At 55.1% G+C, this 57,671-nt stretch carries 54 protein-coding genes (1 of these 54 running past the window's edge); 25 read left to right on the forward strand and 29 right to left on the reverse strand.

Annotated features, from left to right (window positions below):
* The coding region (locus ACR0C9_RS20720) for a hypothetical protein (RefSeq protein ID WP_480781920.1) at window positions 1–263 on the forward strand (263 nt) is incomplete at its 5' end.
* 435 nt (window positions 264–698) lie between these two features.
* Here ACR0C9_RS20720 and ACR0C9_RS20725 read toward each other — a convergent pair.
* The 6 genes from ACR0C9_RS20725 to ACR0C9_RS20750 all read right to left on the reverse strand — a co-directional run bounded on the left by ACR0C9_RS20725 (window position 699) and on the right by ACR0C9_RS20750 (window position 8,924).
* A complete protein-coding gene (locus tag ACR0C9_RS20725) occupies window positions 699–3,908 on the reverse strand; it encodes a reductive dehalogenase (RefSeq protein WP_480781921.1) in 3,210 nt (1,069 codons plus the stop codon).
* Window positions 3,909–3,914: 6 nt separating this feature from the next.
* Complete coding sequence (locus ACR0C9_RS20730) at window positions 3,915–5,201, reverse strand: TRAP transporter large permease (RefSeq protein WP_480781922.1); 1,287 nt, start codon at window positions 5,199–5,201, stop codon at window positions 3,915–3,917.
* Window positions 5,198–5,728 carry a TRAP transporter small permease gene (locus ACR0C9_RS20735; RefSeq protein WP_480781923.1) on the reverse strand — a complete coding sequence of 177 codons (531 nt, stop codon included), beginning with the start codon at window positions 5,726–5,728 and terminating at the stop codon, window positions 5,198–5,200. Before ACR0C9_RS20735 ends, ACR0C9_RS20730 begins: the two co-directional genes overlap by 4 nt.
* Before the next feature lie 11 nt (window positions 5,729–5,739).
* A complete protein-coding gene (dctP, locus tag ACR0C9_RS20740) occupies window positions 5,740–6,741 on the reverse strand; it encodes a TRAP transporter substrate-binding protein DctP (RefSeq protein WP_170456460.1) in 1,002 nt (333 codons plus the stop codon).
* Between the two features lie 78 nt (window positions 6,742–6,819).
* Window positions 6,820–7,779, reverse strand: a complete 960-nt coding sequence (locus ACR0C9_RS20745) for a hydroxymethylglutaryl-CoA lyase (protein WP_480781924.1) — start codon at window positions 7,777–7,779, stop codon at window positions 6,820–6,822.
* Window positions 7,776–8,924: a CaiB/BaiF CoA transferase family protein gene (locus ACR0C9_RS20750; protein ID WP_480781925.1), complete on the reverse strand. Its 1,149-nt coding sequence runs from the start codon at window positions 8,922–8,924 to the stop codon at window positions 7,776–7,778. The genes ACR0C9_RS20745 and ACR0C9_RS20750 overlap by 4 nt, the downstream gene beginning before the upstream one ends.
* Window positions 8,925–9,027: 103 nt before the next feature.
* On the opposite strand from ACR0C9_RS20750, the gene ACR0C9_RS20755 reads away from it, so the two are divergent.
* Complete coding sequence (locus ACR0C9_RS20755) at window positions 9,028–9,960, forward strand: LysR family transcriptional regulator (RefSeq protein WP_170456454.1); 933 nt, start codon at window positions 9,028–9,030, stop codon at window positions 9,958–9,960.
* A gap of 96 nt (window positions 9,961–10,056) precedes the next feature.
* Here the strand turns inward: ACR0C9_RS20755 and ACR0C9_RS20760 are convergent, their stop codons facing one another.
* From ACR0C9_RS20760 to ACR0C9_RS20775, 4 genes are all read right to left on the reverse strand, one after another.
* Entirely contained in the window at window positions 10,057–10,419 is a 363-nt protein-coding gene (locus ACR0C9_RS20760) for a Rieske (2Fe-2S) protein (RefSeq protein WP_480781926.1), read from the reverse strand.
* 90 nt (window positions 10,420–10,509) lie between these two features.
* Complete coding sequence (locus ACR0C9_RS20765) at window positions 10,510–11,052, reverse strand: VOC family protein (protein ID WP_480781965.1); 543 nt, start codon at window positions 11,050–11,052, stop codon at window positions 10,510–10,512.
* 109 nt (window positions 11,053–11,161) lie between these two features.
* Window positions 11,162–12,268: a 4-hydroxyphenylpyruvate dioxygenase gene (gene hppD / locus ACR0C9_RS20770; protein WP_170456450.1), complete on the reverse strand. Its 1,107-nt coding sequence runs from the start codon at window positions 12,266–12,268 to the stop codon at window positions 11,162–11,164.
* A 1,072-nt stretch (window positions 12,269–13,340) separates the two neighbouring features.
* Window positions 13,341–14,012 (reverse strand): GntR family transcriptional regulator, encoded by a 672-nt coding sequence (locus ACR0C9_RS20775; RefSeq protein ID WP_170456448.1) that lies wholly within the window; start codon window positions 14,010–14,012, stop codon window positions 13,341–13,343.
* 112 nt (window positions 14,013–14,124) lie between these two features.
* On the opposite strand from ACR0C9_RS20775, the gene ACR0C9_RS20780 reads away from it, so the two are divergent.
* The 4 genes from ACR0C9_RS20780 (at window position 14,125) to ACR0C9_RS20795 (ending at window position 18,172) form a co-directional block, all read left to right on the forward strand.
* Window positions 14,125–15,123, forward strand: coding sequence for a TRAP transporter substrate-binding protein (locus tag ACR0C9_RS20780; RefSeq protein WP_170456445.1), 999 nt, complete (start codon window positions 14,125–14,127; stop codon window positions 15,121–15,123).
* 78 nt (window positions 15,124–15,201) lie between these two features.
* Window positions 15,202–15,687 carry a TRAP transporter small permease gene (locus tag ACR0C9_RS20785; RefSeq protein WP_170456444.1) on the forward strand — a complete coding sequence of 162 codons (486 nt, stop codon included), beginning with the start codon at window positions 15,202–15,204 and terminating at the stop codon, window positions 15,685–15,687.
* Between the two features lie 10 nt (window positions 15,688–15,697).
* The gene (locus ACR0C9_RS20790; RefSeq protein WP_480781927.1) at window positions 15,698–16,981 is read left to right on the forward strand and encodes a TRAP transporter large permease; all 1,284 of its coding nucleotides are present in this window, start codon (window positions 15,698–15,700) and stop codon (window positions 16,979–16,981) included.
* A 45-nt stretch (window positions 16,982–17,026) separates the two neighbouring features.
* The gene (locus tag ACR0C9_RS20795) at window positions 17,027–18,172 is read left to right on the forward strand and encodes an alpha-hydroxy acid oxidase (RefSeq protein WP_170456440.1); all 1,146 of its coding nucleotides are present in this window, start codon (window positions 17,027–17,029) and stop codon (window positions 18,170–18,172) included.
* A 24-nt stretch (window positions 18,173–18,196) separates the two neighbouring features.
* Here ACR0C9_RS20795 and ACR0C9_RS20800 read toward each other — a convergent pair whose 3' ends face one another.
* The 13 genes from ACR0C9_RS20800 to ACR0C9_RS20860 form a co-directional block, all read right to left on the reverse strand.
* Window positions 18,197–18,625, reverse strand: a complete 429-nt coding sequence (locus tag ACR0C9_RS20800) for a methylglyoxal synthase (protein ID WP_480781928.1) — start codon at window positions 18,623–18,625, stop codon at window positions 18,197–18,199.
* Window positions 18,591–19,109, reverse strand: coding sequence for a 2,4'-dihydroxyacetophenone dioxygenase family protein (locus tag ACR0C9_RS20805; RefSeq protein ID WP_480781929.1), 519 nt, complete (start codon window positions 19,107–19,109; stop codon window positions 18,591–18,593). Before ACR0C9_RS20805 ends, ACR0C9_RS20800 begins: the two co-directional genes overlap by 35 nt.
* A 9-nt stretch (window positions 19,110–19,118) precedes the next feature.
* The gene (locus ACR0C9_RS20810; RefSeq protein WP_170456438.1) at window positions 19,119–19,820 is read right to left on the reverse strand and encodes an SDR family oxidoreductase; all 702 of its coding nucleotides are present in this window, start codon (window positions 19,818–19,820) and stop codon (window positions 19,119–19,121) included.
* Window positions 19,817–20,443 (reverse strand): 2-dehydro-3-deoxy-6-phosphogalactonate aldolase, encoded by a 627-nt coding sequence (locus tag ACR0C9_RS20815; RefSeq protein WP_480781930.1) that lies wholly within the window; start codon window positions 20,441–20,443, stop codon window positions 19,817–19,819. The genes ACR0C9_RS20810 and ACR0C9_RS20815 overlap by 4 nt, the downstream gene beginning before the upstream one ends.
* Window positions 20,440–21,360 carry a 2-dehydro-3-deoxygalactonokinase gene (locus ACR0C9_RS20820; RefSeq protein WP_170456433.1) on the reverse strand — a complete coding sequence of 307 codons (921 nt, stop codon included), beginning with the start codon at window positions 21,358–21,360 and terminating at the stop codon, window positions 20,440–20,442. The genes ACR0C9_RS20815 and ACR0C9_RS20820 overlap by 4 nt, the downstream gene beginning before the upstream one ends.
* A complete protein-coding gene (locus ACR0C9_RS20825; protein WP_108861947.1) occupies window positions 21,341–22,030 on the reverse strand; it encodes an RraA family protein in 690 nt (229 codons plus the stop codon). Before ACR0C9_RS20825 ends, ACR0C9_RS20820 begins: the two co-directional genes overlap by 20 nt.
* A 12-nt stretch (window positions 22,031–22,042) precedes the next feature.
* A complete protein-coding gene (locus tag ACR0C9_RS20830) occupies window positions 22,043–23,074 on the reverse strand; it encodes a C-terminal binding protein (RefSeq protein WP_170456431.1) in 1,032 nt (343 codons plus the stop codon).
* Entirely contained in the window at window positions 23,067–23,561 is a 495-nt protein-coding gene (locus tag ACR0C9_RS20835) for a lactoylglutathione lyase family protein (protein ID WP_108861949.1), read from the reverse strand. Before ACR0C9_RS20835 ends, ACR0C9_RS20830 begins: the two co-directional genes overlap by 8 nt.
* 22 nt (window positions 23,562–23,583) lie before the next feature.
* Window positions 23,584–24,372, reverse strand: a complete 789-nt coding sequence (locus tag ACR0C9_RS20840; RefSeq protein ID WP_108861950.1) for an SDR family NAD(P)-dependent oxidoreductase — start codon at window positions 24,370–24,372, stop codon at window positions 23,584–23,586.
* Window position 24,373: 1 nt separating this feature from the next.
* Window positions 24,374–25,375: an ABC transporter permease gene (locus tag ACR0C9_RS20845; RefSeq protein ID WP_480781931.1), complete on the reverse strand. Its 1,002-nt coding sequence runs from the start codon at window positions 25,373–25,375 to the stop codon at window positions 24,374–24,376.
* Window positions 25,372–26,895 carry a sugar ABC transporter ATP-binding protein gene (locus ACR0C9_RS20850; RefSeq protein ID WP_480781932.1) on the reverse strand — a complete coding sequence of 508 codons (1,524 nt, stop codon included), beginning with the start codon at window positions 26,893–26,895 and terminating at the stop codon, window positions 25,372–25,374. Before ACR0C9_RS20850 ends, ACR0C9_RS20845 begins: the two co-directional genes overlap by 4 nt.
* 84 nt (window positions 26,896–26,979) lie before the next feature.
* Window positions 26,980–28,014 carry a sugar ABC transporter substrate-binding protein gene (locus tag ACR0C9_RS20855; protein ID WP_480781933.1) on the reverse strand — a complete coding sequence of 345 codons (1,035 nt, stop codon included), beginning with the start codon at window positions 28,012–28,014 and terminating at the stop codon, window positions 26,980–26,982.
* A 26-nt stretch (window positions 28,015–28,040) separates the two neighbouring features.
* Window positions 28,041–28,898, reverse strand: coding sequence for an SMP-30/gluconolactonase/LRE family protein (locus tag ACR0C9_RS20860; protein WP_480781934.1), 858 nt, complete (start codon window positions 28,896–28,898; stop codon window positions 28,041–28,043).
* A 117-nt stretch (window positions 28,899–29,015) separates the two neighbouring features.
* On the opposite strand from ACR0C9_RS20860, the gene ACR0C9_RS20865 reads away from it, so the two are divergent.
* The 12 genes from ACR0C9_RS20865 (at window position 29,016) to ACR0C9_RS20920 (ending at window position 41,095) form a co-directional block, all read left to right on the forward strand.
* The gene (locus tag ACR0C9_RS20865) at window positions 29,016–29,687 is read left to right on the forward strand and encodes a GntR family transcriptional regulator (protein ID WP_170456421.1); all 672 of its coding nucleotides are present in this window, start codon (window positions 29,016–29,018) and stop codon (window positions 29,685–29,687) included.
* Window positions 29,688–29,822: 135 nt separating this feature from the next.
* Window positions 29,823–31,388, forward strand: coding sequence for a sugar ABC transporter ATP-binding protein (locus tag ACR0C9_RS20870; protein ID WP_170456419.1), 1,566 nt, complete (start codon window positions 29,823–29,825; stop codon window positions 31,386–31,388).
* Window positions 31,389–31,390: 2 nt separating this feature from the next.
* The gene (locus tag ACR0C9_RS20875) at window positions 31,391–32,377 is read left to right on the forward strand and encodes an ABC transporter permease (protein WP_174818509.1); all 987 of its coding nucleotides are present in this window, start codon (window positions 31,391–31,393) and stop codon (window positions 32,375–32,377) included.
* A 56-nt stretch (window positions 32,378–32,433) separates the two neighbouring features.
* A complete protein-coding gene (locus tag ACR0C9_RS20880; protein WP_010437236.1) occupies window positions 32,434–33,429 on the forward strand; it encodes a substrate-binding domain-containing protein in 996 nt (331 codons plus the stop codon).
* Window positions 33,430–33,481: 52 nt separating this feature from the next.
* Complete coding sequence (locus tag ACR0C9_RS20885) at window positions 33,482–34,384, forward strand: hypothetical protein (protein ID WP_170456415.1); 903 nt, start codon at window positions 33,482–33,484, stop codon at window positions 34,382–34,384.
* A complete protein-coding gene (locus tag ACR0C9_RS20890; protein ID WP_480781935.1) occupies window positions 34,372–35,181 on the forward strand; it encodes an NAD-dependent epimerase/dehydratase family protein in 810 nt (269 codons plus the stop codon). The genes ACR0C9_RS20885 and ACR0C9_RS20890 overlap by 13 nt, the downstream gene beginning before the upstream one ends.
* 490 nt (window positions 35,182–35,671) lie before the next feature.
* Entirely contained in the window at window positions 35,672–36,646 is a 975-nt protein-coding gene (locus ACR0C9_RS20895) for a tyrosine-type recombinase/integrase (RefSeq protein ID WP_480781936.1), read from the forward strand.
* 366 nt (window positions 36,647–37,012) lie between these two features.
* Entirely contained in the window at window positions 37,013–38,197 is a 1,185-nt protein-coding gene (gene repA / locus ACR0C9_RS20900; protein ID WP_480781937.1) for a plasmid partitioning protein RepA, read from the forward strand.
* A complete protein-coding gene (gene repB, locus ACR0C9_RS20905; protein WP_480781938.1) occupies window positions 38,197–39,165 on the forward strand; it encodes a plasmid partitioning protein RepB in 969 nt (322 codons plus the stop codon). Before repA ends, repB begins: the two co-directional genes overlap by 1 nt.
* 177 nt (window positions 39,166–39,342) lie before the next feature.
* The gene (locus tag ACR0C9_RS20910) at window positions 39,343–40,413 is read left to right on the forward strand and encodes a helix-turn-helix domain-containing protein (RefSeq protein ID WP_480781939.1); all 1,071 of its coding nucleotides are present in this window, start codon (window positions 39,343–39,345) and stop codon (window positions 40,411–40,413) included.
* Between the two features lie 119 nt (window positions 40,414–40,532).
* Window positions 40,533–40,817, forward strand: a complete 285-nt coding sequence (locus ACR0C9_RS20915; RefSeq protein WP_170456398.1) for a hypothetical protein — start codon at window positions 40,533–40,535, stop codon at window positions 40,815–40,817.
* Complete coding sequence (locus ACR0C9_RS20920; protein ID WP_480781940.1) at window positions 40,814–41,095, forward strand: type II toxin-antitoxin system RelE/ParE family toxin; 282 nt, start codon at window positions 40,814–40,816, stop codon at window positions 41,093–41,095. Before ACR0C9_RS20915 ends, ACR0C9_RS20920 begins: the two co-directional genes overlap by 4 nt.
* Window positions 41,096–41,287: 192 nt before the next feature.
* Here ACR0C9_RS20920 and ACR0C9_RS20925 read toward each other — a convergent pair whose 3' ends face one another.
* The gene (locus ACR0C9_RS20925) at window positions 41,288–44,191 is read right to left on the reverse strand and encodes a Tn3 family transposase (RefSeq protein ID WP_480781941.1); all 2,904 of its coding nucleotides are present in this window, start codon (window positions 44,189–44,191) and stop codon (window positions 41,288–41,290) included.
* A gap of 31 nt (window positions 44,192–44,222) precedes the next feature.
* Here ACR0C9_RS20925 and ACR0C9_RS20930 point away from each other — a divergent pair, with 31 nt between their 5' ends.
* Complete coding sequence (locus ACR0C9_RS20930) at window positions 44,223–44,891, forward strand: recombinase family protein (protein WP_480781942.1); 669 nt, start codon at window positions 44,223–44,225, stop codon at window positions 44,889–44,891.
* Between the two features lie 21 nt (window positions 44,892–44,912).
* Here the strand turns inward: ACR0C9_RS20930 and ACR0C9_RS20935 are convergent, their stop codons facing one another.
* Window positions 44,913–45,365, reverse strand: a complete 453-nt coding sequence (locus ACR0C9_RS20935; protein ID WP_480425695.1) for a hypothetical protein — start codon at window positions 45,363–45,365, stop codon at window positions 44,913–44,915.
* Window positions 45,366–45,596: 231 nt separating this feature from the next.
* On the opposite strand from ACR0C9_RS20935, the gene ACR0C9_RS20940 reads away from it, so the two are divergent.
* Both ACR0C9_RS20940 and ACR0C9_RS20945 read left to right on the forward strand, forming a co-directional pair.
* Window positions 45,597–46,469: a LysR substrate-binding domain-containing protein gene (locus ACR0C9_RS20940; RefSeq protein WP_480781943.1), complete on the forward strand. Its 873-nt coding sequence runs from the start codon at window positions 45,597–45,599 to the stop codon at window positions 46,467–46,469.
* Window positions 46,470–46,687: 218 nt separating this feature from the next.
* Window positions 46,688–47,581 (forward strand): LysR family transcriptional regulator, encoded by an 894-nt coding sequence (locus ACR0C9_RS20945; RefSeq protein ID WP_480781944.1) that lies wholly within the window; start codon window positions 46,688–46,690, stop codon window positions 47,579–47,581.
* 70 nt (window positions 47,582–47,651) lie between these two features.
* On the opposite strand, the gene ACR0C9_RS20950 is transcribed toward ACR0C9_RS20945, so the two are convergent.
* Entirely contained in the window at window positions 47,652–48,278 is a 627-nt protein-coding gene (locus tag ACR0C9_RS20950) for a LysE family translocator (RefSeq protein WP_480781945.1), read from the reverse strand.
* Window positions 48,279–48,849: 571 nt separating this feature from the next.
* On the reverse strand, window positions 48,850–49,743 hold the full coding sequence (locus tag ACR0C9_RS20955) for a GNAT family N-acetyltransferase (RefSeq protein ID WP_480781946.1): 894 nt from the start codon (window positions 49,741–49,743) through the stop codon (window positions 48,850–48,852).
* 714 nt (window positions 49,744–50,457) lie between these two features.
* Between ACR0C9_RS20955 and ACR0C9_RS20960 the strand changes: the two genes are divergently transcribed.
* The 4 genes from ACR0C9_RS20960 to ACR0C9_RS20975 all read left to right on the forward strand — a co-directional run bounded on the left by ACR0C9_RS20960 (window position 50,458) and on the right by ACR0C9_RS20975 (window position 55,354).
* Entirely contained in the window at window positions 50,458–51,498 is a 1,041-nt protein-coding gene (locus ACR0C9_RS20960; RefSeq protein ID WP_480781947.1) for an ABC transporter substrate-binding protein, read from the forward strand.
* Window positions 51,499–51,588: 90 nt separating this feature from the next.
* Window positions 51,589–53,715: an ABC transporter permease gene (locus ACR0C9_RS20965; protein ID WP_480627271.1), complete on the forward strand. Its 2,127-nt coding sequence runs from the start codon at window positions 51,589–51,591 to the stop codon at window positions 53,713–53,715.
* The gene (locus tag ACR0C9_RS20970; protein ID WP_480781948.1) at window positions 53,712–54,785 is read left to right on the forward strand and encodes an ABC transporter ATP-binding protein; all 1,074 of its coding nucleotides are present in this window, start codon (window positions 53,712–53,714) and stop codon (window positions 54,783–54,785) included. The genes ACR0C9_RS20965 and ACR0C9_RS20970 overlap by 4 nt, the downstream gene beginning before the upstream one ends.
* A gap of 2 nt (window positions 54,786–54,787) precedes the next feature.
* Complete coding sequence (locus ACR0C9_RS20975) at window positions 54,788–55,354, forward strand: histidine phosphatase family protein (RefSeq protein ID WP_480627240.1); 567 nt, start codon at window positions 54,788–54,790, stop codon at window positions 55,352–55,354.
* Window positions 55,355–55,360: 6 nt separating this feature from the next.
* On the opposite strand, the gene ACR0C9_RS20980 is transcribed toward ACR0C9_RS20975, so the two are convergent.
* Together ACR0C9_RS20980 and ACR0C9_RS20985 are read right to left on the reverse strand one after the other, a co-directional pair.
* Window positions 55,361–56,128, reverse strand: coding sequence for an inositol monophosphatase family protein (locus tag ACR0C9_RS20980; RefSeq protein WP_480627239.1), 768 nt, complete (start codon window positions 56,126–56,128; stop codon window positions 55,361–55,363).
* A 551-nt stretch (window positions 56,129–56,679) separates the two neighbouring features.
* On the reverse strand, window positions 56,680–57,671 hold the 3' portion of the coding sequence (locus ACR0C9_RS20985; RefSeq protein ID WP_480781949.1) for a winged helix-turn-helix domain-containing tetratricopeptide repeat protein. The gene runs 652 nt beyond the window's last position; 992 of the gene's 1,644 nt are visible here — the last part of the coding sequence; its start codon lies off the right edge, out of view; it ends in the stop codon at window positions 56,680–56,682.

Below are 57,671 nucleotides of genomic sequence, written 5' to 3' on the forward strand. Positions count from 1 at the left end.
ATGGAAACAAGTTCCTGGCCCGCTACAACGATCATGACAGCGTTTCAGTCGGCACCACGGCGACTTGGCGAGACGCGGACATTTCCACCGCAGCCGCCCATTTTAACACCCAAGGCGTTCCGGACAGCTACGAGCGCGCCGAGGCCGTTGTTGGTGAGCTGCACCAAGTTTCATCCAGCAAGATTGCCGCCGTAGTGCAAGAGATTGCCCATACCCGCGAACAGGCTACCCACGTCCATGAGTATGATGGACACAGTCTTTAACCACGGAGGACATTATAGATTATTGTTCGCGCTGGTGAATGTGTTGCTGGGAACAGCGAGACCACCGGGTTGGAGTAATGTGGGGTCTGTTCCGATTGGGACGGACTCTTATTGTTGGACATTCCGGGCATTCGCTGCACCACGTTTGAATAGGCAAGAAGCAGAACTTTGCTGCCGTTGACTCTCCAAAATCGAAAGGCTGCTTTTCGAACTTGTCTACCGCAACGAAAATACCAAGGGAGGGTAGCTGCCAATCCCTACGATTGCCAACCAGTCAGGTCAGTAAGTTGGATGCCGACATTTAGTCGGACAACTCCCAGATTCCACTCAGCGGCGCCGCATTGCGGGACCGAGCGCAGCTCATTCATTGATCTGGCTACAGAGAACATCTGTTTTTGCACAAGCTTCGTTCTGGGTCGTTGCGGTCCAACTTATTTAGAGATCCAGTTCCAACACGCCGTCGGGATTGGCTGCGCGGGACTGGCAAGTGATGATCGTGTTTTTCTGCTGCGCTTTGGAGAGCACAAAATCGCGGTGTTCTACATCTCCTGAAATCAGCCCACACCGACAAACACCGCACAGCCCGTCGCTGCATTTCAGATCCACCGGAAGATCGTTTTCGATTAGCACCTCCGCGGCGGATTTATCCGCGGGAACAGCCAATTCCACTCCAGTTTTTGCAAGCTTCATGGTAAAGGCGGAGTTTTCATATTCCGGCGTCTCGGGCACGGAGAAGTATTCCAAATGCCGTGCCTCTTCGGGGAAGCCTGCGCGCTCGGCGGCGTGCATGACGGCTGACATGTAGGCCTCCGCTCCGCAGGTATAGACATGCCATCCCGGCTCGTAGCCCGCCATGATCGCATCAAGATCGGCGCGCGTTCCCTCGCTGGAAACATGCAGCGTCACGTGGTCCGCCCAGAGGAAGCCGGCGATATCTTCTAGCAGCCCCATCGTCTCCTTCGCGCGGCCAGAGTAGTGCAGCTCAAATTCCGCTCCACGTGCGTAGAGCTCGTGCGCCATTGCGATCATTGGCGTGATGCCGATACCGCCGCCCATGAGGAGTGTTCTGGTCGCGCTATGATCAAGGGGGAAATGGTTGATCGGTTTTGAGAAGAAGACGCGCCGTCCTTTCTCAAATATCCGGTGCAATAGCTTGGACCCACCGCGCCCTTCCTCCTCGCGAAGGACTGCGATCTGGTACTTGGTACGATCCGCCGGGTCGCCTGAAATTGAATATTGCCTCAGGAATTCCGGCGCGATGACGATATCCAGATGTGCGCCCGCCTGCCATGCTGGCAGTGGTTCACCCGAAACGGCCTGAAACTCAAATTTCATGACGCCCTTCGCCGTTTCCTCAGCCAGAGTAACAATGCCCGGGATCACCGGGCTTTCCTCGTCATTGTTGTATCGGTGCAGCACACTCTCGTCCCCAGCCGCCACGCTCCGTTTATGCTCTTCGGCAGAGACCATCGCCTCGTAGGCCCTAATCCCTTTTTCCCGGTCCATCACGTGAGGGTAAAGATAGGGCGGCGGTGCCAGAGTCGCAGGATAGACGGCCAGGGTCTGATCCTCGAATTTGAGGTCCAGATCTTTTGAGAGGCCGCGCACATTCACTGGCTTTTTCGTAGGGCGAAAACCGCCGTCTTCCTCAAGTTCGAGGTCCCACCACCACTTCTTCACGGGGTTAAGTGAGCCGTTGTCGACCACGTCGTCGAGTTTGGCCAACGCCGGCGCGAGTTTAGGCACGTTCATCGCCGCCCAGCGAAAAGGCTTCTCTTTGAAAATCCCTTCTAGATTCCATGGGCAGGTCTTCATGCAGCGTCCACACATCGCACCGCCCTGATTTGTCAGGCGATAAGAGGTGCATTTCTGGCTGTCTGATTTCCAGATCTCATAACCATTGAACATGGTCTTTGGCCCGGCAGTGATCGCGCCAGAGGGGCATTCGCGGGCGCATTTGTTGCAGGAATTGCAGAATTTTTGCAGGCCAAAGTCGATGGGCTTGTCATGGGCCAGCGGCAGGTCGGTTGTGACCGTTCCCGATTTCAAACGCGGGCCGAGGAAGGGGTTGAGGATCACCTCGCCAATCCGGCTCACCTCTCCCAGACCCGAAAGCAGCAGCAGAGGCGGTTGCAACACCTCGCCATCCGTCACCGTGTGCGCCCTGGCGCTATAGCCCATATTGCGGATCTGCTTCGCAATCACGCCGCCCAAAAGCGAAAAGCGCAAATAGGCGCGCATGGACTGTACCACCGCGATCCAGTCATCGCCCGAGGCGCCTTCCATTGTTTCATAGCCCTGATCGATCACCAGATTGATCGCCTGGTCATGGGGCGGATCGATTGCATCTCCGCGCGCATCATGGCTGTACCAGGCCCAGTCCGGGCAGCGGGAGATGCCAACCGCATCAGCGCCAAGCCAATAACAGGTGGCCTTGATCAGTTCCGATGCTTCTTTTGGCGAAAGCGGCACACGCTCTTCGGCAACCTCGCCGTCTTGCAACAGAACAAAGGCCCCCAAGGGCTTGCGCGTTGCCATGGAGGGCGCTGATTTGATGACGTGGAGGCCGTTTTGGGACGCGTCCTGAACCTTTTTACCCAGATCGCCAAACTTGGCACGGGCGAACATGTCCGTGCGTTTTGGAACGCGGGGAATGTTGGGTTCATCGATATAGGTCGTAGGCGTATCCACGCGTTTGAGCGTCTCAAATGGATGCGCACCATCCACGAAGCGGCGCTTGGCATAAGGCACTGCATTGGCGGCATTTTTGATCGTTGACGTGCCAAATTTCCACGTGGGTCCAAAGGCGGATTTCGGCTGCTCGGCCATTGGGGCAAGCGGTTTGTCCGGCTCGATGACGAAAGTTGTGGTGACAGCGGCGAGGCCGAAGCGCGCCCCGATATAGGGATGGCTCAGCAAGCCGTCTTCCACCGTGACCAGCCCGGCCGCAACGGCGAGTTTGTTAAGGTCCACGTCACTGCTGGAAACGGTGTGCCCGCGTGAATCGTATCCAAGGATGCGCAGGTAATTTGCCAGAACAACGGCAGTTTCAGCTGCGCGCAGACCGGCGCGATGCGCCTGGGCGCCCTGAATCCACGCGGTGCCAGCCTCATCAACGTCCGGCGTACGGGGGTTTTCGTAGAGGAAAACGAGGCAATGAGTATGGCCGTCGATGCTTGTGGGCGCCGCCTCAACCGCCTCTTTGAGGCTGGCCATGATTGTGTCGATCCCGGCAGAGAGGGTCTTTGTCTGCCGTGTCTTCAGGTCATGGGCCAGGCGGTTCACATCCGGGTTCTTATAGGGTGAAGGCAGTAAGGCGTCCTGCGGTAGAAGGCAGGTGCCAACGACGGCTGCATCCGCGAAGTAGCCGAATGCCTTCAGATGGTTCGCCCGCTCCACTGGGTCGGTCGGTGTATCGGCCATGGCCTTGTTGATATGCCCATCCCGGATCGCATCCATCATCGCCTGATGTTCACGCATGGCGTTGATGATAGAAGCCGGATCGACATCGTCGCGATAAGTCAGATGCGGCGCGGGCGGCACAGCTGACAGATCAGGAAGCTGTTCGGTACGTGCCAAAAGCTCGGTCGGATAAGGCCCCATATGGACAGGTCGGTCTTTGGTGGAAAAAAAGCGATTAGCCATGGGGTATTACCTTCCAAACCCGGCGGAATAAGGCAGCCATGTCGCAATTCCTGGAACCAGCAAGAGCAGAACCATGGCCATCAACATCAACACCACATAGGGAAAAGCCCCCCTCACCACATCCCAGAGCGGCGCGTTGGTTATACCCTTGATGACAAACAGGTTCATCCCGACCGGTGGCGTGATCATGGCCAGTTCGAGGTTGATCATCAACAGAACGCCGTACCAGATCAGATCGATGTCAAGCGCGGCCATCGTCGGCAAGAGGATCGGAGTTGTGATCAGAATGATCGCGATGGATTCAAAGAACATGCCCATCACGAAGATCATCGCCATCACAACCAGGATAAAGGCAAGCGGGCTGAGACCCATAACCGCCACCATCTCCGCAACCCCGTTGGGCAGACGGATGATTGTGATGGCATGGCCAAACATTGCCGCTCCCGCAATGATCATGAAGACCATCATCGACATGCTCATCGTTCTTGAGAGACACTCCCACAGGTCGGTAAGAGTGATGTTGCGGTAAATCACGAAGGCGACGAACAGGGCATAAAGGCACCCAACGGCCGCTGCTTCGCCCGCGGTGAAGATACCCAGGTAAATCCCGCCCATGACCACCGGCGGTGCCATGACAGCCCAGAAAGACCGTTTTAGGGCGCGTCCTACTTCCGGCAGACCCGCCCAGGGTGGCGAGTCAAACTGTGGGTTCAGCGACGATTTTATGATGCAATATGCTGAAAACATAACGGCCAACATCACGCCCGGAATGATCCCCGCGAGAAACAGCGCACCAATGCTGGCATCGCTGACAATGGCGTAAAGGATCATCGGACCGGACGGCGGGATGAGAATTCCAAGTGTGCCCCCAGCGGCGACAAGGCCAAGCGCGTCCTTTTCCGGGTAACCGAAACGTTTCATTTGTGGCACCGCGCTTGAGCCGATCGACAGCGCCGTAGCAACGGAAGACCCTGAAATGGCCGCAAAGATTGTGCAAGACAGGACAGTCGCCGCGCCAAGACCGCCCCGGATATGGCCTATCATAGTATGTGCCATACCAAAGAGATCGTCGATCACTTTGGCTTTGATCATGATCTGGGCCATGAAAACGAACAGCGGAACCGTCATCAGAACGGGCTTGTTGAAATGGGCGTAAACCGTTTCTGCCGCCGGATTTACGTCCCCTTCAAAGATCAAAAGGATACCTGTTGCTGTCAAACCAAGCGCCGCGAAAATCGGCATGCCTGTTAGAAGAAGAACGACCAGGCAAAGAAAGATCAAAAATGCGGTCACGACGCGCTCCTACCTAAAAAACACTCAAGAAGCTTGGAAAAGGCCGTAACACCCAGCAGAACCGAGCCCAGAAAAAGCGGAGCCTGCGGAATCCATAGTAGGATCTCGATCGAGCCAGAGGTGAACGCGTGCCATTCATAGGCGAAATGCACCATATGCCACGAGCTCATGGACAAAACGATGGCGACGGCGAGCACTGAAAGATGTGCCCAGACCACTTGAATTTTCTTAGCCTTACCGGCCAATCCTTCGGTAAGAAGGTCCATCGCGATATGATCGCCGCGACGATAGGCTTCGCTTACGCCAAGCATGATTAACGCCACAAGCGTCCAGCCAGTCATATCGTCGGTCCACAGAAGCGGGTCGGAAAGAACATAGCGCCAAAACACTGCGATGATCGTAATAAAGAAAGCGACCAGAATGAGAAGCGCGCTCAGCGCTCCCCCTAACCAGACCAGCCCGTAAATCAGCTTGATCGGGAAAGGGGCCGCGGATGCCGCCCCTTCGTTGCTAGGTTGAGTTAACATTATCCAGAGCCTCAGGAGCCGCTGCGCAGCTTGTCGATCAGGCCGATCAGCTCTTCTGCACCGTCGATGCCTTCGCCGAAATGCGCATCAAAGGCTGGTTGCATGATTGCCTCCAGAGCCGCGTTCTCTTCGTCGGTCAGACGATAGACATTCACGCCTTTCGCCGCGAGAGCTTCGGGCGCGCTTGCGGCGGCTTCGGCAGAGGCGTCAACGGCCCAGCCTGCGGCCAGCCTGCCCGCTTCGTCGAGCGCCGCCTTGGCCTCGTCCGAGAGGTTAGCGTAGAAGTCGGGGTTCACGTAGCCGTGGAAATAGACCGAGACGACCGGCACGATGCTGAAGTGATCCTGCACCTCGAAATACTTGCGCTTAACGGCGGCGCCGACGCCGGTCATGGCCGCGTCGATGACGCCGGTTGCCAACGACTGATAGACCTCGCCGCCGGACATCGAGACCGGGCTGGCGCCCAGGGCTTCGAGCGAGGCGTTAAAGGCAGGCACTAGGCCGCGCATTTTGATGCCTTCGAAATCCTCGGGCTCGGTCAGGTAGCCGCCCTTGGAGGTAAACACGGAGTCGCCGGCATCAAAGAGCCATACCACGTTCTCGACGCCGCGATCCCTAAGCTTGCCTGCCAGAAAATTCGCGGCTTCGGAGTCGTGCCAGTTGCGCGCGATGTTAGGGTCTTTGAACGCAAACGGCCGGGTCGTGACCGTCATGATCGGCAGCGTGCGACCCCATTGAAACTGTACCGAGAAAGCACACTCGATGTTGCCCGACGCGACGCTGAGGATGTTTTCCTTGGCACCAACCAAGCTGTTGGCGGGAAAGATCTGCACGTCGATTTCACCACCGGACCGGGTCTCGACCTCGGCAGCCCAGCGGTCGATCACTTGCGCGATGGCGTGCGACGGCGGCAATTGGTGGCTGCACCGCATGGGTGTCTCGGCCTGAGCTGCGGTGAAAGTGCCTGTTGTCAAAGCAGCGCCAAGCGCCGCGCTTAGTAGTGTTCTTTTCATGTCAGTTTCCTCCCGTTTGACATTCAATCCGAGCGTCGCCCAATGCGACCCGAAAATTGGATAAAGTGCGAAAAAGTGTCAGGCCGCACAGGCCCGCCAATTTGCAGTTTTTGGTAGACCGGCCTGCGCCATAGCTCCGTGGAGCGTCGCCTCCGGCAGGGCATCGGTCAGAAGCGCGCGCGTTTCAAACAACGCTTCGATGTCGATGCCGGTGTAAAAGCCCTTGGTCTCGGCAAGGAAAACAAGGTCTTCTAGCACGACATTTCCAGTTGCACCGGGCGCATACGGGCAGCCGCCAAGACCCGCGATCGAAGCGTCAAAAATGCGACAGCCTGAGTCTAGCGCCGCTGAAGCATTGGCAATGCCCATGCCACGCGTATCGTGCAGATGGATCGCGTAGGGCAGACCCCCAAGACGCCTTTCCATGCGGGCACAAAGCGACGCAACCTGACGCGGCCCGCCATAGCCGACCGTGTCCGCAGGGGTGACCATGTCGACCCCAGCCTCAAAACAGCGATCCACCATGCGCATAACGTCATCTTCCGGGACGTCTCCTGACAATGAACACCCGAATGACATCGCGATGCCAGCGCTGATGATTGTGTTGCTGCCAAGGTCATTCCGAAGTTTTACGACGTTGGCGATCTCGGCTAGGCTTTGCTCTTGCGTGCGTCTGACGTTGGCCTCGTTGTGCGCTTGGCTGGCCGAGACGACGACGGTGATCTCTTCAACGCCGGTTTCCAACGCGTCGGCGGCTCCTCGTTGGTTCAGCGCCAGAGCAATCCCATGGGCATCACCCTTGGTCTGAACCGCCGCAATAACGTCGCGCACATCAGCAAAACGCGGGAACTTGTCGGCGGGCAAAAACGACCCGACTTCGAAGTAGCGGAGCGCCGCTTTGTAATCCCGGTTCACCCATTCGACTTTTTGAGCTGTGCTGGGCCAGGATTTCGTGAGTTGCAGGCCATCGCGAAGACCAACCTCGCGGATCGCGATGCCATCTTTCGGATAGGCATTGAAAACGTATTTCTGGCTCATTCGATAGCCTCCACCTTCAATGCGCCAAGGATCTCGGCGTTGTGCTGGCCAATCGCAGGGATGTCGACATCGTTGGAAACAAGGGGTGCTCCGTCCATCTCGAGAGGTAGTACAGGTGCGCGGAAATCCTTCTTGTCGGCATAATGCGACGTATAAAGCCCGCCAGGCCGGTTCACGTGAGGGTCATCATACATCTCGGCCGGACGAGCGACCGGCGCGAAGAGAAGATCGTTTTCTTGCATGATCTTCAGTGTGTCTTCATAAGGACGGCCCGCCACGATCTCTGCGATCATTGGCAATGTCCAATCTCGGGCGGCAATCTGGTCGCTCCGTGTCTGAAGACGCGGATCATCAAGCAGATGCGTTAGACCAAGGCCCTTGCAGAGTTTCTCCCACTGCCCATCAGTGGCTGCACCTAAAAAGATCTGGCGCCCGTCGCTTGTCGGGAAGAGGTCGTAAACCGGCCATGAAAAGACACGCTCGGGCATTGGTGGTGCCTCGGTGCCTTCGATATCAAATTGAACCATGTGTTGCGCAACGAGAAGCAGGCAGTTCTCAAACAACCCCGTACGGACAGCGGCGCCTTCGCCGGTTTTACAGCGCTGAATAAAAGCAGCAAGCACACCTAAAGCAGCAAAGAGTCCCCCCATGATATCGTTGGCCGATGAGCCAATACGTAGCGGACGATTGGTGGGGCCAGTCATATAGGCCATTCCTGTCATCATCTGCACCACTTCGTCCATGGCTGCGCGGTTCTCATACGGCCCCTTCAGGAAACCCTTGCACGAGGCCACGATCAGCGTCGGATAACACTCGCGCAGCTGATCAGGCGCCAAACCCATTTTGGCCAGCGTCTCATCACGGAAATTTTCAACGAAGACATCTGCGGTCTTCAGCAGAGCATGCAGCTTTGCCAGATCGTCAGCGTCCTTGATATTCAGAGTCACTGACTTTTTGCCACGGTTGAAGGTCGGAAAGAACCCAGCGCCCATACCCGTTAGATCGCGTGTCTTGTCACCCTGAGGAGGCTCGATCTTAATGACTTCTGCGCCAAGAAAACCAAGAAACTGTCCAGTCGATGGCCCCATCACCATGTGGCTCATTTCCACCACACGCACGCCCTCCAAGGGTAAAGCGTTTGCCATAAGTTCCTCCCGCGGTTTTCAATTAAGGTAACCATGGCGGAACTTGAGCAATCGGAAAATAATATACTTTCGAAAATAGCGTTCTTGATATTAGAATGCACGTATGGACTCTCGACAACTTAGATATTTTGCTGCCGTATGCGAATTCCGAAATCTTTCGCACGCGGCTGACCACTGCAACACCGCCGCGTCAGCGCTGAGTCACCATATCGGTAGCTTGGAGGCAGAGCTTGGAACCAAGCTCTTTGTCAGAAAACCAAGGGGCATGGAGCCAACGGCTGCAGGACTGAAATTGCTTGAGCATGCGCAGTTTATTCTGGCGGCATTCGACACTGCCGCATCAGAGATTAAACATGGTCAAGCCGAAGTTTCTGGAAACATTGCGATCGGCATGCCCTTCTCGGTGATCAAAGTGATAGGTGGGGCGCTGATGCGCCAGGTTATTGAAGAGTTGCCCCTAGTCCATCTGGTTCTGAGAGAAGGGCTGTCCGGCGTGACATATGATGCCCTACGGTCCGGCGAGATTGATACTGCACTGATTTTCAACCCGCCTCCGGATACGCAAACAATTCGAACGCCATTAATCGAAGAGGAAATCTACTGTTTGGGTGCTCCAAACATCGTTGGCCATTCCAGCGAGCCGATCAGCCTTGAGCAAATGGCTCAGCTGCCTGTCGCATTATTGCAGAGTGGTGCGCTGTCCCGCGCGCTCGTTGATCGTCCTGCAGAACTGGCGAAACTCGAGGCAAACGCCCGCATTCAGCTGGCGTCAATCGCAGGTACGTTAAGTGCTCTGAAGGAGGGTTTAGCTTGCACTCTCGCACCTAAAATTCTAGTGAGCGAAGAACTTCGACGGGGCGAGCTTGTTGCTCGTAAAGTCGTGGATACACGGCTTATCCGGACACTCTATCTCGTGTCTGCACTCGGCACACGCCCGACGTTTTTAAGAGAAAGCATCTCAAATCTGGTGGTCGATTTTGTTCAGGACGCGGTCCGAAATGGCAACTGGGAAGGTGCAAAACTAATCGATATTTAAAGGGCGCACTTTAGTGCAGTCCTTGGCCAATCAGGGTCGCCGCTCGCCTGTCATGAGCATTCTGGCATGTCCCGTTCGTCCAAGAGAGCAACTTCGTCAGTCATCGATGACCAACTGCCCGTGTTCGTCCTCTTTCGTAGGCACCGGGTCCAGCGCGCAGCCGGTTCCGAAACCCGAAATGCCTGCACCGGTCGCCAGATCGAATCCAGCTTCGTGATTTGAGCAAATCAACACACGACCATTAGATGAAACGACCGATCCGCCCCTATAGTCGAGCGGAAGGAATTGGTGCGGGCAGGCATTCACGTAGGCAAAAACACCGCTTTCGTTCCTTGCAAGAAGGATTGGAAAGTCGCCCAGTTCCACGCAATGTGCCCGGCCCTCGGGGACCTCCGAGGCCGCGCAGACGACCGTCCCTCCTGCTGGTGCTGATGAATAGCTCTTCCAATTGTCGTTCATAGCATGTGCATCATGGAAACCGTGAATGTGCCTTGTCGCTTATTCATAATTCCTCTCCCAAGGGGTGACGGAAATGCGGAAGGCTGCGCCTTACTCCCGGTTCAGTTCCTTGGCGTGAAGCCAGTCAGCGTGTTTCGGCGCCTTCTTGGTCTTCGACCATTCGTCCAGCATCAGCCATTTGACTTCATCCATGCGCTTGAGCATCGCTTCTTCCTCCGGGTCCGGGCAGGCCAGTTCAATTCGGTGGCCATTGGGATCGAAGAAATAGATCGAGTGGAATATCGAATGGTCGATGACACCCAGAACCTCGACGCCCTCTGCTTCGATATGTTCTTTGAAGGCCACAAGGGTTTCGCGGTCCTTCACTTTGAAAGCAATATGCTGCACCCAAATTGGGGTATTGGGGTCGCGGCCCATTTCCGGTTTGGTTGGCAGCTCAAAGAAGGCCAAAACGTTGCCCATCCCCGCATCAAGAAACAGATGCATGTACGGGTCAGGCTCGTGGGTTGAGGGTACGTGGTCTTCTGCAATCGCCAGGATGAATTCCATGTTGAGGATACGGCCGTACCATTCGACCGTCTCCTTAGCGTCTTTGCAGCGATAGGCGACATGGTGAATTTTTTCGATTTTCAGGTCCATGAGACACTCCTTTCCGAAGCGCACCCGAGGGGTGCAAAATCAAGTCTGTCTGTGGAATACGCCGTGGGCGGGGGTGCGCCGCCCACGGCACGGGGAAATGGCGTTAGTCTGAAACTTTCAGAACGCCGCGCTGAATCTGGTCCTCTTCGATCGACTCAAAGAGAGCCCGGAAGTTGCCTTCCCCAAATCCGTCGTCTCCCTTTCGCTGGATGAACTCAAAGAAGATCGGGCCGATCACGGTTTTCGAGAAGATCTGGAGCAGGATGCGGGTCATTCCGCCGCCCACAACGCCTTCACCGTCAATTAGGATGCCGTGTTTCTTCATGCGTTCCAGCGGCTCTTCATGGTCCTTCACGCGAGCCTTGGATTTGTCATAGTAGATGTCCGGTGGTGCAGGCATGAAGTCGATACCGTGATTGCCAATTGTGTCGGTCGAGGCGTAGATGTCGTCGGTACCGATTGCGACGTGCTGGATGCCTTCTCCTTTGTATTCCTTCAGGTACTCCTCAATCTGGCTCTGATCATCCGAGCTTTCGTTAATTGGAATACGAATCTTGCCGCATGGCGAAGTTAGTGCGCGAGAGGTCAGGCCGGTCAGCTTGCCCTTAATGTCGAAGAATTTGATTTCCTTGAAGTTGAAGGCGGTGGAATAGAACTTGTACCAAGTGTCCATGTTCCCCTGCATCACGTTGTGAGTCAGGTGATCCATGTAGTAGAACCCTGCGCCGTTCGGCTTGGGATCACGTTTGTCGATCCATTCAAAATCGGTGTCGTAAGGTGATTTGCCTTCATCATAGTCCTCGATGAAGTAAAGCAGCGAGCCCCCGATGCCTACGACAGCTGGGACTTCGATGGACTTGCCGTCGCCGGTGTACTCTTCGGCACCATAATCTAAAGCGCATTGCAACGCGTGCTGCGCGTCAACGACACGCCAGGCCATTGCAGGCGCACAGGGTCCATGATCCTTAACAAATTGTGCGGCGTGGCTGTCTGGGTCGCGGTTGACCAGGTAATTCACGTTACCCTGACGATAGACTGAGATGTCCTTAGTCTTGTGTTTGGCAACTTCGACAAACCCCATTTGAGAAAAAAGCTCTTCTAACTTTCCTGCTTCGGGGTGCGCGAACTCGACGAATTCGAATCCGTCAGTTCCGGCGATATTAAAATCGTCGATTTTGGCCTTGGGTGCATCGTGCGGAAATGGTCCCATAGGAATTCTCCTGAACTTTGATGCGGCTTTCGTGCCCTCCACACCTTGATCTGGAACCCGGCCCGCGGGAAATTTCTCGCGAAATAAAACAAACGTAATTCGTTCTGGCAATTATTAAATATGAAATGTTGCGTTCTTGAATTTAGAAAACTCAGATTTTCCAGCATATTATCAATTAACTACCGAGACGAAATTGAGATAGAGACGGGGTCGCGACGCTGATCGCGATTTAAATTTTCGTGATTTCGAAGGCTGCTGGGGTCCCCATTGCATCTGTTGGATCTGCGAAGCGCTGACGCTCTGTGAAAGGTTAACTTGACCTCTCAAAGGACTGTGAACATTCAATGTGGTTATCTCAAATCGATGCAAATTAAATCAAATGCCGTAGTAGCAAGTTCGTTTTAGGGTGTTACCGTCCGTGATAATTCTCAGTGTAAACACACAATTATGTGTGAAATTTGCGCCGTAGTTTTGGTCGCGCAACAAGCGGCAGCTATTCGGGTTGATTCCGTAGCATATTGAATACCGCTTGAAAGCCCGGAATCGGCCGCTTCCCAACGCCAATGTCTGCAATCGGTGCTTCGCAGCTGTTTGCACACATTTCGGCATCTAGAACTAAGGGCTCGGCGCAGACCTTCGCTGCAATTAGCCCAAATGGCAGCTTTGCTCTTCATCGCAGACGTTTGAGGTCGAAGATTTCATTCCCACGCACAGCTCGGTCGAAAGCGCCCTCGCGCGGCGTCAGAACCGCATGCGATTTTCCCTTCTTGGTCGTTCGGGTCGATAGTTGCCTTGGCGGCGGCCGGAGTAAGGATCTGTATCGAAATATGTCCCTTGGCTTGGACGCATACATTCAGCGAACTGGGTAAGGGCATCCACCTGGTCATCTTTAAGAGCTTTCACAATCTGAAGCGAGAGTGGGAAACGAATGTACAGCATCACAGCAAGGCGGAGATCTAAGGACTGGGTTTAAAGTATTTGAAAAAGCAGGTCTGGTCATGGAAAAAAGCTACGCAACCGCACTGCCCCGCTCAAGCAAAGTTAATCTGACAAGACCCAGATGGCAGGACACCTATGCTTGCTTCAGACCAACCAAATCGGAATAAGATCGCTCACCGCGAGTGATTTGACGTTTGAGGGTGTTCGTTGCTGCTTTTACTTTACCCTCGCCCAACAGCGATGTGATCGCTTGATGTTCCTTGAAAGATTTCTTCGTTCGATTGGAACGCTTGGACAGATGCGTCCGCATAGTTTGGACGATATCACTGACTTTTTGATATCCATCCCGCAGGTAATTGTTTCCGCAGGACCTGAAAAACGCGTCGTGAAACTCGGCGTCAAGTTCCAAATACTGCTCGAATTCATCCGCTTCCTGCGCTTCTGACATCTTCGAAACAATTGTAACCAGCTCATTGATCAGAACCGAGGGGTTCTTTTCAAGCGCCTGCTCCAAAGCTGCAGATTCTAGGATGAGCCGATACTGGCAAAGCTGCACCACGTCCTCTTGAGAAAGAGAGAATACAAACGCTCCTCGATGAGGAAAGATCTGAACGAGCCCCTGAAGATTCAAAGCCGATAGCGCTTCGCGAATCGGAGTTTTGCTGATGCCCATGGCATTTGACAGCTTCACTTCCGGCAACGATTCACCCAATTGAAACGTGCCATTGATAATGCCTTTTCGTATATGCTCTTCAGCAGTTTTACTCAACGAATCCGGTCGCTTAATCTGCAAAATCTCGGTCATTTTCACTTCGTCCTATTTCGTCTCTCTAACACAATAGCACATGTAAGCTTGATTTCTATATTATATCTGATATCTCAGATAATAGATCGAAAAAAATCCATGGGAGGAAACCTTGTTCAAGAAATCAACATTGGCGCTTGGCGTCGTCATGTCAGCCGGGCTTGCTTTTGCAGCATCCGCTGAAACAGTCATTAAGGTTGGGCATGGCGCAGCAGAAGCGTTTCATATGCATCGCGCGCTACTGAAATTTGAAGAACTGGTCGAAACTGGCTCGAATGGTGAGATCGACGTACAGATATTCCCCTCGTCGCAGATGGGCCCCGATCGCGAGATGATCGAAGGTGTTCAAACCGGCGTTCTCGAAATGGCAATTCCTCCTTCTTCTTTCTTCGCGGGCTGGGATCCGGCTTTTGCAGTAATTGAACTGCCGTACATGTATTCCTCCAAGGACATCGCCTTTGATGTTCTTGATGGTGATGCCGGTGATGACATGCTTGCACGGGTCGAAAACCAGGGACTGGTCGGTCTTGGCTGGCTTGAATTGGGTGTACGCAACGTGACCAACAATGTCCGTCCGGTCGCAACGCCCGCAGACCTCGAAGGCGTCAAGCTGCGCACGATGAAGGTTCCGGCGCATGTAGCAACATTCGAAACGCTCGGGGCCAATCCAACGCCGATGAACTTTGGTGAGGTCTATTCTGCTCTCCAGCAGGGCGTGATCGACGGCCAGGAAAACCCGCTGGCGATCATTACCTCACAGCGTTTCTACGAGGTGCAGAAATACCTTTCGACCACGGGCCATGTCTTTGCGGTCTACATGCCAGTCGTCTCCAAGCCGTTCTTTGACTCGCTATCTGCGGAGCATCAGCAACTGCTCCGGGACTCGATGGCCGCGGCACGTGATTATCAGGCCGAACTGGTCGCCAGCGAAGATGCGGCACAGCTGGAACAAATCCGGGCCGCTGGTGTCGAGGTTCTGGAACTGACTGCTGAACAGCGACAGGCCTTTGCCGACAAAACCGAAAGCGTCCGCCTACAGTATCGCGACGAAGTTGGCGCCGAAGCCTACGACGCTTGGGTCGCGGCGGTATCCGCAGCAGGCGGAAGCTGACCCGCGGTATACTCAGCCAATCCGGGCACCCGTGCCATGCAGGTTCGGGCGCCCCTTTCGTTCAAGGGGAGGTGAACGATGTCGGTTATCAAATGGATCGATATGAATGCCGAAAAGGTCTTAGCCAGTGCACTTTTGGCCGCGATTGTCTTGTTGATCTTTGGAAATGTGTTCATGCGCTACATTCTGAATGCCTCTCTTTCATGGGGCGAAGAGCTAACGCTTTGGCTGTTTGTATGGTTTGTCTGGCTAGGCGTCAGCTATGCGTTCCACACAGGCGATCATGTGCGTATCACGGTCCTGCGTGATGTCCTAAGCGAGCGCGCAAGGCTTTACGCGGATTTTGTGATCGCGCTTCTTGTCCTTGGATTTCTGATCGTTCTGACAATTGAATGCATCAAGCTTATCCGACAGCCTTTTGTCGCCAGCCAGACTTCGGTCGTTTTGGGGCTACCGATTCCGATCCTTTATGCTTCGGCGCCGATTGGCGCGGGCCTGTCCGCGATCCGCGTCACTCAACATCTGAACCGAACCCTGCGTCTGATCGCAGGAACCAAAGCGTGAGGAACCCGGCATGCTTGCAACAACGCTTTTCTTGACGCTCTTTGCCCTGTTGCTCTTCAGCGTGCCTATTGGCATCTGTCTGGGATTGGCCACTATGATCGTGATGGTCTTTGTAGATGGCACGCCACCCATGGTTCTTCTGGCACGGTCGGTGGTAACAGGCGCGGACTCCTTTCCTCTAATTGCCGTCCCTCTGTTCATATTGGCAGGCGACCTTATGCAGCACGGTGGAATGTCTCGTCGACTGGTTGGGTTCGCCAATGCACTGATCGGTCATATCCGGGGTGGGTTGGCTTATGTGAACGTGCTCGCCTGTGTGTTTTTTGCCGCCATATCCGGCTCATCTCCTGCGACCGTAGCCGCCATCGGGTCGAACATGATCCCAGAGATGGAAAAGGTCGGCTATACGCGCAAATTCAGCGGCGCATTGACAGCATCCTCAGGAATGATCGGTGTAATGATCCCGCCAAGTATTCCCTTCATCATCTATGGTGTTACTGCCGAGGTTTCGATCGGCAAACTGTTTCTTGCAGGCGTTGTTCCTGGCATCCTTTTTGCCCTCATGTTCATGTTGGTCGCTCGGGTTCTGCTGCGAAAGGACGAGGTTGTTCAGCAATCGACGACTACGTTCTCAGGCCCGGGCGTCTGGCAGAGCTTCCGGTCTTCCATCTGGGCGCTATTGGTGCCGGTAATTATCCTTGGGGGCATCTACAGCGGTATCTTCACCCCAACCGAAGCCGGCGCCGTGGCCGTAGTCTATGCCGCTTTCATCGGCATCTTCGTCTATGGCGACATAACCCTCAAGGACCTGCCAGAGGTTTTGGCGGGCAGTGCAAAGACCAGCGGGACCATTCTGATATTGGTGATCATGGCGACCGCCTTTGGCAGGTTGATCACGCTCGCAAGAATCCCGACAGAGCTCGCAACAACAATCACCAGCCTGTCCGACAACCCCATCATCATCCTGTTGCTGATCAATCTGCTGTTGTTGGTGATCGGAATGTTCATGGAGACGATTTCGTCGATCATCATCATGACGCCGATCCTGCTGCCGGTTGCAACCGCGCTGGGTGTCGATCCGATCGTTTTTGGTGTCATCTTGACGGTCAACCTGGCCATTGGGTTCTGCACACCGCCATTGGGTGTGAACCTGTTCGTGGCCAGTAGCATTTCGAAGGTTTCCATCGAAAGCCTCAGCCGGGCGATCCTGCCATTCTTTGTCGGCATGCTGATCTTGTTGATGTTCATCACCTATGTGCCCGCAATTTCCTTGGTACTGCCATCCCTTTGGTGACCGACTGAGGAGCTTCAAACGTTAGACAACGAACAGAGGACCCGGATGGATCTGGACCTTTCCCACCCGTCGATAGAAGACCTTCGGAAAACCGCACAAAAGCGCATTCCGAAGTTTGCCTTCGAATATCTCGACAGCGCGACCGGCCGGGAGCTGGGGTTGAAGGTCAACCGGGACGCACTTGATGCCATCGGATTCCTGCCGCGTGTACTATGCGGCCGAACAAAGGCCGACCTGCAGACTACATTGATGGGTCAAACTTACGATCTGCCATTCGGGATAGCACCGGTAGGCATGTCCGGCCTGATGTGGGCAGGAGCAGAGCGGATGCTTGCAAAGGCTGCGGTTGCTCACAACATTCCGTTTTCGCTGTCGAGCGTGGCGGTTGCTTCACCGGAAGATGTGGCACCTTACATTGGCAAAAACGGATGGTTTCAGCATTACCCGGTGAACTCCGCCGATCTGCGCCGCGCGATGCTGCCGAGGATTAAGGCAGCGGGATTTCGTACGCTGATTATCACGGTGGACGTTCCAGAAGAGAGCCGGCGCGAACGACAGCGCCGCGCCAATCTGACGGTGCCTCCAAAAGCTGACCTGCGCACGCTGACAGAAATGGCGTCACGACCCGCCTGGTGCCTTGCACATCTGCGCGAGGGCATCATGCCACGTATGCGGTTCTTTGACGATTACGTCCCGACCCGCGGACGAGAAAGTTTTACCCATGCAGGCGCTCTGATCCGTGGGATTCCAGATTGGGACTACCTGCGCGAACTACGGCAGGAATGGGAGGGTCACCTGATCGTCAAGGGTGTTTTGCGGCCGGAGGACGCGCAAAAAATGGTGGCCGAGGGCGTGGATTGCATCTGGGTCTCAAACCACTCCGGGCGCCAATTCGAAGCCGGGCCCGCCGTGATTGACCAACTCCCGAACATCCGCGAGGCGGTCGGAATAGATGTGCCACTGATCTACGACTCTGGCGTTGCCTGGGGATTGGACATCATGCGCGCACTGGCGAAAGGTGCAGATTTCGTCATGGTCGGGCGTGCCTTTCAATATGCTGTTGCAGCGTTCGGAGCACGAGGGATCGACCATCTCGTTCACATCCTGAAGGCTGACATTGAGGCCAACATGAGCCAGCTCGGCAGCGAAAACCTCGGCAGTCTGGCAGAGCACCTTTTGAAAACCAGCTGATCGGCGCATGCGGCGCGTGGCGTATCAGACAGGCGCGTTGTCATCCTCGTCAATCAGCCCCTTGACGATCAGATCCGCGGTTGAGCGCGAACATGCCATTGGCAGATCATATACCGTCGCGAGGCGGGTCAGAGCCTTAACGTCGACGTCGTGTGGCATGGGCGACAGAGGGTCGACGAAGAAAATCAGTGCATCCAGTTTCTCTTCACAGATCATAGCGCCGATCTGTTGGTCGCCTCCGAGTGGTCCACTTTTCAGGCAGGTCACATCCAGTTCTGGGTAGGCTTGCTTAATGCGACTACCGGTAGTCTCAGTCGAAAAGATTTGTACTCTGGACAGGCGGGCCAATTGCAGACCCACCCATTCAACGATTTCGTCCTTTCGCGCATCATGCGCTACAAGCGCGAAACGCGGCGCATCACCGGATGAATTGTTCAACGTAATCTTCTCCAAGACCGACTTCCCCGAAATGTTTTCGGCACAGATCAATCTTGGTAAAGACATCTTCGTAGCCAGTGACCTTGCCCCACGGATCAACATAGCACATCACGCCATTGACCTGGAAATAGGTGACCATCTCTTCGACATCGTCGGGAACGACCAAAGTATGAGTCTCACCCGGCGGCTCAAAGACATATCCCCCTTCTTCCGCAACCCAATCATGTTCCAGATAATGCCAGCGCCCTTTCAGGACAAAACCGTGGACTGGCTGTGGATGGCGGTGCCGCGAAAGAACACCAGCTTTGCGCACTTTGAGAAGGTTCATCCAACAACCTTGCGAGCGGTTCAAGCAGAGCGGTCGGAACCAGACGTTCTCTGCCTGCGGAACCCATAGCCTGTCGTCTTCGCTCATGGCATTCGGGATCACGATCTCGTCTTGCGCATCCTTGGGAAACGGCAACTGATATGGCATTCGGGCGGTGTCATCGTCATTCATTGATTTTCCTCACATAGCGAGATAGCCGCCATCGACCGGATAGATTGATCCGGTCACAAAGCTGGCGTTTTCACTCAAAAGCCATTGCACAAGCGCACCGACTTCTTCGGGTTTCCCCCAGCGTTTCATAGGCGTACGCGCCATGATCCCCGCTGTTCGTTCAGGGTCTTCCCGAAGGCCCTGGGTCATCTCTGTCTCAATCCAACCCGGCGCGATGGCATTGACCCGGATACCGTCTTCGGCCCAGCGACCTGCGAGCGCCTTGGTCAACTGTGCCACGCCGCCCTTAGAAGCGGAATACGCCGGAACCAAAGGCCCACCAAAGGTACTGAGCATAGAGGCGGTGTTGACGATGGCCCCACTCGCTTCAGCCAACAATGGATGCGCGGCAAGACAGCAGCGCATGGTGCCTGTCAGATTCACATCGAGCACCTTGGCGAAGACGTCGATGTCATATTCTTCGCCACGCAAAAGAATACCTGCGCAGTTCACCAAGGCATCGAGACCCGTGAGTTCGCCGAATACATCATTGATGGACGTCTGGTCGGTGACATCCAAGAGCTGCACCTTTAACCCGTCCTGAGGCTCGAATGCATCCAATTCGGATTGGGAGGCGGATGCGGCAATGACGGACCAACCTGCGTCTGCCAACGACCGTGCAACACCCGCACCAATCCCTCGCGTTCCTCCCGTTACAAGGGCCTGTTTCATCCAAGTTCCTCCAATACACTGGTGAAGGCGCGCGCGCGCCTGCCGATATCATCCAATGTATAGCTCGGTTTGAATAGTGCAGAGCCCAGCCCATATCCATCTGCACCCACGGCATGATACGACGCCATCGTATCCGGCGTTATGCCGCCTACCGCAGCGATGACTGCGTCTGCAGGCAATACGGTGCGCATGGCTGCTATGGCAGCTGGTGGCACCATTTCCGCCGGAAAGAATTTGAGGACCGATGCTCCGATATCCAACGCCGTAAAGGCCTCGGAGGGGGTCATGACACCTGGACACCAATACAGATCCCGCGCGACAGCCGCGCGCCCGATGTCCGGGTTCATATTGGGCGACACGATGATCCGCCCGCCTGCATCTGCGACCGCCGCGACCTGATCCGTAGTCAACACTGTGCCAGCGCCGACTATGGCTTGAGCGCCATGTTTTGCAACGATCTGCGCAATCGATTCCAGCGGGTCCGGTGAGTTGAGCGGCACTTCGATTATCCGAAACCCGGCATCGAAGAGTACATCAGACACCGGGCGCGCATTTTCTGGTGCCAGCCCCCGCAAAATCGCAATTAGCGGGTTCTCTGCAAGAGCTGCGGTGAGGTCAATCATCCAACCAACCCCGCAGCGCGAGCAATCAGAAAATGCCCTTTCGCAACGATATCGTCAGGCGCGCGACGGCTGTCGAAACCAGCAGTTCGAAGCGCTATTTCGTATCGGTCGGACAAGTCGCTGCGTCCAACAACAGTGATCGTGCCGACGTCTTTTACTTCGCCGGTCGCGGCAGCAACCTCGGTCCCGATCAACAAGCCCGACAAGTAGTCGGCCGTGGCAACCTTTGGGATTTTGCCCATGAGAGGAAGCGTCCGAACATGAAACAGGCTGTGCAGCAGGTTCGACTCACCACTGAGGCCCGTCTTTACGCCCATCACGAATGCGTCTTCGCTGAAGGCGTCCTCCTTCATCAATGTGCCAAGGATCGTGTGTTCTTTCAGCGCCGAAAAGATCTCACCTGTCATGTAAGTCGAGAAATCCACGATCTTCCCGTCCGCAACCTGAACCCATTTGCTGTGCGTTCCCGGCATCACGAACATACCTTCGCTCAAGCCTAGCGAAGATGCCCCGATGATCTGGGTCTCCTCGCCGCGCATTACGTCGGGTCCTCCGGCATGTTCTGTCGAAGCACCTGTCACAAAATGAATACGCGCTCCGTTGGCCGCTTCGTGCGGGACCAACGCACGCGCAAGACCGCCAGCACCCAGCGGCATTTCAGCATATTGCGTTTCTACCCAGCCATTGCGGCTGGTGATCATGCCAGATGCCAGGATCGGCAGGTTAGCCTTGGCGACCCAAGGGCCGATGAGACGATCAAGGACCGCCTCAAAGGTTTGTCCCGCAACCTGCATGATACCTTCAGGCGACGAGACCCCATCGATCACGTCGCCCTCCGCACCAATTAGAAATGCACGAAACGATGAAGTGCCCCAATCTACGCCGATCAGCGCTGGCTCAGATGCGACCGAATTCATTTAGCAGATCCTCAACGGTTTTGCCTTGGGCCACCCATTTACGGGTTTCCTCCTCACGGTCAGCTTGCTCTTGAGCAAGGCGCACGGTTTCTTCGGCAATTTCCTGTGGAACCACGACGACGCCCATCAGATCAGCTACAATGAAATCTCCGGGGTTTACCACGACGCCCCCACAGGCGATTGGCACATTGATCGAAAGTTCTTCTTTACGTTCCGAGAACATCGTGTGCGTTCCGCGCGGCGTGATCGCGCGCGTCCAAATCGGCCAGTTGATGTCTTCCAACTCATCTGTGTCACGCCCAGTGCCATCTACGATCATACCCCGAATGCCGCGGTTCTTGGCCAGGCCACCCATTAAACCGCCGCAGACTGACGTTTGACGATCACCACCCGCGTCCACAACGATCACGTCCCCGGGTTGTCCCATTTCAAGCGCTCGCAATGGGTCGACCAGATCACCTTTTGAAAGCTGAACCGTCACGGCCTGGCCTGTCACCTTGGCGCGGAAAGCGGGCTTGATGGCGCTGTCCATCACGCCTGTTCGGTACTGCACATCCGCAAAAATGGCAGCAGCAGAGTACGCCTCCAACACCTTGTCGAATTTTTTGAGAAGTTCCGGGTTTCTTTCAAAATCATTGAAAACCCTAAGGTCCGTGCTGACGTCTGGCATTCTTGTCTCCTGTTATGCGGTAGATACGGCCAATGCGTCGGCATTGACTGTGTAGTCGGGTTTTTGTCCTGTCAGGACCTTGGCCACCTGAGTGGCCGCAGTGACCCGCGCTGCGTGTATGGATTCCTCGGAATAGTAGGCGGCATGTGGTGTTACGAGGACGTTGGGCAGTGTGAACAACGGGTTGTCATCAGGCGTCCAGTTGGCGCGCTTGGCTGGCTCTTCTTCGGGATCGTCGAGCCCTGCAGCAGCCAGATGGCCTTCGGTCAGCGCCCGGAACAGGGCCTTGTTGTCGACCGTTGGTCCGCGTCCAGTGTTCACGAGTATCGCACCGGGTTTCATGACAGAGAATTCGGCATCCGACAAAAAGTGATGCGTGTTCGGCGTCATCGGCGCCTGCATCAGGATATAGTCGGACCTTGCCAGCAATTCGGGCTTGCTCACCAGCTCGACCCCAATCTTTGCCGCGACTTCTCTTGGCAAATACGGGTCGTAGGCGATGACCGTAACCCCGAAAGATTGCGCCCGCGCCACGATGGCTTGCCCGATTTTACCCAGCGAGACGACACCCATCGTCCGCCCGCGCAAACGGTAGACCGGCTGCCCGCTTTGCCATTTCCAGATCCCTGCATGAGTGGCCCGATCATAGTCAGGCAACTTGCGCGCCAGGGTCAGCCAAAGGGCAATCGCATGATCGGCGACCTCCTCGGTACAATAGTTTTGCACATTGGTGACGAGAATACCTTTTTCCGTCGCCGTGCCGACATCCACGATATCCACGCCTACGCCATAGCGCGCGATGACCTCGCAGTTTCGCATCCGCGTGATCGTTTCTTTCCCGATCCGGGCATATTGGTTCATCATCGCTGCGCAATGCGGCGCGACATCGAACAGGTCTTCCTGACGCTTGGCCTGAAGCGCAATCACCTCGGCTCCTGCGGCTTCCAGGATTTCCGTCTCAACGGCAACATCACCAAAGTCGTAATCGGTTATCACGACCTTGGGTTTGTCCGTTCTGGGGGGAAAGGCGGTGCGATCAGTCATAAGCACCCGCCGAATAGGTCAACTCGTACGAGTGGCTGTAGAGTTCGAAGATGTTGCCAAACGGGTCTTCCATATAGACCATGCGATAGGGCTTTTCACCTGGGTAATACTTGCGCACTTGGCTCATGCGCTGGCGCCCGCCCAGGTCTTCGATAACCTTGATGCGGCCTTCCAGATCCTCGTCCTGTACGCAGAAATGAAACAAGCCACGCCGCCAATATTCAAACGGGCGTTCTTCTTCGACGGTCTTCGGGAACTCAAACAATTCGATGCCAACACCGTCGCCCATCGACAAATGCGCGATGCGGAAGCTTCCCCAACCTTCCCCAAATACATCATCGCACATCTGACCGATGGCGCTTTCGTCATGCAGGATTTCAGTTGGTTCCATCAGCACGTAGAGGCCGAATGCCTTGGAATAAAACTCCACGGCTTTTTCCAGGTCGGGAACTGTGATGCCGATGTGAGAGAAAGTGAGAGCGGCCATGTAGGGCTCCTCCAGTTGGAAGTTAAAGAATGTTGCGAACGATGCCGCCTTCGATCCGGTGCGCAGAACCATTGGAGGCCGTGCTTGCTGAGATCGTGACGATCATGCGGGCGACTTCGTCTGGTTGGACAAAGCGTTGTATGAGCGATGTGGGCTCATCTGATTTGAAGTAATTGTCGACGATCGTGTCGAGCGGCTCACCCTTTTGATCGGCGAGGCCGTCAAAATAGGCTTCGACACCTTCGGTCCAGGTTGGACCAGGCAGGATCGAGTTAACCCGGACTTTTGTCCCCTTTGTCAATTCTGCCATGCCACGTGTCAGACCTAACATGGCAGTTTTAGTGACAGAATAGTGCACCATCTGAGGTAGTGGTTTCACTGCCGCTTCGCTGGCCATGTTGATGATAGATCCCTTATCCCGGCCAAGCATTTCAGGCAGGAAAATCCGGCTCATCCGAACGGCGGACAGGACATTGATGTTGAAGTAATGCATCCAGTCGTCATCCGTGAGATCCTCGAACGGTTTGACCGAAAAGATGCCAACATTATTCACAAGAACGTCCACCGCACCGCGCTCGCGGGCAAACTCTGCCAGAGTTTCCGCATCAGTGGTTTTGGTTAAGTCGGCCGCAATGCCTTCGACCTTGCCCAATGATGACAGGTCGTCGACGCAGTCGAACACTTCCGCCTCGGTCAGGCCATGCACGATGACCCGCGCGCCTTCTTCCAGGTAGACCCGCGCAGTGGCTTTGCCTATGCCGGAACCTGAACCAGTCACCAGGACCAGCTTATTTTTGAGCCCCAGATCCATCTCAGGCCTCCTTCTTGACGTTAGATGACTGCTGCGATGAAGTGCGGCCGAACATTCGACCCATCAAGCCCGAAATCTCTGCACGCCACATGTCTATGCCGACGGCCAACAGAATGATCAGGCCCAACACGATGTTCTGAACCGAAGATGGCGCAGCGTTCAGGTTCAAACCATTCTGGACGATAACGATTGTCATCGCCCCCATCAGCGTGGCGAGGATGTTGCCACGACCGCCTGCAAGGCTGGCTCCGCCGACAACAGCAGCGGCAATGGCCTGCAGTTCCAGCGTCTGGCCATAGTTGGGCGAACCAGAGTTGAGGCGCGCTGACATCAGGATCGCACCAACAGCAGTCATGAAACCAGCGATGACAAATGTCGTCGTCTGAACTTTTCGTACGTTGATACCCGTCAGAACGGCAGCGGCTGGGTTGCCACCCACGGCATAGATCTCACGCCCAAGTTTCGTGAAGTTCATGGTGAACGCAGCAAGGACGTAGAAGAATACGAGGTAGAAGAAAGGCATCGGAACGCCGAACAGCTTGCCGTAGAAGATTGGCTCCAACGCCGGATCCAGCGAGAAGATCGGAGACCCATTGTTGAAGGTCAGGGCAAGGCCCCTGAAGGCAATCAACGCCGCCAATGTCGTGATAAACGACGGGATACGCCCGTAGGCTGTTATCAGCCCAATGATCAGACCAAGCAATCCGCCCATGAAGAGTATGAGGGGCAGCGCCAGAACCAGTGGAATGCCGACAAATTTCAACATTTGCGCAAGGATCATGGTCAGCAAAGCCACCATAGACCCGGAACTCAGATCGATGCCCGCAGCGAAGATCACGATAGTAGACCCGATTGCGATCAAGGCCACGATGCTTACCTGTAGCGAAAGGTTAGAAAGGTTGCCCGGGTTCAGGAAGCGTTCGGTCGTAAGGGCCACGATCAGTGCGACAATCACCATTGCTGCGAATGGCCCGATCAACTGGGTGTCAAAGATCCGCTTCATGCGAAAGCCTCCTTAGGCTTGGATTGGGGGGTGTCGGCGGACGCGCGAACAAGATCGTCATGCGTAAGGTCGGATGCATCGACCGTGCGCACTATCGTTCCGTGCTGCACGACGGCAATCCGATCGCTCATCGCAAGCAACTCATCATGGTCTGAACTGATTAGAATGATCGATTTTCCCGCCCGCGTGAGCCTGTTAATCAACTTATAAACAGCGATCTTGGCGCCGATATCGATCCCTTGCGTCGGTTCATCAAGGATCAGGATGTCAGAGGCTGAGAACAGCCAACGTGCAATCACGATCTTCTGCTGATTACCACCAGACAAGAAGTTGACCGTCTTTTCCTCGGCCTGGGTCGAGATTTCCAGATCGCGGATCAGGTCATGGGTGGCTTGCTCTTCCGCCTTAAGATTCAACACGCCGAACCGGCTTAGCCCGCCAAGGGACGCTGCGGTGACGTTCCCGCTTGCGCGGAAATTGAAGAACAACCCGTCAAACTTACGGTTCTCCGGAACAAGGGCCAATCCAGCACGGATCGCATCAATTTCCCGACGAAAGCGAACCGGTTTGCCCTTCAGTGATATCTGCCCGGCGGTTAGCTCATCTGTCCCAAATAGGGCGCGGGCAATCTCTGTGCGGCCACTGCCCAATACACCACCCAAGCCCAGAACTTCGCCCCGATGCAACGAAAACGATACATCTCTCACGCCCGAATTGGTGGCCAGACCCGCCGCCTTTAGCACAATATCCTTGGTCGCGTTCTGCTCCTTGGGATAATGCTCACTAATGTCCTCACCGACCATTGCGCTGACAATCTCAGAGACGTTGATCTTGGTCTCGCCACTCGCTCGCACAACACAGCCGTTGCGCAGGATCGTCACTTCATCAACGATCCGTTCTACCTCATCCAGCCTGTGCGACACATAGAGAATAGCTGTGCCGCGCTCGCGCATATTGCGCAGTAGCTGGTGCAGGCGCTCGATTTCATCTTCACCCAATGCCGCCGTCGGCTCATCCAGGATGATCATGCGGGCGTCCATCGCGACAGCTTTCGCGATCTCGACCAGTTGTTGCTCGCCTACCGATAGCGAGCCGGTTATGGTTTCGGGTGAAACATCGACATCCATTTCCACCAGAACCCGAGCGGCTTCGTTGTGGACCTTGGCCCAGTCGATCACGCCAAAGCGGGACCGAGGCATATTGCCAAGGAAGATGTTTTCGCCAACCGACAAGGTGGGCACGATCGAGAATTCCTGAAAAACTGTTGCGACGCCAAGTTCACGTGCCGCCTGCGGATCGCTGATCGTGACCGGCTTGCCATTGTGCAGGATTTGACCGCTATCGGGTTGCTGCACGCCGGACAGTGTCTTGATCATAGTCGACTTACCACAGCCGTTTTCACCCAGCAGCCCATGAATGGAACCGGGCATAAGCCGGATGCAGACCTTGTCATTCGCCAGAACCCCAGGATAGGCCTTGGTGATATCGACAAACTCCCAAAGGGGCGTTGCGGGTGTCATCGCGATTGCCTCGACAAAAGTGAAACTCGGTTGGTTTGCGACCCGGCAGCACGCGCACGCGCCACCGGGAAGCGGGGAGAAAACTCAGTACTCTTTGGACGGCTGCGGGAAGAGCTTTTCTGGCTCTTGCAGCACGCTGATCGCACCGTCTTTGTCTTCAATTGATGTGGGCGTTTCGATCCAGCCGCCGGGATAGGACCCGTTGAGCGCATCAATGGTTGCGTGCATAGCCGCTTTACCCATCAAAAACGGTGAGGTGTTGACGGTTGCCGTGATGTTGCCAGCCGCAATTTCTTCAAGGCCGGACGTGTCGCCATCGTTGCCCAAAAGAACGATGTCATTGCGGCCAAGCGCCTTCGCAGCAAAGGATGCCCCGATGATCATGTAGTCGTTCGCCGCGAAGATCATGTCGAGATCGGGGTTCGACTGCAGGATGTCCATACCAGCAGTGTTGCCGCCCTCAACGTTCCATTTCCCGTCGATAGACACCACAACGTCGAAGTTTTCGTTGCCCTCGATACCGTCGAGGAAGCCGCCAACACGTTCGGTCGAGTGATAGCCAGGCTGCCCTTCGATAATGCCGACCTTCAGCGGTTGATCACCATAAGTCTCAATGGCCCAATCAGCGATAGCATGTGTGCCGTTGCGCTGGGAGTACCCGACAACGCCATGAATTGGTGTCGGGAAGTTCGGGATGTCCGAATTGATCATCAGAACCGCCATGCCCTTGTCTACTGCCTGCTTTAGCAGTGGTGCAGCAGCAAATTCATCGTGTGTACCAAAGATGATCGCATCCACATCCTGCGTCAGCACATCCTGGATCATACCCATTTGGCCATTGATGTCCGCACCGGACTGGGGCGCAAGCATGAAGACTTCGACCCCGGCCTCAGCAGCAACCGCTTTGATGCCTTCACCGATGGCGATGTAGTAGTTGAACTCAGTCGCCGGCGGCATATACGCGATCCGGAACGTTTCGTTCTTGGGTTCTATCGCATCGATTGGCGCTTGTGCCCCGTCCTCAAGTGGAACCGGCGCTGGATAATTTTCCGACAGAGCGACCGTTGCTAGCGTGGCGAACCCCGCGGCAAGCGTAGTGGTCATTAGCGTCTTTAACATAGTTTTCTCCTCCAGAATTTCTTTGGTTATCCTTTGAATGGCGCGTCGATCACGCCACGAACGCCGGGTTTCACAGCAAAGAGGCCGCCAGATTCCGGTTCTTTTGTTAAAGCTGCTTCGTCACTCATCAGCCTTGAGGTCGTGATGAACAGCGTGTCGAGATCAGGGCCACCGAAAGCGCAACAGGTGGGCTTCCAGACCGGCACCTCGATCACGCGATCTATCGTGCCGTCAGGTGCGACGCGAACAACGCGATGGCCTTCCCATTCGGCGTTCCAGACGCCCCCTTCGGCATCGACACAGGACCCGTCAGGCAAGCCAGGCTCATCATTGAAAGAAGCGTGCTGCCGACGGTTCGAAACGGTTCCACTACGGGTGTCGTAATCAAATGCGACGATTTCCCGATCCGGGGTATCCGCGAAGAACATCGTCTCACCGTCGGAAGTAAAGCAAGTCGAATTGGCGCAAGACACTCCTTCGATGATCGTCTGTACACTCAAATCTGTATCGACGCAGATGACCGACGAGTCGGCCTTGCCAGAAACTTCGTTCATGCCTCCAACAATCAGTCGCCCCTGGCGATCGGTTCGCCCGTCGTTCAGCCGTGTTTCTGGGTTGTTCGGCTCGAACCGTGCAACGAGGGTTTCCTCGCCATTGGGCGAATCGAACAAGACAACTCGATCCGCATAAGCAACGATCAGCCCGCCAGACGCACGCGGCGCAAAGCAACACACGCGCTCCGACATCTCGTGAGAGGCGGTTTCTGAGGTTGCAGGATCAAATGACCAAAGCGCACAGCCTTGAATGTCAGTCCACCAGACAAGACCATCGGTGGGATTCCAGAAAATCCCCTCCCCGTGCTGGTTCTTGCAATCGACGACCAACTCTGCGTGCACTTTTGATCTCCTCAGTACATTCTGATATCTGATATACCAGCTTGCCTAATCTGGTGTATCAGATATCTTGCATCTGGCAACACCTTTTTTTGGAGATATCCTCAGATGGCGCTTGAGAGACCCAAGTCTTTGCGTGAACTCGCACTGGAACATTTGCGGAATAGTATTATCGATGGCTCCCTGAAGATGGGTCAGGTTTTGTCAGAGCGAAAAATCTCTGAAGAGCTGGGTGTATCGAAATCGCCAGTCCGCGAAGCCCTCGCTCAATTACGTGACGAAGGGTTGGTCAGCATCGAGCCCCAAAAAGGCGCGCGCGTGTTTTCGCTGTCTGAGCCGGAAGTGACTCAGATCTGCGATTTCAGACAGGCTATCGAAACTGCCGCCTTTGAGCTTGCGTTGTTGCGGAACCCGGAAGGTCTCGCCGACGACATGCAACGTGTCGTGAAGGACATGGAGAAGGAACGCAGGCGGGGCAATGAAAAGGGTTATCTTTCACTGGATACCACGTTTCATCAGTTGATTTTTGAACATGCCGGGAACGATTACCTGACGGCCAGCTATACACGCTACATCGGTAAGATTGCCGCGTTGCGGACCCATTTGGCGAAGCTGCCACAGCATACTGAGCTGTCCTTCGATGAGCATGCGAAAATCGCTATTGCCGTTCGCGAAGGCGACATGGCCAAAATCAAATCTCTTCTCACAGCGCATATTGACCGCACCAGACAGGCCTACAAGAGCGCCGCCATCGTCCTCGAAGGAGCGGCCGCATCCTAGCAAAAGCCTAGCTTCGTTGTGACGGGGGTGGGCCGCAACGGCGGCGCCCCTTCCTTTTGGGTACCTCACGGTCTTTTCTTTTTCAGTTGACATCTGAGATATCAGATGCCAATCAAAAGGCGGGAGGAAGCTTGTATGACGCCAGCAATGAAACCTGACTCACCGGGGCTACAGCCACTGATCCAGCTGGATCGGGTTGGCAAAAGCTTCGGCACGAACATTGTTTTGGATGGCGTCGACTTTGAATTGAGACCCGGCGAAGTTCACGCGCTATGCGGGGAAAACGGCGCCGGAAAATCCACCTGTCTCGGCCTGTTTTATGGACTTCACCAACCTTCTGCTGGGCGTATCCTGTGCGACGGCAAGGAACAGCGAGTCGAAAGCCCATCACACGCGCAGTCCCTGGGCATCGGCTGTGTTTTTCAAGAACTCAGCCTCGCTGGCGCGCTCTCTGTTGCGGAAAACATCTACGCGGGGCGCGTACCCACCCGGTTTGGCGTAGTTGACTGGCCTGAACTGCGCCGCCGTGCGGAGGCGTTACTGGCGGAATTCGGTCTGGATGTCGACGTCTCAACACCCGTGGAAAACTTGCCAATAAGCTCCCGCCAGATTGTTGAAATCGCCAAGGCGCTGTCGTTGAATTCCCACGTCCTTTTGCTGGATGAACCGACATCAGCATTGGCACCCGACGAAGTAGACGCACTATTCGAAGTCCTAAAGTCCCTGACAAAGAAAGGGATTGGCATCGTCTATGTCAGCCACCATATGGCCGAGATTTTCCAGATCTCGGATCGCATTACCGTTTTGCGAGATGGGCGCCACATCAGCACTTTACCGGTTTCGGAAACTTCTCAGGAACAAGTCGTCGCCGAGATGATCGGCGGCGCTCACCCCGGTGATGTCACGCGGTCAGGTAAGGTTAACGGCGAAGAGGTTTTGCATGTCCAAGAATTAACCCATCCAGATGAATTCGAAGACATTTCTTTCTCCATTAAAGCCGGAGAGATTGTAGGGATGGCGGGGTTGATGGGCGCTCGCCGCAGCGAGATTGTTCGATCGATTGTCGGGTTGATGCATGGCGCGACCGGGGAGATCAGACTTCACGGCAAGCCTGTTAACTTTGCGTCCTTGCGGCAGGCGATGCGTGCTGGGGTCGGGTTTGTTCCCGAGGAACGCAAGACTGAAGGCCTCTTTCTGGAACAATCACTCAGCGACAACCTGATCGCGGCCAGTCTTTCCGATCATGCGTCTGCTGGGTTCATGCGTTCGGGCTCGATCAAAGCAGCCAGCCAAACAGCCATTGACGCATTCAGTGTCAAAACCAGTGGGATTAACGAACTTGTTGGTGATCTCTCAGGGGGCAATCAGCAAAAGATTATGTTGGCCAAGTGGCTCAAACGCGCGCCAGCTCTTCTGATCATTGAGGAGCCCACAAAAGGGGTCGATGTCGGAGCCAAATTCCAAATCCACACGGAACTTTTGCGTCGAGCAGCCGAGGGAATGGCCATCCTCGTCGTGTCATCCGATTTTCCCGAACTGGTCTCTCTCTCGACCCGCATCCTTGTCGTCCACGACGGTCGCCTCATGGGAGACATCGCAGCCGCTGAGGCAACCGAAACCACGCTTCTTCAAATGGCCGCTGGAAATTCCGTTCCAATTGTGGACGCACCCCAAACCAATCAATCAGGAGTCGCGACGTGACCATGACCGCTCAAGCCAACTTGCCCATGAAGCGTCCGCTGCTGCGCCGTGTTCTACAAGCTTTTGTCGATATTCGTGAACTGACGCTGATCGTTCTGATCGCCGCCATCATCATCGTGATGTCCAACGTTAATCCCTATTTCCTCAGCTTCTCGAACTTTCGAGCCGTGGCCGTGGGCATGGCCCCGACCGCGATCATCGTGATCGGTATGGCGATCTTGCTTGCCTCTGGCGGGTTCGATCTTTCCGTCGGGTCGGTAATGGCCTTGTCTTCTACCGTCGTAGCCATGCTGCTTTTGACCGGCATGCCAATTCCGCTCGCTGTTGTATGCGGATTGGTGCTGGGTGGAATTGTCGGCGTAGTGAACGGTTTGCTGGTGACCGGCCTCGGGATCAATCCGCTTATCGCAACCCTCGGCACGATGTCGATTGCGCGAGGCATCGCTCTTGTCCTGACGGAAGGTTTCTCTGTCTCAAGCCTGCCGGCATCATTTGCCTGGATCGGTAAAGCTGACATAGGCGGCTTTCCGGTAATCGTCTTGTTCACCATTCTGCTCGTCGTTCTGTTTGACCTGGCCGTCCGCCATACGCGCTTTTTCCGTCAGGTCTATTTCATCGGCGCCAATGAAAAGGCCGCGATGTTGTCAGGCATCCATGTCACACGCGTACGTATCATTCTGTACGCACTGACCGGTATTCTGGCTGCTTTGGCGGGTGTATTGCTGGCCTCCCGCCTGATGAGCGGTACGCCCACGGCAGGCAACGGTATCGAACTTCAGGTTCTGGCGGCTGCGGTCATCGGTGGCGCATCCCTCCGCGGCGGCGAAGGTACTATTCTCGGTGCTTTCCTCGGCGTCGTTTTTGTCGCGTTGATCAACAACACTATGACGATGCTGGCCGTATCGATCTACTGGCAGATGATCGTCATCGGCGGTGTGCTCGTTACAGCGGTGGCCTTGGACATGCTGATCCGAAGCAAACGGGGCTAATCCATAAGCTTTCCAAAACCCAACAACAACCAAAGATCCAAAACAGGGAGACTACGATGACTGAATTGAATGTGAATCGGCGCAGGCTGCTGACAGCGGGTACCACCGCTGGATTGGCCGCAGCGTTCGGACTGCCCATGCTGTCCAAAGAAGCCATGGCGCAAGCGGCCGGCAAAGAGTATGTGTTCCTGTCCATCGTAACGCAGGTGCCGTTCTGGGTGGACTATCGCAATGCGATGGAAGACCTTGAGGAGTTAATGGGCATCAAGGCAACATTCACCGGCCCGTTGGATTTCGACACGGCCGCACAAGCACGCCAATTGGATGAACTGATCGCAAGACGTCCCGCAGGCATCCTTATCTTCCCCGGTGATCCAGCCACTCTGGCCCCCGGCGTCGAACGTGCGGTCGAGGCGGGCATTCCGGTCACATGTTGTATTGGCGATATTCCCGACAGTCCCCGGTCCACATTCCTTGGTATCAACGGCGTTCAGGCAGGACGTGTCGGCGGTGAAATGCTCGCGCAAGCGATTGGCGGGAAGGGCAAAGTTATCCTCGGCACTTTCCCTGCCCCTTCCACATTGGAGCGTGTCGAAGGGTACAAACAAATCTTTGCCGAGAAATACCCGGATATCGAGGTCGTCGACGTCGTCAACGATAAGGCCGACCCGTCCTATGCGCCGACAGCCTACCTTCAGGCAATTCAGGCGAACCCGGATATTGTTGGCATTGGCGGCACGGACGGCGACAGCGGCAAAGGCGCGGCAATTGCAGTCAATGAGGCGGGACGCAAGGACATCAAGATCGTCGCGATGGACCGAAATGATGATATGCTTCCCTATATCGAAGACGGCACAATTCACGGCGCTGTGGCTCAGAAATCCTATCTGGAGATCTTTCTCGCCTTCCACATGATGCATTGGCAGAACACTGACGCGCTGAAGGTCTTGCCCGATTGGAAGGCGGCTGGCATCAATCCTTTGCCAGAGCGTGTTGAAACCGGGGTTATGCCGATCACTGCCGAAAACGTCGTCCAGTTCAAGCACACCTAAGGGATTGTCCCGGTGCATTCTATCGCTCCGGGAAACCGATAGGAGGGGGTACATGTCGGACAGATGGAGCGTTCTTCACCTGCAGCAAAACGATCTGCAGCTGACAATCCTGCCCGGCATCGGGGGCCGCTTATGGGATGTGAATTTCCAGGGGCGCTCCCTCCTATTTCAAAACAAAGATCTCGACGGGTTGGAGGTCGATGACACGCGGCTTACTTATCTGCCCACACGCTCTCCACAATTTGGTTTTCCGCTCTGGGGCGGCGAGAAGACGTGGATCGCCCCAGATGCATCCTGGGTAAACGGCGCTCCGTTTCCCGTGTTGGACAGCGGCGCTTACCAGATCACTTCAAGAAGCAGCACTCGTATCGACATGACCAGCGCAGTATGCCCGACCTCGCACTTGTCAGTGTCGCGCCGCATCACGCTGACCTCGGCGGAAAGCTGGGAAATAGAACACATCGTGGTTAACCATGGGACCTCCTCGCGCCTGACCGGCATTTGGTCAGTCATGATGCTTAACACCCCCACCAAGGTCGGTGTCGAATTGCAAGACCCTGCATTTTATCCTGTTTTTGGCTCTGCCGAAGGGATGATAGCGACGCACGGCAAAAGCATTGTCGTGGATTGCAACAGACAGCAGGAATTCAAGGTCGGGCTACCGAACCCCAACGGTCGTACATTGATACGGTGCGGCGCTGATGGCCCTCTGCTGATGTGTTCAGTACCAGAACCTCAACAGGGCGATCAATTTGCACACGACTATCCGTTTGAGGTCTTTAACTCGGGCGATTACGCCTATTGCGAAGCGGAGTGGCACTCCCCGGCACGCAAGCTCGCACCGAATGAAACGCTGAGTTTTCGGCAGACGTTCCGCGTCTTGACGGATGAAGATGCAACCCAAATGCCATTAGGGCTCACAAACAACAAGGAGTTCCTGTCATGCATGTCTTGATTACAGGCGCAGTCGGGCATCTCGGTCGCAAACTCTTCAACGCGCTAGAAAACGACCCCGATTACACCGTCTCTGGCATCGACATCCGTCCCGTTGATCATCCCGACATTCACACAGCAGACCTGTCCGACGACAGCAGTTGCGTCAGTTTGCTAAAGGGAGTGGACGTTATCGTGCATCTTGCCGGAGACCGAGAGCCCTCCGCCACTTGGGCCTCCGCGATCAAACACAATATGGATGCAACGCTTTCTCTCTATCACCATGCGGTAGCCATGGGCGTCAGCCGTGTGGTTCTTGCCAGCTCCAACTGGGTTCACGGCGACAAAAGGTTCACGCATGAGGTGCTCAACAGCGCGGCACCACCAGGGCCAGTAAACGCCTACGGCATGTCAAAGCTGTTCTGTGAACGGACAGGGGCCTATTTCGCCGAGCATCACGGACTGTCGGTCATCTGCTTGCGCATCGGCTGGACGCAATGGACTCACGGCAACCAACCCGGCACACACATGGCGATGGGCCGGTGGGGTCAGGAAATGTGGTTGAGTGATCGGGACTTTCTAGGCGGAATGCGCGCCGCAATAGATGCCGAGGATATTTCCTTCGCAGCCCTGAACCTAATGTCAGATAACCCAGGTATGCGCTGGGACATCACCGAAACACGACAAGCGATTGGCTATTCTCCAAAGGATGGAAGCCCCGCGAAAATAACATTGGGCATTTCCTTGAGATCCATGCTGCAGCGGCTGTTTACAGTCCGGCTCCCTAGTTATTTCACGACACGTTTTCCAGATTGGTAGAGTTCGTAGCTCTGGATTTTGCTATACACCAACCGCCCCTACCCTTTTTTGTGCGCAAAAATTTGTTTTTTTGCTTTTTACCTCTCCCACATCCCTACACTTCATTTAGACTCGATAAGTACCGCTTATCATGTTATTTGAAATTTGGCCCAAATTGACGCAGAATGGGTACATTGTCGGTTTTCCTTAACCAATGGACTCGCGACGGCATTGGTCCGTAACCCGTAGACCCCTGCCCCGATCCGGCAGCAAACCATATTAGATGCAGCACAGTAACCTGCAATTTTGTAAACAAGTACCGGCACAAATTTGGTCCGCGCCTACACTTAAAGGACCAACCCAGCATGAGGCCAACCATGAAACATGGTGAAAACAAGCAAGAACAGTCTACAGGTTTGGGGAAATCGACATGAAGCCCCCTGCCCCATACCTCCCCGCCGCCGCCCCTGCCCTCTCGGACACAGATCAGGAGGCGCTCACTGATCTTTATGTGCGCGGCACACCGGAAAACACGCTGCGGGCATATGAACGGGATCTGCTTTATGTTACCGCTTGGAAGTCCGCGCGGTTCGCAGCGACGCTGGACTGGCCCGAATCTGAGGCCACCGCCCTCGCCTTCATTCTCGATCACGCCCGCGATCTGAATGACGCACCAGAAACGGATATCGCGCGCGAAACCGCAGAAGCCCTGATTGCTCAGGGGCTGCGCAAGTCCCTCGCCTGCCCGGCCCCTTCGACGCTGGACCGGCGCATCGCCTCCTGGCTTGCCTTTCACCGAATGAAGAACCTGACCAGCCCTTTCGGTGCGCCGCAGGTGAAGCAGGCCCGTGCCAAGGCGCGCCGGGCAGCAGCCCGGCCCCCTGCCCCAAAATCGCAGCACCCGATTACCCGGGACATCCTCGAGCAACTGCTGTCCACCTGCCGTGGCAGCCGCCGGGATTGCCGCGACCGCGCCATCTTGATGCTGGGTTGGGCTTCTGGTGGTAGACGGCGCTCGGAGATCACCGGGCTGATGTTTGAAGACGTCTCGCTGAAGGAGTTCGACGAGAAAAGCCTGGTTTGGATTTCACTGCTGGAGACCAAGACGACAACCAAAGGTGAAACGCCGCGGCTGGTGCTGAAAGGCCGCGCCGCCCAGGCGTTGGTCCATTGGATCGAGGTTGGACAGATTAAGAACGGGCCACTGTTCAGACCAGTCTCAAAAGCGGATCGTGTGCTGAAACGTCGGCTTTCGCCGGACGCTATCTATCAGATCGTCAAACATCGCCTCCAGTTGGCGGGGTTGCAGGAGGACTTCGCCTCGCCGCACGGTCTGCGTTCTGGGTTCCTAACCCAAGCCGCACTGGACGGCGCACCAATCCAAGCTGCCATGCGCCTCTCGCTACACCGCTCCATGGCCCAGGCGCAGAAGTACTATGACGACGTCGATATCGCAGAAAACCCGGCGACGGACCTGTTGGGGTGAGGAAATACGCAATCAGCTCAATTGGCCCCCTGCCCTTCCCTATTTCTTGTCTTGGTGCGCAAGCCGTTTCTACTTTTGTGCCAACTGCTCGTTATGAAAAGCTCAACTCGAGGCGGAGCATTCGGAAGAGTTTTGTGTGTATGCCTACTTTTTGCACAGCAGAACTTCATCAGCTATAAAAGCCCGGGAACCGCTTCAACGAGGTTTACAGCTGTAAACCATTTTGCTTTGATGCAAAGCGTATGTAGTTCACAGCTTTGTAGAACCCACAATATAAGCGAAAATCCTTGACTTAGGACAATGAATCACGCCTGTTTGTCTCAAGTGGCGCAAAAATGACCACATTCTTTAATTTGAGGCAACTACATGATTCCCGTGACACCACTTACGGCAGAACGACCATCGGCTCTCGCCACGGAAATTTCTGAGAGATTAAACTCGGCCATCCGGGAACATCTTCTTGCGGCATTTGCCCCTGACAACACCAAGTCACTACGCAACTTTGCAGCCCCAGAAGCGGCCGAACTCTTAGGTGTCTCAGGTCAATTCATGCGTAAGGTCCACGCAGAAGGAACGATTCCTGAACCAAAAGACGTACGTAGCGGTCGACGCTACTATACTGCCCAAGAGCTTTGGGAGGCTCGCGAAACGCTTGAGAAAACCTCTCGCAAAAAGGGGCGCTATATCCCTCGTCGGACTGAAGGAGAGAAACTCCAAGTCTGGCAGTTGATGAACTTCAAAGGTGGCAGCAGCAAAAGCACCACAACAATTCACCTGGCCCATTATTTTGCGCTTCGCGGTTACCGTGTATTGGCCGTTGACCTGGATCCACAAGGCTCGCTTACATCCATGTGCGGCATCAGCCCGGAAATTGAGTTTGACGGACTGACGATCTACGATGCTATTCGGTATGAAGATCCGGTAGATATGGCGGACGTTGTGCTTCCGACATACTTCCCCGGTCTGTCTGTGGCGCCGTCTCGGCTTGTTCTTTCCGAGTTTGAGACAGAATCTGCCGTTCACTCCAACCCGGACCATCCGTTCTTTACGAGAATACGGAATGCCTTGGCCCAGGTAGAAGGCGATTTTGACCTAGTTCTGATTGATAGCCCACCTCAACTCGGATTTTTGACAATAGCCGGGATGGCCGCCGCCAGTTCATTGCTTGTGCCACTGACACCTTCGATGCTGGACGTGTCTTCGACGGCTCAATTCCTCGAACTCGCTGGTGCTTACATGGCAGTCATTGAAGATGCTGGCGCTACGCTCGAATACGATAACTTCAAGTTCCTGATAACGCGTGACGAGCCGACAGACGTGCCGTCTCAACAACTGGCTTCGTTCATGCGAGCACTGTTTCAGGATCGCGTTATGTCAGCTACGGCCCTCAAAAGCACTGCAATCAGTGACGCCACAATGCTCAAACAATCAATTTACGAGGTCGTGCGGTCGGAAATGACACGCGCAACTTATGATCGGGCAAAGAACTCAATGGATGCGATCGGCTCTGAGGTGGAGCAAATGATCCATCAAGCGTGGGGACGCGGCTAATGGCTAGAAAATCGCTTCAGGAGATGTCAGGGATCGCAAACACCATCGCGCGCTCTAGCCCCAAGGCCATCGACAAAACCCCAAAACCCAATGCCCCTGCACTTGGTGCGCTTCAAGGCTCTCTGGCCGCAATCAGGGAAATTGATCCTGCCCTGATCGACGATTGGGGCCCAGCCGATAGGCTTGGTGAGTTTACAGCTGTAAACACTGACGAAGAAGACGATAGCTTTGAAAGCTTGATATCGAGTATCCGAGACGGTGGCCAACAAGTTCCCATTCTTGTCAGAAAATCGAAATCCGACGGCCGATACGAGGCAATTTATGGGAGGAGGCGGCTGAAAGCCTGTCGTGAACTTGGCATTAAGGTCCGCGCCAATGTTCAGGATATCGACGATGCCTCGGCGCTACTCGCCAAGGGGCTTGAGAATGCTGCGAGGCGCAATCTTTCCTTCTACGAGAAAGCACGTTTCGCCGAGGCGATCCTGACTTCTGGGCATGACTCTGCAACGGTGCGGCAAGTATTGAACCTTTCGAAATCAGGGTTGTCTCACCTGACAAAAGTTACGCAACATGTTCCTGCAAAGATTGGTGACATGATCGGCGCAGCCCCAAAATCAGGCCGCCCAAAATGGACCATGCTTGCAGAACACTTCGTTGCAGGCAAGCTGGCGGGAGATGAAGCGGCAAACCTGCTTGCAACCATTGAGCCATCAATGTCGTCAGATGATCGGCTGGAATTGCTCCTAAAAGCAGCTGCCAAACGTGGTGCACGACAAAGAGAAGGTGCAGCCGAAGTCAGCCCAATTGAAGGAGTTACAATCAAATCCACCAACGGATCACTAACTGTTTCGGTCAAAAGGACCGGAGCTAACGCTGACTTCGCTAGCTGGTTGGACAAAAACATGGCTGAAATCATCAAGCGCTCACACGCTGAGTTTACAGCTGTAAACGCCGAGAAAAAGAACTGAGGACGAGCAGAAAGGAGGAAGGCAAACAAACAAAACCCCCGAAACCGGAGCTTCGAGGGCTGCTGCGCAAAGCGCAATTCTTAGATTAGACACCTAGAATCTAGCAGCACCCGAATCGCCACACAAGAAAAAACGCTCTTGAGCGAACGGGTAATTTTTGTCTGCCGATAGATAATCATGAAAATAGTAGCAGCATTGGCTCCAAATGGAGCAACCTTGTCGGGGACGGCAGGGCAGGGGAGTAGTACACCCAAAAAATGGATACTTCTTCGCGCCGTTGAAGAGGCCAGAGAACCTCTTGGGTTGAAATCCACAACTCTCAATGTCCTGAGAGCCATGATTTCTTTTGTGGGCGGTGATCAGATTACTGCGGACCAAGATGATCATCACATCTGCTTCGCTTCCAACGCGGCGATCGCCAAACGGACGCATGTCAGCGTGCAGACAGTTGAGCGTCATATCTCGACGCTGGTTGAGCTTGGACTTATCCGCCGCGTAATGAGCGCAAACGGTAAGCGATGGGCGCGCCGGGATCGACAGGGCAGGGTGGTCACCGCAACTGGGCTCTCCTTGATGCCCTTGTCTGAACGGCACCCTGAGTTCATCCAGGAAGCCCAGAGGCACGCTGATCGAGTTCTGGAGTTCACTGTACTCCGTGACAAGGTTTCCGCCGCTCTGGCACGCCTTAGGGAACTCGTAGCAAATGACACCGCGGTCTCCGAATTGATGACCACCGTACGCAATGCTCTGCGTCGCAAACCAGATGCGAATGTACTCTGCGAGCTATTGGCAGAAATCTCTGTGGAAATCTCAGAAATAACACAGACAGATACAGAAAATTTGAGGGCCAATGACCATGAAATTGAGGGGCATAAAGAGAACTCTTTGAATCCGATAGTTAAGAAAGAAAAACATTCTCAGATTCAAGTTTCTCCAGATCAAATGAAGCGCAGCTTTCCACGCTTGTGCTCCGAACTTCGCTTCGCGCGGGATCAGACGCATTGTGACCGCCTTATGGACGATATCGCCGATTACCTACGACTTGGTCAAACTTGGTATGCTATGAAATCGACACATAGCGCTGCTCTCCGTTTTATGGTTTTGGGATACATTTTCCAACGAGCGGAGAACATAAGATCCCACCAAGCCTATTTGATTTCTCTGACCTCCAAAATCGATGGGGGAGACACGCAGCCATTCGCTTTGTTGAAGCAAAACACAAAGAAACCACAGAAGAGAGGGCCGTAACTTTGAAATCTCATCTCGCTCATGAGCTCAGAGCAACAGATAACATTCATGCCAACGTCTATTGAGAATAGAGTGCCAATGTATTACATTGTACTACATACCGGAAACAGGTGATTGCGATGAGTACCAGCCCATATTCAATCCGTCTCGATGAAGACTTGAGAAAGTCCCTGGAACGAGAAGCTGCGATCGAAGATCGGCCACCAGCACAACTGGCGGTACGGGCAATCAGAATGATGCTGGAATCCAAGGCCGCAAAACGTGCAGCCATTGATGCGGCTGTTGAAAAGGCAGATCTAGGAAAGTTCATCACGGCAGACGAGATGAATGCTTGGATAGACAGCTGGGATACCGAGAATGAGCTCTCTGCTCCGGTCGCAAGCGGGCAATCCAATAGCCAATGAAAATTGTATTTCTCGAAGATACGGCCCGGGACATTCAATGGTTCCGTTACTACTACACGTCAGTTTTTCCTGAAGGCATCGAAAGGGCACGAGCTCAGCTCAAAGCCATTCAGCTTACTCTCGCAGCCAACCCTTATGCAGGTCACCCGAGTGACACGCGCCAAGACATACGGGAGCTTTCAGTGCCGAGAACCCCATTCACGTTAATCTATCGTGTAATGCCAACCCAGATAGAAATTCTGCGTCTCTGGGATACCCGGCAGGGCACGGATTACTGAAACCAGGAGTTTAAATTGGTGGCATCAGGCGGGCAGGGTAGGGGGCAAGCAACCGAACTTATTTTGTTGTTCGACTGCTAGCTTCTGCACAATTGTCGGAAATGTGCCTGCACTTTCAATAGGTCGGACTCTGAATTTCAATCAGTCGAAGAGGTGACCTAGGGGTGGATTCCGGTAGGGGGCAGGATTGTATCATAAGCGGTGACGGCTCGGATTCTTCCACCTGTATTCGCCCGTGAGAAGAATATGAGCCCATCCCAGCGGCGAGATATGCGCGAGAAGGTCGTCGGGACAGTCCAGACCAGCGCGTTTTCGCGCGGTGACCGCCTCGCCCAGATACTTGGTATTCCAGTAGATGATGATGGCAGCAAGGAGGTTCAACCCAGCCATTCGATAGTGCTGTCCCTTGGCAGTACGGTCGCGGATTTCACCTTGGCGACCAATTCGTAGTGCGTTTTTCAGAGCGTGATGCGCCTCGCCCTTGTTCAGCCCAATCTGTGCTCGGCGTTGCATGTCGGCATCGAGCAGCCAGTCTATGATAAACAGCGTCCGTTCTATCCGGCCGATTTCACGAAGAGCGAGGGCAAGTTCATGCTGGCGGGGATAGGCCGCGAATTTCTTCAGGAGCTGGCTTGGCGGCATTGTGCCAGCAGCCATAGTTGCCACTGCCCGCAAAACGTCAGGCCAGTTTTCTGTAATGAGACGTTCCCGGACTTTACCACCGATCAAACCGCGAAGCTCTTTTGGCGCGGAAGCGGGATCGAACAGGTAAAGCCGCTTGGATGGCAGATCGCGAATGCGGGGTATGAAGCGATATGACAAAAGTGCGGTGACGGCAAAGACGTGATCTGTAAAACCACCGGTGTCAGCATATTGCTCCTCGATTTTCCTGCCCATTTCATTCATGAGCAACCCGTCCAAAATGTATGGTGCTTCGTTCACCGTGGCTGGGATGTTCTGGGTCGCAAACGGGCCAAACTGGTCAGACACATGGGTGTAGGCTTTCAAACCGGGCTCAGAGCCATATTTTGCGTTTATCAGGTTCATCGCTTCGCCCTGTCGAGCGGCAGGAAAGAACTGACCGTCACTGGACGCTGTGACTCCGCCACCCCAGAATCTGGCCATGGGCAATTGAGATTGGGCTTCAATGACTGTTGCCAACGCCCGATTGATGGCATCGCTTTCAATGTGCCAACGTGACAGGCGCGAGAGTTGGAGATAGTCGTGCGTGTTGGTTGCTTCGGCCATCTTGCTCAGGCCAAGATTCAGCCCTTCGGCCAACAGTACGTTCAGCAGCCCGACACGATCTTTGCAGGGTGATCCGGTGCGCAAATGCGTAAAGGCTTCGGTGAAGCCTGTTTCGTCATCGACTTCCAGCAGCAGATCAGTGATGCGGACGGAAGGTAGGCGATCATAAAGGTCGAGCACCAGCGCGTCAGCTTCTTCGGGCACGGCTGAACTCAGCCGGTCAACCTTCAGGATTCCGTTTTCAATAGAATCTCCTGGTACTGCTCCGGTCCTGGCAGCCTTGGCGAGGCGTTCAAGCCCCTGCGCCAATCGGGCTTTGCGATCTGCGATCCATATTTCCGGCTCGAATGGCCCCGTCAATTTCGGTGTCGCTCTGGCGTCCTCAATCGGCACAAGAGCTTGCTTCAGATCGGCATAACGACGGGAATGGGCGAGCCAGATATCACCAGAGCGGAATGCATCGCGCATGTGGAACAGCACTGACACTTCCCAGAGCCGATGGTCATCGGGGGCTTGCGTATTCAGGTGCCGATGCCATTTTGAACTGCGCCGCAGAAAGCCAGTTGGTCGAGACCTGCGCCGTTGTTCATTCCCAATGAGTGCCATCGCTGCCATCAACGGACTGGCCACGGCGGAAGCCTGGATATCAAGAACACGCAGCATGCGAGGCGCATAGCGCCTAAACCGGTGGAAGCCTTGCGTGACATGGGCTAAGGGATCGGCAGTCATCGTGTCTGTCAGTTCGGCGGCCGTTGCGACAAGGCCTTCGAGTTGTGGCCAACCGCAGGAGATTTCGGTTGCGGCATCGAGCGAAGCGCCATCTCCCTTTGCTTCCAGCAGGGCAGCCCCCAAATTCTTGAAAGATTTCAGTGTGTCGTGAAGGGCTGATTTTGCGTTTGTCACCCGCAGGTCGCAGATTTTCTTGGCGTCTCTCCATGTCTTGCCGACAATCCGGTCATGGGTTTCGACCACGGCATCAGCAATGGCTGCCTGCCATTCGACCGCACAGACAGCAAGAATAGCAAGACGACGGTCACTCGTGATATCGCGCAGGCCATCTGCAAAATATCTTTCGCCCTGTCGGCGCAGCCGTGTAACACGGTGAGGAGGAACGTCCCCCAAGACATCTGCTGGCAGACAGAGTTCCTGCAAGAATTCCAGCCGATCCAGAAGGCGGCTGGCATCAGCCGAGTTTTTGCCAACCTCAAATTGTCGAAGCCATACAAAACAGCTGACAGTACCATCCACCAACTCGGACAATAAGCCATCCAGACGTTCTCTCATATCGCAGCTAAGTCGATCTGCGATCCGCGTTTCTATCCGGCGCTCAGCGGCGACAAGAGCGTCCGCACAAAGCCGTTCGATGACCGATGTACCCGGCAAAACTGTCCGGGTACGCCGACATTCTTCGACAAATCTCCGGGCAAGGTCTTCATTCGAACGGGCGGTCTCTGCCTCACCATCTAGCCACGCTTTCAGATCGCGCGCACCTTGTCCGGAGAACATCCGATAGCCATAGATGCTCCGCAGGTCGACCAGATGCCTGCGGCGGGTCGTATCTGTTTCGGCATAGCAGGACAGGTCGTTCGGGTTTTCACCAAGTTGTGCGGCAATGAATTGACCAACCTCCAATGGGATGACTTCACCCGCCACCAGCAATCGCCCTGGATACCGAAAGGCGCATAACTGAAGGGCAAAGCCCAAACGGTTGTGGGAATGTCGCCGCGTGCGGATGTGCTCAATGTCATCGTCAGCCAATGTGTAGTGATGCAGGATTGTAGCCTGATCGCTCGGCAGATCGAAAAGGGCCGACCGCTGGCGTTCGGTCAGAATGGATCGTCTTGGCATGCCCGATTGTCCTTGTTATTCATTAGTCTGATTGAGACACATTCCGCACCAGCAAAATCAAAGAGTTGCAAGCCACAAATCCGAGAGGGTTCAATTGGGACAGCGCGCTGCCATCTATGCTCGGGTTTCTACCTCGGACCAATCCTGTGAACGGCAGGTTTCGGAGCTGACCGCATTTGCCGAACGGGGCGAATACGAGGTGGTGAACATCTTCAAGGAAACCGCATCGGGCACCAAAGCCAATCGGGCAGCGCGCAATAAGATCATGAAGCTTGCTCAGGCCCGCCAGATAGACGCCATCCTCGTCACGGAACTGTCTCGATGGGGTCGTTCAACGAAGGACTTACTGGAAACGCTGGATCAACTCTCCGGGTGGAAAGTCTCGGTGGTTGCCATGAGCGGCATGACATTCGAGTTGGATACACCACATGGCCGGATGATGGCGACAATGCTGGCGGGGATCGCACAGTTTGAACGAGACTTGCTTAGTGAACGAGTAAAGTCCGGCCTTGCAGCCGCCCGTGCACGTGGCAAAAAGCTCGGACGACAGCCTGGCCAGCGACCAAAATCCGACAAGCTCACGCCGCAAGTCATACAGGCCGTTGCCGATGGGCGATCCTACCGCTGGATCGCCCGCGATCTAGGCATTTCAAAGAACACTGTACTCGACATTATGAAACGACATCGCCAAGCACGATGATCCGACGCGCTTATTTGAGTGTCACGTGCCCGCACTGGCTTTGTCGCGATTCCACCAACGATTGGGGTTCGAGTTGAGCGGGTCATAACTGGCGCGACTGGCCCAACAATCTTTGATGAAGATCAGCGGCTCTTCGTAATGGTGAACATCGCGTATCGCATCCAGAACACGTTCTAAGGTTTCAGAGTTTTGCTCTATCGAAATGATGATCAGAACACTTGGAAACGTTTGAACTTTGTTTGCAGCTCCCAGGTGCACGGCGCTGGTTGAGTTTTCTTCCGGCAGGTAGGTTTCGCTGCCTGTGGCACTCACAAAGGCATTACGCTTGTATCGGCCGTAGATCAGCGGATCGACCTTCATCACATTGTCAATAATCTTGTCTACGTCTTCAGGTGTCGCCTGAATTTCAATCTGCCAGACACGTTCGACCGTACCTGTCCGTGTTTTGAGGTTGCTGATGTCGATGCTTTGCATGTTGTGGTTCCACTCTCTTTTCTGTTTTGGTCTCCCCTTGGGCCTGGTGATGAATGCCAATCGAACCCTGTGGCTGCGTTGGTCCACGGTTCGACACGTGTGGCTACGAACATTGATTGAGCAAACAAACCGAGCATTGCATGGGCCTCCCATGATGACCGTAGCTTCAGATCGTTGATCATAGAAACGAATAATATTGTTTATCATGATGAGATATGTAAATCTTGAGCTATGAAACGCGACCTCGAAATCGACCTGCTGCGATCCTTCGTCGCTGTCGCAGCCCATCGCAATTTTACCCAAGCTGCGCACGCAATTGGGCGTACACAGTCTGCGGTCAGCCTTCAGATCAAACGTCTCGAAGAGATTGTGGAGAAGCGCCTTTTTGAACGCAGCCGTCAGTCCGTGACCATCACGCAAACCGGCGAGGCGTTACTGGTTTATGCAAACCGTATTCTGACCACAAATGACGAGGCATTATCGCATCTCCAGCGCCCCGAAGCAGAAGGGCTGATCAGGATCGGAGCACCTGATGATTACGCAACTTACCTGCTGCCGCCTCTATTGTCGGCGTTAAGAAAAGAACACCCTCGGTTGCAGTTTGAAGTCACATGTGACAATGCCAGCGACCTGCTGCCATTGATGAGACAGGGACAGCTTGATGTGGTCGTCGCCACGCACCGTCCCGAGGCCGTCGGGGGGCGGATCGCACGACATGAACCGCTTCATTGGGTCGCCGCCCCTGATTTCATTGATGATCCTGATGCGCCACTCTCCCTTGTTCTCTTCCCGGCAGGCTGTGTGTGCAGAGAAATTGCCTTGGACGCATTGAAATGCATCGACCGCCCGTGGCGCGTCGCCTATTCAACTCGCAGCATAGGATTGATGGAAAAGGCCCTTCTGGACGGCTCGTCAGTATCTGTGATGGAAGCTTCTGTCATACCTAGCGGTCTCAGGATTATTGACGGGCAAGCGGGCTTTCCGAGACTGTCTGAAGTCGTGATATCTGTTCATAATTCAGGAGCATGCGAGGCACATGTTTCTCTCGCAGCGGATTTCCTTGCTGGCAAATTGGGAAGGGCCGCCTTGCGAGCCGTCTCATAAGAAATACTTGACGACCGTGCTGTAGATTGAGCAGACAACGACTGCTCTGCCTTTTGCACCTGTCTCATTTCGTATCTTACCAACCCACGTAGTAGGGAGCGAAAGCGGGGAATACCTTATGATACGATTCTGCCCCGAGCCAGAATCGACCCCACCTAGGAGTTTTTCGAGTTCTTCCCTCTGCTCGGCGTGCTTTTTCGGGTTGTCCCGGATTCCCTATGTCTGACTACCCAAACCTCAGCGGTCTGCGGGCTTTCGAAGCGGCAGCCCGGCACAGCAGCTTCTCGCAGGCCGCTGAAGAGCTGGGAGTATCCCCTGCCGCGATCAGTGCTCAGGTGCGCAAGCTGGAGGCCGAGCTTGGCATTGTTTTGTTCCACCGGGGACATCGTGCCGTTGCCTTGACTGAAGAAGGCGAACGATATGGGCGGCGCGTCTCAGAAGGTTTTGCTCTCCTTGCGCCACCCGGTGTGATCCCAACCTCCTCCGAGCCGCGCGTCTCCATTGATCTTGATGCTGAGTTTTGCCGTCAGTGGTTTCTACCGCGCCTGACGCCCGCAATTCTCGATGAGTTGGGTGTCCATCTGAACCTGCGCACGCATAGCGATACGCCGCGCAGCCTTCCGGCGGACACTGACATTGCGATCACCTGGGGGGCTTTGGAGTTCAATGGCTACAAACGGAGCACGTTTCTGCGCCCCGATCTGTTCGCGGTCGCAGCACCCGCATTGGGTGTGTCAACGCTGGACGAGACAGTCAGGCACCGGTTGCTGCACGAGCGTGATGACAGCTGGTGGCGCACGCTTTACGAGCTGGCTGGAATAGAATTCCCTGAATCCGCGAAACATCTCACCTTCAGTCGCTGTGACATGCCCATTGAAGCCGCCGCGCGGGGGCTTGGGATCGCCGTGGGTGACGATGTAAGCGCTGAACGGTTCCTACAGGATGGGCGGCTTGAACGCATCCCGGGACCGATACTTGAAAGCCGAAACTATCACCTGCTCGTGCGGCGCGGGCGCTCCACTGCTCCGACGCCACGGGTTGTGACCTGGCTGCGCAGTGAGGCTAAACTGTTTACGTCCGAACAGCAGAAACGGTTGGAAGACTCCCCCTGATTTGCAGGCTTCTGCCTCGCGGCAAACGCGGGCGGGGGCGAAGCTAGCTCCTTGAGTCTTCTCCATCTGTCTATGCTCGAAGGCGGATGCTGTTGACTGATCCGGCTATCGACTTTGTTCCAGCCGCGATGAACACGAGGCCGATAGCGCGCGCGATCAACGTGCTATGGCGTGAGAAAACACGCCGAGTAACAGGCAATCCCGTCCAGAAGATGACCCCGATGGTTGCCACGCAGAAACCCAGAAAAGCGGCAAGAACCAACGGTATCGCGTTCTGGAAAGTCATCGCGTCCTCAAATCGGGCAAAGACAGCCGTAAACATCGCGAGCGCGAAGGGATAGGCCTTCGGATTCGTAAAGCCGAAGATCAGCCCTGATCGCCACGGAATCTGAACGATGGCACTAGCCTTTGCCCCCTGGGATACGAGCGCCTTCCATCCAAGCCAAATGAGATAGGCACCACAAACGATGCCCAAGATATCAAAGAGCATCGGACCCATCTGAGACACCCCAATAATCGCTGAGATTGCGAGTATCGTCCAAGCTAGATCGCCAAGCAGATGACATCCTAGAAAGGCCGCACAGGCCGAACGCCCCGGGCCAGCAGAAAGACTGAGTGCCGCCAAGGTGGCAGGTCCAGGAATGAACACATACAAGAGTCCTGCGACAAATGTGGTTGCTAGAAGTTCTGGCATCATCGGGACAACTGCAGTCCTTTTATTCGTCAGATCAAAACTTCGCTGCGACGCAGAATTCTGTCAATGCGGCCCCTGGAGCCGTCCTATGCAGTCGAGGTGGTCTTGGTGTATCGGCTTTGATGCACAAAGCAGCGGTTGTGCGCGGCACGAGCTAGTCTAGAGCCGTCCAGAATCGTGACGTCTTTAACGAAGTTTCTCCTGGGGCGGCGTCGCTGGTCTTGCATGGCGTAGAACTCGGTCAGAATCCGCTGTTTTTCTCTGGGCGCTTTCATCAAAGCCGCCATTGGCTCAGCTGCGTCGAACGGCGGCTTCGTCCGCATTTTACCAGTTTGCTGGCGGCTCGAATTTGCAGATGCAGCGAATGACCGCAAAGCGGGCTGCGTCTGCAGCACACCGACTGGCTAGTGAATGTCCGGATTGGGCCGTCACTATCCGAGCGTAGGTTTGCCGTGCCTACGTGCTGGCACTGCTCCAAGGACCGCACCGAGCTCATTTTGCTCATACGACGCCGCGCAGCGAATGTCTGGTCGTTTATGCGCGGCCGCACTGAGCGCAAAGCACAGTTGTGAGATCAAAGTGTGAGGTCCCAGGTTTCTTGCACGCTCTCACTACCAAAGTGATACCCGGAAACGCGCTCTGTCAAAGTGAATCCGAATCTAGCGTAGAGCGCGCGTGCGACTATCTGTGTCTCGTGGGTCATTAACGTCATGCGTTTGAACCCTGATGCACGCGCGTGATTCAGACAGATCGTCATCAAACGCTTGCCCAAGCCCATTCCGCGGGCCTCGGGTTCCAGAAAGAATAATCGCAGTTTCGCGACGCCGGGTTCTTCTGTATTCATGCAAAAAATTGATCCAAGCCGCGTCTCGCCGCTATGAGCAATAAAGGCGCGGTTTCCATCAATGCCTTGGATCGGCAAAAAAGCCGCAAGGATCTGCATGACGAGCATCTCCATGCGGTAATCAAATTTATAATCTGTGTAATAGGTCTCGGCGTGCCGATTGACGACCCATCCGGCGTCGCCTGGGGTTAAATCGCGAAATTCGACTGGACCCGGCAGGTCAAATGATCTCACCGCCTGCTCCAAAGCCCGGGCGACGCGCCCTGCATCTGCCCCATCCAATCGCTTGTGGACCTCAAGCGCCATCCGGTCGACAAGCTCGCTAAACTTCTGGTGCCCAGATTCAGTAAGATGAAGTTCCTTTTGCCGTGCATCATGTTCAGAAGGTTTTCTTAGAATCCATCCGGATCGCTCAAAGTTCTTCAAGATACGACTGACATAGCCTTCGTCGAGGTCCAGGGCATTGGCGATCAACCGGGCAGTTGAGCCATTTTGCACTCCGATCTCATAGAAAACCCGCAGTTCTGTGAGGTTCATTCCACTACCGCCGTAGTCGGGGGAGAACAAACCCATTCTCTGTGTGTAGAACCGATTGAAGGCGCGAATTGTCGAGATGTGATCCATTCTGCAATTCCATTTACTTGACAAATTCAAGTAATATGGAGCTGCTTGATTTTGTCAAGTAAAAGTACGGAATGCTGTAGCGCCAACGTAAAGACTGCGTCCCTACATTCTCAATGGCTAAAATCCTCAATGGCTAAAATCGCGTGTGGGCCAAATTCAAAACTAGTGTTGGTCTAATAAGGTCCGGAAAGGGCCGTCTACGCGTTCAGCTGACGGCGGGGTAGGGGCCTGTGCTGCAACGGCACCGAGGTCCGGAATGAGCCCATTGTTGACGTTCGCAGGGTAAGTTTCCTTGGTCATGCAGGGCGATGAGAGCGCATTGACTGCGTGAACCCACACATCACAAGTGGGGTCAAAATCGGAAGCTAGCTTTCAACATTCGCTGCAAAATCTGTATTACCGCTAGACAATCTGATTGCCCAGAACACATTCGCCAATTGGCGCAAGTATCAAGTTCCGCGCATTCGAAGGCTATGGATGAGCTTGCGATCTTCCTTTGAATAATGTTCGCAAAAGTGCTCCGTTTGGATCGCACTGATATTGTCGCTCTGCAAAAATCCTTGCGAAACAAGCGTTAGAGTGGTCAGACTTACATAGTCGCAAAGGGGAAAAGCCGTACCGAGACTGGTGAAATCAGAAGATGCCACACTTAAGCGTGGCCGCCCTCACAGGTGACATGACAGTTCCCGGCTCAAAGCTGGCAGCTGGATAATTATGGGAGGAAAGATTTTGAAAGAACTGACAAACACACTTGCTGGCTCACTGATCGCATTCGCCGCTTCCATGGGTGCTGCGCAAGCCGACAAGCTGACATTCTACTGTTCGGCGCAGGAAGACTGGTGCCAGCTGATGGCGCGCAGCTTCGAGGACGCCACCGGCATTGACGTGAACATGACTCGCAAATCCTCTGGCGAGACCTTTGCGCAAATCCGTGCGGAAAGCTCAAACCCAAAAGGAGATGTCTGGTGGGGCGGCACGGGTGACCCGCACCTTCAAGCGGCCGAAGAAGGTTTAACTATGGAATATGTCTCGCCCATGCGTGACCAGTTGCATGACTGGGCAATTTCACAGGCCGAAAGTGCTGGCAACAAGACCATCGGTATCTATTCGGGTGCGTTGGGCTATGGCTACAACTCTGACCTCCTGGCAGCCAACAACCTGCCTGAACCCGCCTGCTGGAAGGACCTGCTCAAGCCGGAATATAAAGGGCACGTTCAGATGGCGAACCCGAATTCGTCCGGAACTGCCTACACCACGCTGGCGTCGATGGTGCAGATCTTTGGCGAGGACGAGGGGTTTGAGTTCATGAAAGGCCTTCACGCCAACATAAATCAGTACACGAAATCCGGTTCAGCACCCATCAAGGCCGCGGGTCGTGGCGAGAACACGATCGGCATTGTCTTCATGCATGACGCGGTCAAGCAGGCGGTGTCGGGCTTCCCTGTAAAGGTTGTCGCCCCGTGCGAGGGCACTGGTTACGAGATCGGTTCGATGTCGATCATTGAAGGCGCTCGCAACGAAGAAGAAGCCAAGAAGTTCTACGACTGGGCGCTGAGTGCCGAAGCGCAGAACCTCGCGCTTGAAGTCAATGCCTTCCAGGTCCCATCCAACAAGGGTGCGCAAACATCTGAAAGCGCCCCGGATATGAGCCAGATCAAGCTGATCGACTATGACTTCAAAAAGTACGGCTCCTCTGATGAGCGCAAGCGTCTGCTGCAAAAGTGGGACGAAGACGTTTCGGTGCTGCCGCAGTAAGTGGCTGACACTGCAAAAACCAGGACCCACCCGGTATTGATCTTCTGGATCTTTGTCGGGTGGGTCGGCTACGTCCTGCTGCCATGGTACATGGTTGAGGATGGCCTTTGGTCATTTCAATGGCTCTTTAGTGGCTATCCGTTTGATGAAGATTTTGCGCCCGCTCTGTTTCTGATCGGGCAGGGTGAAAAGCTCTGGCTTGCACCCTTGCTGATCCCGCTGGCATTGCCGATTCTGGTGCTGGGGAAACCTAAATCTGATCCGATCTACGCTAAGACACTGATACTCGCGGGTGCACTGGGCTTTGGCTGGCTGATTGCGCAAGGCTTCGGGATCGGCATTCGCGGCTTCAACTTCGACTGGCTCAAGGCCCTGTTTGGCGAGCCAAAAATCCGACAGTTCGGCATGGGGTATGGCGCGATGCTCTGTGCGTCTGCCTTCCTGTTCCTGCTCACGCAGGGCATCGCGGCGCGCGGTGCAGTCAACGGCGATGTGTTTGTCGTCAGCGCGATCGGCGGCGTCATAACAATCGTCACCGCCTTCGTGTTCTTTCCAATTGCCAACATGCTGTTTTCGGCCTTTGTGACCGAAGACGGCGCCTATTCGGTATCTGTATTTGCCTCGAAATTCTTTGATGACCGTCTTTGGGGATTGGGGTGTTTTTGGGGTGCGAAATGCGGCGCCGCGTGGAACTCCCTCTTTTTGGCCATTCTCGTCGGCCTGATCACCACGGTTCTGGGACTTTGTTTTGCACTTGTGGTCACCAGGTCAGGGTTTCGGTTCAAGCGCGGGATGCGCGCGCTGACGGTTTTGCCAATCATCACGCCCCCCTTCGTAATCGGGCTGGCCTTGATCCTACTCTTCGGTTTATCCGGGTCGGTCACAGTCTTTTTTGCCGATCTTTTTGGCGTGCAACCGTCGCGGTGGCTCTATGGAATGCCGGGTGTCCTGATCGCACAGACGCTGGCCTTCACCCCCATCGCATTTCTGGTGCTGATCGGTGTTGTCGAAGGCGTATCGCCGTCGATGGAGGAAGCCGCCCAAACGTTGCGCGCCAATAGGTGGCAAACCTTCCGAACGGTGTCGCTGCCCCTGATGAGACCCGGTCTGGCGAATGCCTTTCTGCTCGGTTTCATCGAAAGCATGGCCGACTTCGGCAACCCGCTTGTTCTAGGCGGTAATTTTGACGTTCTGTCGACCGAGATTTTCTTTGCCATCGTCGGCGCGCAATATGATCAGGGTCGGGCCGCCGTGCTGGCCATGGTACTGCTCTTCTTCACGCTGTCTGCCTTTTACGCGCAGCGCGCCTGGCTCGGTAAGAAAAGCTACACCACCGTTTCCGGCAAGGGGGACGCCGGCGTGCATCCGCTGATGCCCAATGGGCTGGCAATACCCGTGCTAGCCATCGCGACCATCTGGGCGCTGTTTACAGCGGTTGTGTACGGCATGATCATTTACGGCAGCGTCGTTGAGCTTTGGGGCGTCAACAACACGCTCACCTTCAAACACTATGTCACCGCCTTCTCAGTGCGCATTGAAGAGGAAGGCATCCGCTGGACGGGTGCTGCATGGGACAGTTTCTGGACCACCATCAGCATTGCGGCCATAGCGGCTCCACTGACGGCAGCTGTAGGACTGGTGACCGCCTACTTGCTCACGCGCCAAAATTTCGCCGGAAAGAACGCCTTCGAATTCGGAACGATGCTGTCCTTTGCCATTCCCGGTACCGTCATCGGGGTCAGCTACATCCTGGCTTTCAACGTTCCCCCGATCGAAATCACAGGCACCGGTGTGATCCTCGTGATCAGCTTCATTTTCCGCAACATGCCCGTTGGCGTGCGTGCGGGTATCGCATCCATGTCGCAACTGGACGGGTCGCTTGATGAATCCTCGCTGACGCTGGGCGCAAACTCGTGGCAGACGTTCCGACGCGTGATCCTGCCCCTGCTCAAGCCCGCCATCCTAGCGGCACTCGTCTACAGTTTTGTCCGCGCGATGACCGCGATCTCGGCAGTCATTTTTCTGGTATCGGCCGAATACGACATGGCGACCAGCTACATCATCGGGCGCGTCGAGAACAATGATTACGGCCTTGCCATCGCCTATTCCACCACGCTGATCTTCGTGATGCTGGCATCTGTAGGGCTTTTGCAATTCCTCGTGGGCCGCGTGCAGATCGGACGGCGCACCCAGATCGGAGCGGAAAGAACGACATGACGGATACCAACATTGCTAGTAAAGCCGCGCCGGTTCGGTTCGAAGGAGTGACAAAAGTATTTGGCAAAGATGTCGTGGCCGTCGACAACATCGACCTGCATGTGGAAGCAGGTAAACTGGTGACGCTCCTGGGACCATCGGGCTGCGGCAAAACGACGACGCTGCGCATGATTGCCGGTCTGGAGATGGCCAGCTCGGGCCGGATCGTGATTGGCGATCGCGACGTGACCAAGCTGCCCGCGACTGATCGCGATGTGTCTATGGTGTTTCAGTCTTACGCCCTGTTCCCACATATGAGCGTGCTGGAAAACGTGATGTACGGTTTGACATTCTCAGGCTTTGATAAGAGCGAGGCCAGATCGCGCGCGCTCAACGGGTTGGAACTGGTGGGCCTCAAAGGCTTCGACAACCGTTTGCCTAGCGAGCTGTCAGGAGGCCAGCAACAACGTGTCGCAGTCGCCCGCGCGCTGGTGCTGGAACCGCAGGTGCTGCTCTTTGACGAACCCCTGTCGAACCTCGATGCCAAACTGCGCCGACAGGTGCGCGAAGACATTCGCTCCATTCAGCGGGACCTCGGACTGACGGTTGTCTATGTAACCCACGATCAAGAAGAAGCGCTTGCCGTGTCCGACGAAATCGTCGTCATGCGTAACGCCGCCATCGCCCAGATCGGGACCCCGCGACAACTCTATGACGCGCCAATCGACCGCTTCGTGGCTGACTTCATCGGTGAAGCGAACCTGATCGAGTGCAAAATCGTCGAAGTCGATGGCGATCAGGCGACAATCGACATCGAAGGACACCGCCACAGCTTGCCCTCTCGCGATTTGCCCGTGGGTCCGGCAACGCTGGCGGTGCGTCCGTCCCGCGTCCTAATCGGATACGAAACCGGCATTCCGGCAAAAGTCTCCAAGGCTACCTATGTCGGCGTGCGCATGGAATACACGCTGACCGGCGCATTCGGACAGGTGTTTGCCGTGCAGGACGACGCAGATGACCCGTTGCAGCCGGGCGCTGACGTCAAAATGGCCTTTGCAGACCGGGGACCGGTTTTGCTGCCAAAGGGCTGACATTGCCGAAACTCGTTATCATTTCGCACCCGGAAGTGGTCGTGAACCCAGAGATCGCAATCACCAACTGGGAACTGAGTGAGGTGGGCCGCACCCGGGCCGAAGCATTTGCAAATGCGCCGATCATGGCCTCGGTCAGCGCCATCTGGTCCAGCACCGAACGCAAGGCAGAACAGACAGCTGCGATCCTGGCCAAACCGCACGGCCTTGAGGTGAAGGTAAACCCGGCGCTGGGCGAAAACGACCGCAGTGCCACCGGTTTCTTGCCACCGCACCAGTTCGAAGCCGCCGCCGATGCATTCTTCGCTGCACCCGACGTGAGCTTTCGCGGCTGGGAAACCGCGACAGATGCTCAGGCCCGGATTGTCGGGGCAGTCACGTCAATCATGGACGCGCACGAAGGTGGTGATCTTGCCATCGTAACCCATGGCGCGGTTGGGACGCTGCTCTGGTGTCATCTCTCGGGAGTGCGGATTGATCGCCAGCACGACCAGCCTGGGCAGGGGCATTTCTGGAGCGCTGATTTGGACACGCTGTGCTGTAGCCCCGGCTGGCGTGCTATCGCCTGACGCAAATCAGACGTGCCATGCCTTCTCGCAAATTGCTTTGAGATCATCAAAGATCTTTGGCGTACCGGCAATGACGCGGCCACCATTGCGGATCATTTCATTGGCGTCCTGTTCTTCGACGACACCACCGGCCTCTGCGATCAACAGTTGACCGGCAAGACAGTCCCACGCGTTCATATGCTCTTCGACGTACCCCAACAGCCGGCCTGCCGCGACATAGGCAAGCGACAGCGCGCCGCTTGCATTGCGATGATACATGGCCCCGCGTTCGATGATGGCTGAAATGATTGGGATCACCTTTGCCGCTTCGATGCGGTTCGAATATCCGACCGAGACGGTCCCGCTTGCCATATCGACGCCTGATGCGACCTGCATTGGCTGCCCGTTGAGCGTTGCTCCCGCCCCCCGCATGGCGACATAGGTCTCAGCCACGTTCGGCTCGTGAATGACACCGATTTGTGTTTGTCCCTCTGCAACAACCGCCAGGACGATCGTCCACGCCGGAATGCCGTTTACGAAGTTCGTGGTGCCGTCAATTGGGTCGATCACCCAGTCAAACCCGCTGGACCCTGATTTCGCATCATGCTCCTCTCCGAAGATTCCGTCATCGGGATAGGCCTCGGTTATTTTTTCTCGAACATACGTCTCGACATTCCGGTCGGCTTCGCTGACCCAATCCTGAGCACCCTTTGCGTCCACCACCAGAGTGTCTCTATTTCCAAAATATCTAATAGCCAACGCGCCTGCTTCTTCAGCCACTTTGGTGGCGAACATACTTCGATCAGAGATGCTATGCACTCGACCCTCCTGCCGTTAAATTCTGTTTCTGATTATGAACAATAGGCGCTGCCGGGAGTCAGCACTACCAAGCAACATCGAAACCCTTTCGTCGATTTCTTCGGATACATATTACGACAACGAAATGAAGCCCCAAACTAATAGTGGACAACGGACCTATGCAATTGATGTCTCTTACGTGAAGGCCCGCTTTGAGCGCGTTGTAGCCCAAAGCCGATTAATTTCCGACGGTACAGCTTAAGCCCAAAAAACCCTTGACCGACCATAAATGTAGCGACTGCTTTGTCCGCAGTGGGTAAGTTCGAGCAGGTCAGTTAACTCGCGGGCGCAGCGAATGTCTGGAAAGCGGGCTGCGACCACAGCATCGCGACACTGTACTGAACGTCAGGATTGGGCCGTTCTACCCAATGAGCTAACAGCGAAGCAGGGAACTGTGCTGCAATGGCACCGAGGTCCGGAATGAGCCCAAACTACCGGATGCTGCGCAACGCACGAATGGCGGCTTGGCGGTGGATCGCGTGGCCCGTTCAATGCTGTGGCATGCCTGTCGCTTCCATAGCGACCAGCCAGCGATCGAGCGCTCCCGGGGCAGTCCACATGCCGGTATTGATGTCCCGTTCCTTCGACACAGTCCAGGTCGGGTTTTCTGCAAGGTACTCCGTCATCGCTTCGCGACCCTTTTCATGATCACCCAGGCAAGAGTGGATCGCCGCAAGAACCTTGTTGGCCGCCACGGGCATGGAAGGCACCGACCGAAAAGCCTCCAATGCCTGGTCGCATTCCTCCATTTGCCACATAGCTTTGGCCTTTACCCACTGAACGTTACGTCCATAAAGTGGGTCGATAAGTTCGAGCGCTTCGATCGTTTCCAAGGCATCTTCTGTTCTACCTACATTAGTCAGAGCTGTAGCCAGCCCCATGGCAACAATTGATGACGAAGGGTTCAACTCGAGCCCGCGCTGAAAGGCGATAATTGCAGCCTCGACATCACGGTTGAACATCAGCGCGCGGCCAAGCGCGTGAAAGGTGAAGAAATTGTTCGGATCGAGTTCAACGCTTCTACGGGCGAGGTCGTACATCCGTTTGCGTGTCGCCTCCTCGTCGCCTTCAATCCATCCGTAGCGCAACCCGATGCGCAGCGAAAGCGCCTGACCGAGGTGACCCCAGGCGGAATCGGGGTACATTCTGATCGACTCCTCCTGCTCTTCAATGTTCTTCAACAGGTTTTCGCGTGTGAAGTTTCGCATGATCCGGCTTTGTGCAGCGTTGGAAATCAGCAACGCGCTGACGTCACCGGAAGTTATGCTTGTTTCGGCTGTATCGACCACCTTGACCCCGACGGCATTGGCGATTCTCCGGCTGATCTTGCTGTTCGTTTCCAGCAAGGCACCCAGAGGCACATCAATCTCATCAGCCCAGATATGGGCCTCGGACGTGCCGTCGATCAATTGCGCGGTGATCCGTAGTCGCGATCCATCGTATTGCTGGCTGCCTTCAAGGATAAAATCGGCACCAAGCT

Source organism: Ruegeria sp. C12, from assembly GCF_056537745.1.

Coding starts and splice junctions, on each gene's coding strand:
- ACR0C9_RS20725 (WP_480781921.1), bottom strand. CDS start 3,908: ATGGCTAATCGCTTTTTTTCCACCAAAGACCGACCTGTCCATATGGGG.
- ACR0C9_RS20735 (WP_480781923.1), bottom strand. CDS start 5,728: ATGTTAACTCAACCTAGCAACGAAGGGGCGGCATCCGCGGCCCCTTTC.
- dctP (WP_170456460.1), bottom strand. CDS start 6,741: ATGAAAAGAACACTACTAAGCGCGGCGCTTGGCGCTGCTTTGACAACA.
- ACR0C9_RS20745 (WP_480781924.1), bottom strand. CDS start 7,779: ATGAGCCAGAAATACGTTTTCAATGCCTATCCGAAAGATGGCATCGCG.
- ACR0C9_RS20750 (WP_480781925.1), bottom strand. CDS start 8,924: ATGGCAAACGCTTTACCCTTGGAGGGCGTGCGTGTGGTGGAAATGAGC.
- ACR0C9_RS20755 (WP_170456454.1), top strand. CDS start 9,028: ATGGACTCTCGACAACTTAGATATTTTGCTGCCGTATGCGAATTCCGA.
- ACR0C9_RS20760 (WP_480781926.1), bottom strand. CDS start 10,419: ATGAACGACAATTGGAAGAGCTATTCATCAGCACCAGCAGGAGGGACG.
- hppD (WP_170456450.1), bottom strand. CDS start 12,268: ATGGGACCATTTCCGCACGATGCACCCAAGGCCAAAATCGACGATTTT.
- ACR0C9_RS20775 (WP_170456448.1), bottom strand. CDS start 14,012: ATGACCGAGATTTTGCAGATTAAGCGACCGGATTCGTTGAGTAAAACT.
- ACR0C9_RS20785 (WP_170456444.1), top strand. CDS start 15,202: ATGTCGGTTATCAAATGGATCGATATGAATGCCGAAAAGGTCTTAGCC.
- ACR0C9_RS20790 (WP_480781927.1), top strand. CDS start 15,698: ATGCTTGCAACAACGCTTTTCTTGACGCTCTTTGCCCTGTTGCTCTTC.
- ACR0C9_RS20795 (WP_170456440.1), top strand. CDS start 17,027: ATGGATCTGGACCTTTCCCACCCGTCGATAGAAGACCTTCGGAAAACC.
- ACR0C9_RS20805 (WP_480781929.1), bottom strand. CDS start 19,109: ATGAATGACGATGACACCGCCCGAATGCCATATCAGTTGCCGTTTCCC.
- ACR0C9_RS20810 (WP_170456438.1), bottom strand. CDS start 19,820: ATGAAACAGGCCCTTGTAACGGGAGGAACGCGAGGGATTGGTGCGGGT.
- ACR0C9_RS20815 (WP_480781930.1), bottom strand. CDS start 20,443: ATGATTGACCTCACCGCAGCTCTTGCAGAGAACCCGCTAATTGCGATT.
- ACR0C9_RS20820 (WP_170456433.1), bottom strand. CDS start 21,360: ATGAATTCGGTCGCATCTGAGCCAGCGCTGATCGGCGTAGATTGGGGC.
- ACR0C9_RS20825 (WP_108861947.1), bottom strand. CDS start 22,030: ATGCCAGACGTCAGCACGGACCTTAGGGTTTTCAATGATTTTGAAAGA.
- ACR0C9_RS20830 (WP_170456431.1), bottom strand. CDS start 23,074: ATGACTGATCGCACCGCCTTTCCCCCCAGAACGGACAAACCCAAGGTC.
- ACR0C9_RS20835 (WP_108861949.1), bottom strand. CDS start 23,561: ATGGCCGCTCTCACTTTCTCTCACATCGGCATCACAGTTCCCGACCTG.
- ACR0C9_RS20840 (WP_108861950.1), bottom strand. CDS start 24,372: ATGGATCTGGGGCTCAAAAATAAGCTGGTCCTGGTGACTGGTTCAGGT.
- ACR0C9_RS20845 (WP_480781931.1), bottom strand. CDS start 25,375: ATGAAGCGGATCTTTGACACCCAGTTGATCGGGCCATTCGCAGCAATG.
- ACR0C9_RS20850 (WP_480781932.1), bottom strand. CDS start 26,895: ATGACACCCGCAACGCCCCTTTGGGAGTTTGTCGATATCACCAAGGCC.
- ACR0C9_RS20855 (WP_480781933.1), bottom strand. CDS start 28,014: ATGTTAAAGACGCTAATGACCACTACGCTTGCCGCGGGGTTCGCCACG.
- ACR0C9_RS20865 (WP_170456421.1), top strand. CDS start 29,016: ATGGCGCTTGAGAGACCCAAGTCTTTGCGTGAACTCGCACTGGAACAT.
- ACR0C9_RS20870 (WP_170456419.1), top strand. CDS start 29,823: ATGACGCCAGCAATGAAACCTGACTCACCGGGGCTACAGCCACTGATC.
- ACR0C9_RS20875 (WP_174818509.1), top strand. CDS start 31,391: ATGACCGCTCAAGCCAACTTGCCCATGAAGCGTCCGCTGCTGCGCCGT.
- ACR0C9_RS20880 (WP_010437236.1), top strand. CDS start 32,434: ATGACTGAATTGAATGTGAATCGGCGCAGGCTGCTGACAGCGGGTACC.
- ACR0C9_RS20885 (WP_170456415.1), top strand. CDS start 33,482: ATGTCGGACAGATGGAGCGTTCTTCACCTGCAGCAAAACGATCTGCAG.
- ACR0C9_RS20890 (WP_480781935.1), top strand. CDS start 34,372: ATGCATGTCTTGATTACAGGCGCAGTCGGGCATCTCGGTCGCAAACTC.
- repA (WP_480781937.1), top strand. CDS start 37,013: ATGATTCCCGTGACACCACTTACGGCAGAACGACCATCGGCTCTCGCC.
- repB (WP_480781938.1), top strand. CDS start 38,197: ATGGCTAGAAAATCGCTTCAGGAGATGTCAGGGATCGCAAACACCATC.
- ACR0C9_RS20910 (WP_480781939.1), top strand. CDS start 39,343: ATGAAAATAGTAGCAGCATTGGCTCCAAATGGAGCAACCTTGTCGGGG.
- ACR0C9_RS20915 (WP_170456398.1), top strand. CDS start 40,533: ATGAGTACCAGCCCATATTCAATCCGTCTCGATGAAGACTTGAGAAAG.
- ACR0C9_RS20920 (WP_480781940.1), top strand. CDS start 40,814: ATGAAAATTGTATTTCTCGAAGATACGGCCCGGGACATTCAATGGTTC.
- ACR0C9_RS20925 (WP_480781941.1), bottom strand. CDS start 44,191: ATGCCAAGACGATCCATTCTGACCGAACGCCAGCGGTCGGCCCTTTTC.
- ACR0C9_RS20935 (WP_480425695.1), bottom strand. CDS start 45,365: ATGCAAAGCATCGACATCAGCAACCTCAAAACACGGACAGGTACGGTC.
- ACR0C9_RS20940 (WP_480781943.1), top strand. CDS start 45,597: ATGAAACGCGACCTCGAAATCGACCTGCTGCGATCCTTCGTCGCTGTC.
- ACR0C9_RS20945 (WP_480781944.1), top strand. CDS start 46,688: ATGTCTGACTACCCAAACCTCAGCGGTCTGCGGGCTTTCGAAGCGGCA.
- ACR0C9_RS20950 (WP_480781945.1), bottom strand. CDS start 48,278: ATGATGCCAGAACTTCTAGCAACCACATTTGTCGCAGGACTCTTGTAT.
- ACR0C9_RS20955 (WP_480781946.1), bottom strand. CDS start 49,743: ATGGATCACATCTCGACAATTCGCGCCTTCAATCGGTTCTACACACAG.
- ACR0C9_RS20960 (WP_480781947.1), top strand. CDS start 50,458: ATGGGAGGAAAGATTTTGAAAGAACTGACAAACACACTTGCTGGCTCA.
- ACR0C9_RS20965 (WP_480627271.1), top strand. CDS start 51,589: ATGGTTGAGGATGGCCTTTGGTCATTTCAATGGCTCTTTAGTGGCTAT.
- ACR0C9_RS20970 (WP_480781948.1), top strand. CDS start 53,712: ATGACGGATACCAACATTGCTAGTAAAGCCGCGCCGGTTCGGTTCGAA.
- ACR0C9_RS20980 (WP_480627239.1), bottom strand. CDS start 56,128: ATGTTCGCCACCAAAGTGGCTGAAGAAGCAGGCGCGTTGGCTATTAGA.